Below are 40987 nucleotides of genomic sequence, written 5' to 3'. Positions count from 1 at the left end.
CACCCGTCCGCCACTCAGTCACATTATCTTCCTTCCGAAGAATTCAAACAATGCGCTTCGTTCGACTTGCATGTGTTAAGCACGCCGCCAGCGTTCATCCTGAGCCAGGATCAAACTCTCATTTTAAAATTTGATTCTCAGAACTTAGCTTGGCTAATTTCCTTGTTACTGTTTTAAAGGTGCATCTTTTTTGATGCTGTTGTTGTAATCTTTTGATTACTTGAATAATTCTCTTTAGAATCTTTCAAGGTTTTTCACTATTTAGTTATCAAAGTTTTTGTTTCGCTTATCAGCGACAACTTCTATATCTTATCATCTTTCTTTGTGTTTGTCAACACTTTTTTGTTTTTATTTTTCTAATTCGTAGCCACCAATCAAGGTGCTAATAATCGAATATTAAAACCAAAAACAAATGATTATCAATCGCTTATCAATGTTTATATAAACAATTGATGAAAGATGACCATCGAAGTTTTTCTCACAAACCAAAGCATATGCTTCCGTATATATCTACTTCCATATATATCTACTTCCGTATATCTACTTTAGCTTTTATGCTTAAGTTTCCTTTGCTTGTGAGCTCTTCGCTGTCAGCTCAATTATAATATCATCTTTTTTGCCGCTCGTCAACACTTAAAGTGGTTTTTTTTATTAAAAGTTTATTTTTTCTTTTTTCTATATTATTTTGAATCTTCTGAATTTTTCCATTGTTATTTTATCATGTTATTTTTTTAATAATATATGTAATATAAAAAGGCTGTCCTTCCAATAACTAAATTTTAATCTAGCTATTGGCAGACAGCACAATTTTTCAGATATAAGCAATTTACAATCTAAAACTGTAATGGATATTTATCTGTTAATTCTTTTACAATTGCTTTTGCATCATCAATTGCTTCTTCACCTTTATTTATTAATAATGCAATTGCCTCTGCTACTTTATCAAAATCTTCTTCTTTTAATCCTCTACTTGTAGCTGCAGGTGTTCCCAATCTTATACCACTAGTTACAAATGGTGATTGTGGATCATTTGGTATTGTATTTTTATTTGCTGTAATATTAGCCTTATCTAATAATTTTTCTATTTCTTTTCCTGTTAATCCTTTTTTAGTAAGATCTATTAACATTAGATGATTATCTGTTCCACCAGAAACAATGTCTATTCCTCGTTTCTGAAGTCCTTCGCATAAACTTTTTGCATTTTTTATTATTTGTTTCTGATACTCTTTAAATTCTGGCTGTAATGCTTCTTTAAAGCATACTGCTTTTGCAGCAATAACATGCATTAATGGACCGCCTTGAATACCAGGAAAAACAGCTTTATTGAAATTATATTTGTCTGCAATTTCTTTTTTTGCCATAATCATACCGCCACGTGGACCTCTTAATGTCTTATGAGTTGTTGTTGTAACAATATCAGCGTATGGAATTGGACTTGGATGTAGACCTGCTGCAACAAGACCTGCAATATGAGCCATATCCACAAATAATACTGCATTAACTTTATCTGCTATTTCTCTAAATCTCTTAAAATCAATAGTTCTAGCATACGCTGATGCTCCTGCAATAATCATTTTTGGTTTACATTCAAGAGCTATTCTTTCCACTTCATCATAGTCAATTACACCTTGATCATTTACTCCATAAGGTACAACATTAAAGTATTTACCCGAAAAATTTACTGGTGAACCATGTGTTAAATGTCCGCCGTGATCAAGATTCATTCCCATAATTGTATCATTTATATTTAAAACAGCAAATTGAACTGCCATATTTGCCTGTGCACCTGAATGTGGTTGAACATTGACATATTCGCAGCCGAATAATTCCTTTGCCCTTTCTCTTGCTAATTCTTCGATTATATCAACTTTTTCACATCCGCCATAATATCTTCTACCTGGATATCCTTCTGCATATTTATTTGTCAAAATAGACCCCATAGCAGACATTACTGCGGGACTTACCCAGTTTTCTGAAGCAATTAATTCAATATGTGAATTTTGTCTTTCAAATTCAGCTGTTATTGTATCAGCAACTTCACTATCGATTTTTTTTATATCATCTAATGTATACATAACTCGTCTCCTTTTTCTTGTTATTTTCATGTTGTTTTTATGTTGTTTTTAAGAATTCTCCCTTATTTTCATTCAACATTTACTCAATTATATATTAGTTTTTTTTATTTTTCAACTCATTATATGATTCCAACTTATGATTTTTTATAATCTTATTTTTTAGCTATACTTCTAAAAAAAGAGAATCTAGCTATTGTTTTTGAATTCCTTTCAAACTGTATTTAAACTCTTTATATACGTGTAACTTTTACTTCTTTTTTATGTAAATTTTACTCCTATTAAGTTCAATACAATACAATAACTTGATTCTCTGATTTATATTTTGATCTTTTATGCCTAACGTGCTATAGCGTATATGCTTTATGCATTTTGGCTTATATGTTTTATTATAGACATTCGCCTTACGTTAATTATTTAACGCTGCTTTTTTTGTCTTATTCTTATTCTTTCCTTTTTTTGAACTAGATAAGTTTTTCTTTTTTGTTTCTTCATCTTTATCTAGTTTTCTTGATTTTAATTCATACCAAATCTCTGTTGCTATAAAGATTGAAGAATATGAACCTGCAATCAAACCAATCATTAATGGTAATGAGAAGTCACGAATTGACTGAACTCCAAAAACGTATAATGAACATACCATAATGAATGTTGTAATTGATGTATTAATTGATCTTGCTAATGTTTGTGATAATGAAATATTAGCAACTTCTCTTAATTTCTCTTTTGAAACTACATTTGTAGAATGTAGATTTTCACGAATTCTATCAAAAATTACTATAGTATCATTGATTGAGTAACCTACAATTGTCAACATTACGGCAATAAATGTTGTTCCTGCTGTAATTCTAGATAATGCATACAATGTTAGTACCACTAATACGTCATGAATCAAGGCTATAATAGCACTTGCTCCCATTCTTGCATCTTTAAATCTTATACAAATGTATATCAACATAAAAATACATGATACAACTACCGCCTTTATGGCATTAGCTCTCATCTCACCACTAATTGTTGAACTAATACTTTGTGTTTGTATGCTATTCTCTTTAATACCAAACTCTTTATCATATGCAGCTGCTAATGCTTTTCTTTCATTTAGCGATAAATTACGTGTTTTAACAACTACGTTATTGTTTCCTTCAACAGCTGTTGCCTGAATATCAGTTTTTGAAATTGTCTTTCTTACTACTGGAACAATATCTTTTTCAATCTGTTCAATTGTGTATTTTTTACCAAAATCAGCAGTTGTAGATGTACCACCCATAAACTCTAAGCTATAGTTTAACGCTTTTCCTGAATTTAATGAGAAATAAATCATTCCACCAATACCTGCTAGAATAATACATGATGATAAAACATAGTATTTAACTCTATTTTCGATAAATTTAAATACTTTCTTTTCTTTTGCTCTGCCATAAAATTTCTCATCTCTTACACCGAGTGCATGTATTGCTCTAAGGATATGTTTTGAAACAAATACTGCTGTAAATACTGATGCTCCAATTGAAATTGCTAATGTATATGCAAAACCTTTTACAGTACCACTACCTAATGCCATCAAGATTAGAGCTGCTATCATTGTAGTAACATTTCCATCAATAATTGCAGATAAAGCTTTTTTATATCCTTCTGTAATCGCATTGCCAGAAGATTTTCCTGATGCTATCTCTTCTTTTATACGCGCAAAAGTAATTACATTCGCATCTACTGCCATACCTATACCTAAAACAATACCCGCAATACCTGGTAATGTTAACGTTATATCATATAACTGTACAATTGAAATTACTAAACCTGTATAAATCAGCAATGCTAAGCTGGCTACAAAACCTGGAACTTTATATCCAACAATCATAAATATAATAACTAATGCTAAACCAACCGCACCTGCAATTAAACTGTTTTCGAGAGCTTTTCCACCAAGTGATGCTCCTACAACATTTGACTCTATCTCTTTTAATTTAAGGTTAATTGCACCTGCACGAATAAATGTTGCAAGTTTTTTAGCATCTTGGAAGTTCTCATCTTTTGAACGACCTGCTTTTGTGAAACCATTAATTTCACATTTACCGTCTTTAATTACAGCCGAAACTGTTGGAACGCTCAAAAATTTTCCATCATAATAAATAGCAATTGACTGACCTGATGCTTTAGCCTTTTCAGTTTCCTCTGCGAAAACTTTAGTTGCTTTTGATTTTAATTCAAGATTAACAACAGGGGATTTTCCTTCTACTGAATCGCTTCCTGAATATCCTGCCTGTACTTGTGCAACATCAGAACCTGTCATAATGATTGAACCATCTTTTTTCAATTGGTCTATGCTAACATTTAATTTATAATCTTTTTCACTATCACCAGTCTGGTTTACCCTTGAATAGTTTTGTTGTCCATCTTTTCCAGTTTGTCTAATGAAATAAAGTGTTCCTGGATTACCTAATTCTTCAAGTACCTTATTTGCGTCTTTAATTCCTGGAATTTCTACTGCAATTCTGTCTGAACCGCTTTTATACACTGAATACTCAGTACTATAGTTCTCGATTCTTCGTTCTAATTTAGCAATTGTATCATTTATATCTTCTTTCGAAGGATTCTTATCTTGGATTTCGTAAGTAATTGATACACCACCTGCTAAATCAAGACCCAACTTGATTGGATATTTACTACCCTTTTTATTCTTTGCTCCCGTATCCTTAATTACAATCCCTGAAAACGCACCCAACGTTAGAATTGCAACAAGGACAAAAGCAAGAATGATAACAGCTTTCTTTTTTTTCATCTTCTTTACCTTCCTATCTCCTTTTAGTATGTTTTACTCAAGTGTAAAACCGTATGCTTATTTAGTTTAACCCTAAACTAATAAGATTCATAAAAAAACCAATACACTATATTTTTGAAATTAATAATTTCAATTACTCTTCTTCAGTTCCTGATTCCATGTCTGCTTCTGCTGCCTTAATCATGATTGAACATTCAACACGTTTTCTTTGAAGTTCGCATCCTAAATCATATGTATCATTGATTGTTCCTTTTTCATTGTATGAATTAGCTGCGCATCCTCCACTACAATAAAATCTTGCGAAACAATTTTTACATTTTTCTCTTGAATATACGTTACATTTTTTAAACTTATTAACAATATCTGTTTTTTGTACGCCTTTCCAAATGTCACCTAATAAGAAATCTTCATTTCCAACAAACTGATGACATGGGTATAAATCACCCCAAGGAGTTACAGCAAGATATTCAGTACCTGAACCACAGCCTGATAAGCGCTTAGCGACACATGGTCCTCCCTCTAAGTCTATCATAAAATGGAAGAAGTTGAAATCTTTTCCTTCTTTTTTACGTTTAACCATTTCTGCTGCAAGTTTATCATACTGTTCAAATAATTTTGGTAAGTCTTCTTCTGTTAAACAATACTCTTCTTTTGGATCTGTTACAACTGGCTCTACTGAAACCTGTTTAAATCCAAGGTCTGCCAAATGTAAAACATCTTCAGAAAAATCTGTATTGAAATGAGTATATGTACCTCTTACATAATAGTTATTCTGATCTCTACTGTCTGCTAATTTCTGGAATTTTGGAACTATTAAATCATAACTTCCTGCACCTTTTCTAAAAGGTCTCATTCTATCATGAACTTCTTTTCTTCCATCAATACTTAATACAACGTTGCTCATTTCTTTATTAGCAAATTCCATAACGTCATCATTTAACAATACACCATTTGTTGTAAGTGTAAATCTGAATTTTTTATTATGAATTTTTTCTTGTGAACGACCATATTCAACTAATTGTTTTACAACATCAAAGTTCATAAGTGGCTCTCCACCAAAGAAATCCACCTCGAGATTTACTCTATTACCTGAATTTGCAATAAGGAAATCAAGTGCCTGTTTTCCTGTTTCATAAGACATTAATGCACGTCTTCCATGATATTCACCTTCTTCAGCAAAGCAATATTTACAAGCTAAATTACAATCATGTGCAATATGTAAGCATAAAGCTTTAACAACTGTAGGTCTCTTATCTATTAAATCTGTAATGTATCCTTCATAATTATCTGGAGTAAATAATTCCCCATTATCTTTAAGCTCTTGAACTTCTTCAATTGCCTCTTTTAATTCTTCTTTAGAATATTTATCTCCTAATTCCTCGATAATCTGTTCAGATGTTTTATCTTCAAATAACGCAATTACATCATAAGTCATATCATCGACAACATGGATTGCTCCACTATTAACATCTAAAACAATATCATAGCCATTGTTCTTAAATTGATGAACCACTATAATATTCCTCTCTTTCTTTGTAACTTAATTATTAAATCAGCCCGTATAAATATGATTCTTATGGGCTTTTATTTTTTTATTCATAGTGTAGATTTTTTATTCATAGAAAAAACCGCACGTCTCTTAATTCGTGCGGTTTTTTCTGTTATCTAAACAGTCACAAAATTATTTGCACTGTTCGCAAGTCTGGTTACCTACTGTACATGATGTTTTGCAAGCAGACTGGCATGATGTCTGGCACTCACCACAGCCACCTTTTTTAATTGTATTTTGTAATCTTCTTGTTTTAAGAGTTTTTACGTGTTTCATATTAATTATCTCCTTTTCTTTGTATTGACAAACAAAAGACAATTCGCCTATCTTCTTTAATTATAACATAGGGAATAAAATATGGAAAGAACTTTTTATAGTTCACAATTATTAACTGTACGTGGGAATGGAATTACGTCACGAATATTTCCCATACCTGTTAAATACATTACGCAACGCTCAAATCCAAGGCCAAATCCTGCATGTCTAGCTGTACCATATTTACGTAAATCAAGATAGAATTTATATGTTTCTTCATTTAAACCTAATTCTTTCATTCTTGTAATTAATTTATCGTAATCATCTTCTCTTTGACTACCACCAATTATTTCTCCAATTCCTGGAACTAAACAGTCAACTGCAGCAACTGTTTTATTATCATCATTTAGTTTCATATAGAATGCTTTGATATCCTTAGGATAATCTGTTACAAATACAGGACGTTTGTAAATCTGTTCTGTTAAGAATCTTTCATGTTCTGTTTGTAAATCACATCCCCATTCAACTTTATATTCGAATTTATCGTTATGTTTTTTAAGGATTTCTACTGCTTCTGTATATGTTACTCTTGCAAAATCGTTACTTACAACGTTGTTTAATCTCTCTAACAATCCTTTATCTATGAATTTATTAAAGAACTGCATTTCTTCAGGAGCATTCTCTAAAACATAATTGATTACGTATTTTAACATACTTTCTGCTAAAATCATATCATCTTCAAGATCTGCAAAAGCAATTTCTGGTTCAATCATCCAAAACTCTGCTGCATGTCTTGTTGTATTAGAGTCTTCAGCTCTAAATGTTGGTCCAAATGTATAAATGTTTTTAAATGCCATAGCATATGTTTCTCCATTTAATTGACCTGATACTGTTAAATTAGCTGGTTTGCTGAAGAAATCTTTTGAATAATCAACTTTTCCATCTTCTGTTTTTGGAACATCATTAAGATCAAGTGTTGTTACCTGAAACATTTCACCTGCACCTTCGGCATCACTTCCTGTAATTAATGGAGTATGTACATAAACAAATCCTCTTTCTTGGAAGAATTTATGTATTGCATAGGCACATAAAGAACGAACCCTAAATACTGCTTCAAAAGTATTTGTTCTTGGTCTTAAATGCGAAATAGTTCTTAAATATTCCATTGTATGTCTTTTTTTCTGTAATGGATAATCTGGTGTTGATGCACCTTCAATTTCAATTGTTTCTGCCTGTAATTCAAACGGCTGTTTTGCTTCTGGTGTTGGAACTAAAACACCTGTTACAACAAGTGCAGCACCTACATTCACTTTTTCAACTTCTTCATAATTTTCGATACCATTTCCGTATACAACTTGAATAGGCTCGAAAAATGTACCATCATTTAATACAATAAAACCAAAATTCTTTAAATTACGGTTACTTCTAACCCATCCACCAATTGTTATTTTCTGGTCATAATATTCTTCTTTATTTCTAAAAATATCTCTAATATTTGTTAAGTTCATAATATCTCCCTTCTAAAAATATCTCTTTCAACTTTAGATATTTAATATGTGAACTTTTTTATTTTTCAGTAACTTCTGCATCTGAAGCCACTTTATCTGCTGCTTTTTGTGCTCTTAAAAGCATATTAATATATTTTTTGCCTTCTTTTACGTTATCAGCCCCAAAATATTTGTATACATCGTTATCTTTTTTGAATATACCTTGTGAGTTTTGAATTAAATTTTTAATATATCTCTCACTTTCATCAGCTGTAACTGTAATCTTTTCTTGGTCAGCAATCTTTGTGAATGCAAGTTCAAAAGAAATCTGCTCTTTTTCAAATTGTTTCCATTGTTTTTTTGCATCTTTTAAAGACATATTGTTATCTTTCAAGTATTTTGTAATACTCTTACCTTTGCAATTTTCTTTTACAAATGCATCTTTGTATTCTTTAATTCTTGTTTTTAAATAGTCATCTGGAATCTTAATATCACTATTTTTAATTACATAATCTTTGATTGCATTCATTTTTTCTTGGTATTTTTGTTGTTTTACTTGTTCTTCATATTGATCAGAAATAGCCTTCTTTAATTCAGCAACCGAATTAATATTATATGTTGAACCGAATTTTTCTTTTACCATCTCATCTGTAACATGATCTTTATCAACTGTCTTGTAAATACCTTTTATTTTAAATTCAAATGTTGTCTCTTTTCCTGCTAATTTTTTTTGTGAATAATCCTTAGGAAATACGACGTTGCTTTTTATAGTAGTACCTACCTTGGCACCTTTTAAACCGTTTGTGAAGCCCTCAATATATGTAGTTCCAGTAGTAGGATCCGAATTCTTTGAAACATCTAATAAAACATCTGTCGCTTCTCCGCCCTGAAATTTTTTATTGTTTAAGTATCCTGTGTAATCAACCATTACCAAATCACCGTCTTTTACAGTGTCACGATCTTTTATTTCTTGTCTATTTAAACCTTGGTTTTGGATAATTGATTCATATTGTTGATCTAAATAACCATCTGGTAATGTATACTGCGAACTATTAATTGTTACAGGTATCTTTTTATAATTTGCAAGCTTTTTAACTAGCTTATTTGCATTAATATTATACTCTCCACTCCTTTTTTCAGTCTGTTCAGAGCCCTTAAAAAAATTAATTGAGCAAGCTGTTGTCTGGCTTGCCAACATTGATGCTAATAATACTACAATTATCTTTTTCTTCATCACTTTATCCCTTTCTTAATTCCTATTAGGAATTTCATTAACTTATTAAACATACCACATTTACAGCAAAAAAAAAAGTTTTTACTCAAAAAAGTCATAAATTGTTTACATATACCACATGTATTTCATTGATTTTTATTAAAATCAATGATAGAATTAGTTTATTGAAATAAAGGAGGATTCCCAACAGTGAGCATTATTACAATTATATTATGGGTTTTCTTAGCTGTTCTTCTTGCTGCTTTCATCGCATTATTTTTTCTCAACAAAAAATATTCAAAAGCAAAAGAACAACAAGATTTACTCATTTCAAAGAATTCCGAATGGATTACATTATTAGTCATCGAGAAAAAACGATGTAAGGCTAGTGACTCAGGTTTGCCTAACAGTATTAAGCAAACACTTCCAAAAGCTTTTCGTCGTTTCAAAAAATTAGCAATTGTTAAAGGTAAAGTTGGTCCAAAAATTATATCTTTTATTGCTGATGAATCTATTTTTGATGATATTCCTATTAGAACGGAAATTCGAGCAAGTGTTTGTGGTCTTTATATTACAGATATTCGAGGACTTAGAACACCTATTGAAAAGAATCAAAAGAAAAAAGGATTCAGAGCTAAAATGACTGAAAAATATAATGAAGCTTCAAAAGAACTTAATAATAACAAAAAGAAAAAATAAAATATATATAAAAAACTGTGCAAAAATTATTTGCACAGTTTTTTCATAATACAACTGATAAATTAATTATTTATATTGTACTCCAACATTTATTTTACAGTCATATTTGTAGTCTCTAGTAAATTCTAAAACATAATCTAAATCTATTTGTAATCCAGCATCTGTCTCTTTTATTAGAATATTATTCGTAATAAATCTAATTTCTATAGTTCCAAAAGTGGTTACATAATTTGTCAAATTTTTTTGGCCTTTTTTGAACACCATTTTTGAATTTATTGATCCTTTTTTTATGACCTCTATTTTGTCTTTTTCAACTTTAATAAGGTTATTTGTGACACTTTTATCTTCTTCTATTGTGCTATAACTTATGAAAAAATTTTCATCTTTTGAATGAAATTTACCATTAGTTACAATTTCAGATGTATTAGTATCTTCTGGTTCTTTTTGATTGATTTGTTTTCCTCGAACCGTCACTAATATATCTCTTGCCATCTATTCACCTCTAATCTTCCTGATTTCGAATTACTTCTTTAACTGCCAATGCCTGATTCTTAATATGCTTTTGCATAGCTACCGTCAATAATGACTCATCTCTCTCCTCTAAACCTTTTACTATAGCGTTATGCTCTTTTATAAGTTTAGGATAATTCTCTGGTTTTTTGATATATTCTACTCTATATCTATACATCTGTTCTCTTAAGTTACTTAATAAAATAACTAACTTAGGATTTTCTGTTGCTTCATAAATTGTATCATGAAACTCGACATCTTTTTCTGCAATTGTAGTAATGTCACTTGTTTCAAGACTTATCTCAAACTCTTTTCCTATAGTTTTTAAATGTGTTAATTGAGATTCTGTCATTTTTTTGCATGCAATTTTAGCTGCTAATTCATCGAGTGCCTCTCGAATCTCTAAAACATCTTCCATATCCTTCTCAGTCATTTTAGCAACCTCTGCACCTTTTCTAGGTATTGTTACTGCTAAACCTTCTTGTTCAAGCATTCTAATTGCTTCTCGGATTGGAGTTCTGCTTACTCCCAATTTAGTTGCTAGTTGAGCTTCCATCAATCTTTCCCCCGGACGTAGCTCTCCTCTTAGAATCGCCTCTCTTAATGTGTTAAAAACGATATCTCTAAGTGGTAAATATGCACTTGTATTTAATTTTAAGTCTAATTCCTCTGTCATAATTTTCACTTTCTCCTATTCTAAACCTTCCTAAAACAAAGGACCCCACAATATCTAAGCCCCTTCCTGCTTAGCTTACAAGTTCCTTTTGTAACATTATTGTACCTTTATTTTTTGACGTCGTATGTATGAGTTGTAACCACATATGGCGCTAAGTTTGTTTCTTTTAATTTTTTATAAGCTTCTTCTAGCTTATCTTCATCATCAAATATGCCAAATACTGTTGGTCCGCTTCCACTCATTAAAGAATTAACAGCACCTAATTCAAGCATTTTATCTTTGATTTCTTGAATTATCGGATGCATTGAAATCGAAACACTCTCTAAAACATTTCCCATTTTAGATGCCATACCATATAAATCGTTATTTGACATATCTTCCATCAATCCGTCTATATCCGGATGAATAGTATTCTCATCTAATTTTAGATTTTGATATATAACCTTTGTTGGAACAAATAATTTAGGTTTGGCGACTAACAAATTACAGCGCTTAATTGGTGGTAATTCTGTTAATACTTCACCTATTCCTTCCGCTAAGGCTGTTCCTCTTTGAATGCAAAATGGTACATCTGCACCTAAGCGCACTCCTAATTCTTTTAGTTTTTCTTTGGTCACATCAATATCAAATAATTTTTTCATACCTATCATTACGGCAGCAGCGTCAGAACTTCCCCCTGCCAACCCTGCTGATACAGGTATTCTTTTATCAATTTTAATTGATACACCCTGTGTGATGCCAAATTCGTCTTTCATCAACTTTGCAGCTCTATAAGCCAAATTATTATCATCTACTGGTAAAAATGATAGCGAAGTCTCTAGTTTTATTTCATCTTCAGCCAACTTTTTCATGCAGACTTTATCATATATATTAATATTTTGCATTATCATTCTTACTTCGTGATAACCATTAGCTTTTTTACCAACAACATCTAGCCCAAGATTAATCTTGGCTAATGCCTTTAATACTACTTTGTCCATGATTTTTCTCCTTATTGTATACAAAAAAATCTTAACATCATTTCAAAAAAAGGTCAACTCTTGCGCGTTTTTATTTCTTGAAAAATTTGTTAATTCTTTATGAATTTTTGCCGATAAATACTGCAGAACTTTATGTTACACATGCCATTCTGTCGTATTTCATAGGATATGACTTTTGACAGATTTTACACGGCATTTTTTACCAAGGAGGGTATCTTTATGAGTATAGGAGCGATCACCAACAACCAGGCTACAACAATGGCCGCTTCTACCGTTTCAAAAAAAAGCAATGAAACTGTAGAGGAAAAGAAAACTAATAAAAGTGGATTTTCTGAGGAAGCTGCTGTATATGAAAAAAGTGATTCTAGTCAAAATAGCTCAGTTAAAAAAACTGATAATTCGGCTATTATAGAACAGCTTAAGCTTGACGCAGAAACACGCAAACAACAACTTATTAGTATTGTACAGCAAACAATCAGTGGACAAGGCAAAGCCTTAGCTGCAACTGATGATATATGGAAATTCTTAGCTTCAGGCGACTTTACCGTTACTCCTGAAGTTAAAGCACAAGCACAAAAAGATATAGCTGAAGATGGATATTGGGGTGTTGAACAAACTTCTGACCGAATTCTTTCTTTTGCAAAAGCTTTAGCTAACAACGATCCTTCTGCTGCCTCAGAACTTCTTGATGCTTTTAAACGAGGATTCGAACAGGCAACAGGCACATGGGGTAAAGATTTGCCAGAACTTTGCCAAAAAACTTATGATGCAGTCTTAGAAAAATTTGACAAATGGGTAAATGAAGGTAAAACTTCTACCGATACAAAAACTGAAACTTGAGAGATATAATTTTGGAAATTACCAATGAGAAGGCATAATTATCCCATGTCCTCTTATGTCTTCTCATATTTGTAAAGCCGAAGGCATTCCCTCCTCTTCTAATGCCCTCGGCTTTTTTATATTATAAATACATATTTTATTTATTCTTTTTTCCAAAAATATATGTCAGAAAATAGATTACTGACGCTATAATCACTATCATTGGCCCAGTTGCAACATTAGTATAATAAGATGACCACAATCCTAACACTCCAGAAAATAAAGCAATTATAATGGAAAACAAGTGATATTCTCTTAGATTTTCCGCCATGTTTCTGCTGGCTGCTGCTGGTAAAATAATTAAAGCATTTATTATTAATATCCCAACCCATTTTATTGATACAGTTACTATTAATGCAACAAATACCGCAAATAAGTTTTCCAATAATTCTACTTTTATATTTTTACTTTTTGCCAATGTCTTGTGGATTGCTATTGCATTTAATTCATTTGACGCAAATATCCAAAAAATTATTGTTGATAAAAATATAACAGCAAGGTAAACTATTTCTTTTGAAGTTATACTTAATACATCTCCTACAAGCATACTTGAGTACTGACTAAAATTTCCACCTTTACTCAATATTGCAAGCCCTATTGCAACCGAGCACGATGAAAATACTGAGATTATTGTATCTTTTGAAGCACTACTGTTTTTACTTATCTTGTTGAGTAATAGAGCGAATATCACTGCAAAAATAATCATTGAAATATTCAAATTTTTCATACCACATATTACTCCAACTGCAATCCCTGTCAATGCTGAATGCCCAAGTGCATCAGAAAAAAATGCCATTTTCTTATTGATTATCATTGTTCCAATAATTCCGAATAAAGGAGTGATTATTAGTATAGCTAGTATTGCATTTCTCATAAACTGAAAATTTAACCAGTTCGTAAAATTCATTATTTTAATCCTCCTTTGTGCCAAATTGTTCAGCGACGTAATCAAGGCTTCTCTCTTTTACATCCTGCTCCACATCAAACCAAGAATTAACATCACCCTTAAATATTCTTTCAAATTCTTGACTATTAAATACTTTTTCTGGATTTCCCTGACAAACTATGGTTTTATCAATCAGTGCTACATGATCTGCATATTTTTTTACATAATCTAAATCATGTGATATTAGAATTATTGCTAAATCATAATGTGTTTTTAAAAATTCCATAGTTTCAAAAAAAAGCTTCATTCCGTTTTGATCTATTCCCGAAACCGGTTCGTCTAACAATAACAGATTAGGATTATCCATTATTGCCATTGAAAGCAAAACTCTTTGAAGTTGACCGCCTGATAGATTACAAACCTTTTTATCTATCAATTCTTCTGCCTCAAATACTTTCAAAACTTTTTTTATTTTATTATAAATTTTTTTCTTTTTATAAAGAAAAATCGGAAATCTTGATTGATAACTTGCTATCAAATCAAATACAGAAACAGGTGTATTTTTTTCAATATTAATTGCCTGAGGAACGTAACCAATTTTTAATTTTTTTATATGTCCATCTTTGGTATCTCTAAATTCAATACTTCCAGAATGTGGAATATCGTTTAGAATTGCACGTATAAGGGTTGATTTACCTGCACCATTTTGACCAATTATTGCATTTAAAGATCCACAATGAACATGTAAATTAATATCTTTTAACACCTCTTGTTCTCCGAATTTAACTCCGAGATGTTTAATTTTTATGCAATGGAAACCACATGGGTTGATTATTTTTTGCATAATTTCTTCCTTCCATAATGCTTTTGTTAATTGTTAATCATTATTTTTTCTATTTTATCCAGATTTTGAGTAATACCTTTTATATAGGCATCCTTTTCATATTTGCCTCTGTTTAAAGGATTAAGATAAATAACTTTTACATTACTTTCTCTTTCAACAGCATCGCCAACACTTTTAGCATATTTTTTTTCTGCAAAAATATATTTCACGTTATTTTCTTTAATATGCGTCAAAACATCTGCAATCTCACCTGCGCTAACTTGTCTCTCTTCATCTAAATCTAATGCATATTTAACATCTAAATTTAATCCCTTAGCTGTATATTCAAATGCTTCATGAAATACAATAATATTTTTTGCTGAATTTTTAGCCAAAAGCTCTTTTTCTCTTTTTTGTATCTTCTTTAATTTTTCATCATACTTTTTAGCATTTTTTAAATATACGTTGGCGTTATCAGGATCTGTCTTAGCCAGCTGTTTTGCTATATTTTTTACTTGCTGTCTATAGGTATACGTCCCCATCCAAGTATGTGCATTCTTTTCGCCATCTTCTTTAATCAACTCAATCCCTTTACTAGAATCAATTATTTTGACATTTTTATATTCTTTGACAACGGTTCCCAAAAAAGATTCCATTCCCGCACCATTTGCAACAAAAATATCTGAAGAAGATATAAGTTTCATATCTTGTGTAGTTAATTGAAAATCATGCAAACAACCTGTTTTGGGTTCACTTAAGTTTTTTAAATTAACATCTGCACCATCAACTATATTCATCGTTGCTATATATACCGGATAAAAAGAAGTAACTATTGTTTTATTTTTAGTGACTTTTTGAGGCGTTTCCCACATAACGTAGGCTACTGTACAAGACACAAAAAAACAAAATGTTGCTAAAAGAATGGCACCTAATGTTACGTATCTGTTTTTCATTTTTAAACTATTCCTTTCTACGAAAAAGTTTATCTGTTTTTTATTTTATTCTTATGCTTTCTTGCCACTGCTTTTTTTTGTTCTTTTTTATCAGCTTTTTTCTGACGCTGTGCTTTAGTCTCTTTTCCAATTTTTTTCCAGCGCTCTTTTTTAGTTTTTTCTTTTTTTTCACCTTGTTTAGAAAGAATATATTCTTTTTCTTCTCTAGCCGTTAATACTTTTCTTTCGATTAATTGCTCTTTTGTCATAGGAGTCTGATCTGGATTTCTTAATAAATAATTATCTATAAGATCCATCAATTCATTCTTTCCCAATTTAGTTTCTGAAGAAAAAGGAATTAATACATCTTCCTTACCCATTCCAAGTATTTGTCTTATTCTTGAAACGTGGGAATTAATCTGACTAGGCTTCAATTTATCAGCTTTTGTTGCTACTATAATTGGTTTGAATCCTTGTGAATTAATCCAATCATACATTAGGCAGTCATTTTCTGATGGCTCATGTCTAATATCAATCAGTAGGAATACTGCTTGTAATTTAGCTGATTGATGTAAATAGTTTTCTATCATAACGCCCCACTGAGCTTTAATCTCTTCATTTGCTCTAGCGTATCCATAACCAGGTAAATCAACTAAATATCCTATGTTATTAATATTATAAAAGTTAATAGTTTGAGTTTTACCTGGCTGAGATGAAATTCTAGCCATACCTTTTCTATTCAAAATAGTATTAATCATCGAAGACTTTCCTACATTTGATTTTCCTGCAAAAGCAACCTCAAACAATGTATTTTCCGGGAGAACACTTGTTACTCCACAGACTGTTTCTAATTCAACACTTTTAATTACCATATTTTTTCCTCTATTTATCGGCATAAATATATTTATGCATATTTTTATTTTACAAATGCAACATCAAGTACTTCTTTTATATGTTTTGTAAAAACAATCTCTATTCCATCTGTTATCTCATTTGACAATTCGAAAATATCTGCTTTATTCTTTTCTGGAACACATACTGTTTTAATCCTAGCATTCTTTGCTGCTAAGATTTTTTCTTTTAAACCACCTATAGGCAATACTCTACCTCTGATAGTTATTTCTCCTGTCATAGCAACATCCGCTCTAACAGGTATTTTTTTTATTGCTGATAACATTGCTGTTGTCATAGTTACGCCTGCTGAAGGACCATCTTTAGGAACAGCACCTTCAGGAATATGAATATGAATATCATTTTTTTCAAAATAATCATCTGAAATACCATATTCTTTACTCATTGATCTTATATAGCTTATACCCGCCTGCGCAGATTCTTTCATAACATCGCCTAACTGTCCCGTCAACTTGAATGTACCTTTACCAGGCATTGTATTAACTTCAATTTCAAGAGTATCTCCACCAACCGCTGTCCAAGCTAAACCTCGAACAATTCCAACTTCATCTTCTTCATTTTTTGAATCAAATGTATAAATTTCTTTTCCAAGATAATCTTTTATTTCATCAGTTCCAACTTTAATGGATAATTCTTGATTATTATAAACTTTTCTTGCAACTTTTCGACAAACTTTTCCAATTTGTCTTTCAAGATTTCTAACGCCAGCTTCCCTTGTATAACTTCTTATCAACAAAAGTAAAGCATCATCATCTATATTCATGTTTTCGGCTTTTAGACCATTTACTTTCATTTGTTTACCTAATAAATGTTCTCTAGCAATATGCAATTTTTCATTTTCTGTGTATGAAGAAACTTCAATTACTTCCATTCTATCTAATAATGGACGTGATATATCTTGTAATGAATTGGCTGTAGCAATAAACAAAATATCAGATAAATCAACCGGTACCTCTATATAATGATCTACGAATTTAGAATTTTGCTCTGGATCTAAAACCTCTAAAAGTGCAGCTGATGTATCACCCTTAAAGTCTTTGCTTACTTTATCAATTTCATCCAACAAAATCAAAGAGTTTCTTGATTGTGTGGTATTAATTGCTGTAATAATTCGACCAGGCATTGAGCCTAAATAAGTTCTTCTATGTCCTCGAATTTCTGCTTCGTCTCTTACTCCACCTAAACTTATTCTTGCGTATTTCTTACCAAGTGCTTCTGCAACTGATTTTGCAATGCTTGTTTTACCTGTTCCTGGAGGTCCTACCAAACAAATAATTGGCGCCTCACCCTTTTGAGTAAGATTTCTGACAGCTAAATAATCTATAATTCTTTCTTTTACTTTTTCCATTCCATAGTGTCTTTTATCTAAAACTTCTTTGGCATGATTGATATCTTTATTATCTCTTGTTTTCTTTTTCCATGGAAAATCTAATACTGTTTCAATATATGTACGTTGTAAAGCTGAATCCGGTGCACCTGGGCCCATCATTTTTAGTCTTGATATTTCTTTGTTAATTTTATCTGTTATCTCTTTATTAAGCTTTAATTTTTTTAATTTTTTTCTGTAATTCTCTATAACATCCTCTGTTAAATCTTCGCCTAATTCTGAACGAATAACAGCAAGTTGTTCTCTTAAAATATATTCTTTTTGATGTTTGTCTACTTTTTCGTTAACCTTTTCTTTATATTCATTAAGAATTTCCAGTTTATTTATTTCATTTACAAACAACGCTATAATTTCTTCATAGCGTTCATCTATATCTATTGCTTCTAAAATAGCTTGTTTCTTCTCAGGTCTAACTGGCAAAGAATACGCTATATTGTCTATTAAAACTCCAATACTATCAAATACACTTATTATTTTTTTTATTTCATCAACTTTTTTATTTATTGTTGATGCATACTTGTAAAATATACTTACTACGCCCTCAATTAATGCTTCATTCTTAACAGAATCTTCTAAACTTGATTCCTGAATTTCTTCAACTGTCGCTTCTAAATAACCTTCTGCTTCTTTCAATTCAGTCATCTTTGCTCTATATGACCCTGAAATAATAATACGTTCTGTATCATCATCTATTTTTACTTTTTGTTCTATTTTTGCAACTACACCTATCTGATATAAGTCTTCCTGTTTTGGATCTTCTTCTGATGCATTTTTTTGTGTAACTAAAAACACTTGACTATTGGTTTCTAATGCCTTTTTAGTTGCATTTTTAGAAGTTTCTCTAATTAATTCAAATGATTCCACTGTACTTGGAAATGCTACAATTCCTCTTAGAGTAATTGTCGGTAAAGTTGCCTTACTAACAATTAACTCTGCTTCATTAAAATCTATTTTCTCCATTTTATCTCCTTGATTTTTCCAAAAACTTTCTCTTATATAATACTCATATATAACTCTCTTTTATTATAAACTTTTCTATCATTACATAAAACAAAAAGGGGGTCTTTATTTGAACCCCCTTTACCATTTATAACTTATTATACTACGATGTCTTTTTTAAAACAAACTTTGGTTCATCCTGGCTTGCTTCTTTTAAACGTTCTTTGACAATTTCTTTTGTAATGTTATACTTCTTAATGCTATCATCTGATGGAATTTTATACATAATATCTAACATTATATTCTCCATAATAGCTCTCAAGCCACGTGCACCTGTTGCTCTTTTTAATGATGCTTCTGCGATTTCATCAATTGCATCTTCATCAAATGTCAATTGAACATCATCAAGTTCAAATAATTTCTGGTACTGTTTTGTTAATGAATTCTTTGGTTCTGTTATTATTCTTACCAATGCTTCTTTATCAAGCTCATCTAAAGCTACTGTAATTGGCACACGACCAATAAATTCAGGAATCAAACCAAATTTAACGAAATCCTGTGGCAATGCACTCTTGAATGATCTTGATAGATTTGTATTTGATTTTAAAAATCCATTAAATCCAATTGTAGATTCATCTTTTCTTGTTTCAATAATTTTTTCTAATCCATCAAACGCTCCACCACAAATAAATAAAATATTTGTAGTATCAATTTGAATTAATTCCTGCTGTGGATGTTTTCTTCCACCCTGTGGAGGAACTGAAGCTACTGTACCTTCCAAAATCTTTAAAAGCGCCTGTTGAACACCTTCACCAGAAACATCCCTTGTTATTGAACGGTTCTCAGATTTTTTAGTAATCTTATCTATTTCATCGATATAAATTATACCGTATTGTGCTCTTTCAATATCGTAATCTGCTGCTTGAATTAGTTTTAACAAAATGTTCTCTACATCTTCACCTACATAACCTGCTTCTGTTAATGAAGTAGCATCTGCTATTGCAAATGGAACATTTATAATTCTTGCTAATGTCTGTGCTAATAATGTTTTACCTGAACCAGTTGGTCCTAACATTAAAACATTACTCTTTTGTAATTCGACATCTAATTTCTTACCATTCATAATTCTCTTATAATGGTTATATACAGCTACTGATAAAACCTTCTTTGCTCTTTCCTGACCGATTACGTAGTCATCTAAAAAGCTCTTGATTTCTTCTGGCTTTAATAAATTAATATCTTCCGAAACTTCACTAATTCCTAGGTCATTTGAGCCATAACCTTCTTCATCTAATATTTCTGCACAAATATCTATACATTCGTCACAAATAAATGCGCCATTTGGTCCCGATATTAATCTATGAACCTGATCTTGTGTCTTTCCGCAAAAAGAACATCTTATTTTATCATCCATCTTTCCTGCCATATTACCTCTCCATAATATATCTTCTTATAAATAAATTACTCATCATATAATAAACGTTTTGAGGGCATCCTAAAATTCAAAATTAGGGTACCCTCTCAAAATACAATATTGCTTATTATTTTCTAGTTGTAATTACCTCATCAACTAATCCATACTCTAATGCTTCCTGAGCAGTCATATAATGATCACGTTCTGTATCTGCTGCTACTTGTTCATATGGTTTTCCTGTGTTTTCAGCAAGAATCTCATTTAACTTTTTCTTAGTTTTGAGGATATTTTCTGCCGCAATCTCGATTTCTGTTGCTTGTCCCTTTGCTCCACCAGAAGGTTGGTGAATCATAATTTCTGCATTAGGAAGTGCAAATCTCTTTCCTTTAGCTCCACCTGCTAATAAAAATGCACCCATACTTGCAGCTAAACCAATACATATTGTTGATACATCACATTTAATATATTGCATTGTATCATAAATTGCCATTCCACTAGTTACCATACCACCAGGAGAGTTGATATACAAGTGAATATCTTTTCCTGGATCCTCTGATTCTAAGAATAATAATTGAGCCACTACCAAACTTGCTGTAGTTTCATTAACTTCTTCACCCAAGAAAATTATTCTATCTTTTAATAAACGAGAATAAATGTCGTAGTTTCTTTCGCCTCTACTTGTTTGTTCAATGACATAAGGTACTAAACTCATAAAATACCCCTCCTTTTTTATAGTCCAATAGACCGGTCCCTAAGAACCAGTCTATTGCTTAAGCTTTTATATGAAAGATTATTTAGATTCTTTTTCTGCTGCTGCAGCTGCTTCAGCTTCTTTTTCTTTTTTTGTTTTAGCTTTAGCTCTCTCTTTAATATTATCCATTACTAATTCAACAGCTTTCTGGATTTTAATCTGATTGCTCATAGATTTCTTGTCATCATCTGACATATACTCTTTGAGTTTATCGGCTTCCATATTGTACATTTTAGCTGTTTTTTCAATTTCTGCATTAATATCATCATCTGATACTTCAATGTTTTCTTCTTTAGCAATCTGCTCTAATACTAAGCTTCCCTGGATTCTAGATACAGCTTCTGGACGAACCTGTTCTTTTAATTTATCTAATGTCATACCTGAGAACTGTAAGTACTGATCCATTGATAATCCACTCTGCTGAATTCTCTGAGCAAATTCTTCAACCATTGTTTCACACTGTGTATCAACCATTGCTTCTGGTAATTCCATTTTTGATTTATCAATAATCTTTTTGATAGCTTCGTCTTCTTTTGTTTTTCTAGCTTCGCTATCTTTTTTCTCTTGTAAATTTTTCTTAATATCTTCTTTGTACTCATCAAGTGTATCAAATTCAGATACATCCTGAGCAAACTCATCATTTAATTCAGGAAGTTCTTTGGCTTTGATTCCTTTGATTGAAACTTTGAATAATGCTGGTTTACCAGCTAATTCTTCAGCTTGGTATTTTTCTGGGAATGTTACGTTAACTTCAACGTCATCTCCTACGTTTTTACCTACTAACTGATCTTCGAATGTATCGATGAACGAATGAGATCCGATTACTAATTCATAATCTGTTCCTTTTCCGCCTTCAAAAGCTTCGCCATCAACAAATCCTTCGAAATCGATAACTGCTGTATCATTTTCAGCGATTGCACGATCTGTAACATCTACAGTTCTTGCATTTTTATTTCTTTGGTTTTCAAGTTCTTCAGCAACTTCGTCGTCTGATACTGATGTATCAATCTTTGTTACTGTAACTCCCATATATTTTCCTAATGTAACTTCTGGTCTAACAGCCACTTCTGCTGTGAAGATAAATGGTTTACCCTGTTCCATTTGTTCTACATCAACAACTGGTCTAGATACGATATCTAATCCACTTTCTTTAACAGCTTCTGGATAATGATTCTGCATTAAGATATTTGAAGCATCTGCGAAGAATACTTCTTTACCATACATTCTCTCGATAACTTTTCTTGAAGCTTTACCTTTACGGAATCCTGGAATATTGATGCTATTCTTTTGTTTTTTATATACTGTATCTAATGCTTTCTCTAATTCTTCAGCTGAAACTTCAATAGTAAGTTTAGCCATGCTTTTTTCTAAATTTTCGACCTGTACACTCATTATTACTATTGTCCTCCTTAAATATATCATAGATCGATGCGGCATGCCGCTTCAACGCTCATTTCCTTCTGTTTAATACAGAAGTGTCTCTAAAGTGGTCACTTCAGTAAAATGGGCATACTGCGACCACTACAGTCATTTATGCATTATATCATAGGTATCTATAATTTGCAATTATGATTTTTTAATTATGCTGTTTGAAAAACAATACTTTCTGCTAGATTAATTGTTGTCTGTTCATCTGTGAAATATTTTGTAATTTCAAGTGCAAATTCAATTGCAGTTCCAACACCTCTACTTGTTATTATATTGCCATCAACAACAACATGATTTTCTAAGTAAACTGATTCTTGCATCTTTACATCAAAACCTGGATAAGATGTTGCTTTTTTGCCTTTTAATAAACCAAGTCCTGCTAAAACACTTGGCGCTGCACAAATTGCTGCAATCAATTTATTTTCATTATTAAATTTCTTTAATGTTTCTTGAACAAATTCATTTTTTTCTAAATTCTTTGTTCCTGGCATTCCTCCTGGTAAAACGACTCCATCAAATGAATTCATGTCGACTTCTGTTTTTAATTTATCAGCTTCAAACTTTATTCCATGAGAACCTTTTACCATTTTGCTATCACCTATAGATATCATTTCTACTTCTATAGATGCTCTTCTCAATAAATCTACAACTGTTAAACCCTCTATTTCTTCACATCCATCAGCCATAAAAATTCCAATTTTGCTCATAATTCTACCTTCTTTCTTTTAAAAATATGTTTTTTTTGCTAAAATTAGTATATAAAAACTAAAGGAGCATATCATGGAAATAGAAAAAAAATATTTATTAACTAAAATTCCTTTTGACTTATCTTCCTTCGAAAAAAAGGAAATATCTCAAGGATATTTATGTACCTCTCCTGTCGTTAGAATTCGCAAATCTAATGATAAATACACCTTAACATACAAAGGCGAAGGTTTGATGGCCAGAGAAGAATATAATCTTCCTCTAACAAAAGAATCGTATAATCAGCTTTCTTCGAAAATTGATGGTATTTTAATTGAAAAAACACGATACCTCATTCCCTTAGAAAATAATCTTACTGCTGAGCTTGATGTTTTCCACGGAAAACTTGATTCTTTAATGCTTGTCGAAGTTGAATTTGACTCAATTGAAGCTGCAAACGCCTTCGTACCACCTTCATGGTTTGGCGAAGATGTAACTTTTTCTAACAAATACCACAACAGTAATCTTAGCAAAAAACTTATTTAACTTATTATCTGCGAATACTACAAGCTTATACTTTTAAAATAAGCTGTAGTATTTGCTTTTTTTATATTTTTTAGCTACCCTATTAACTTTTTATCTTCTTATTACTCACTCTGCTTTTGCACAATATGCATTTTATCTTCTTAGTCTATTTGCAAATTCATACTTCTGACGTAATCTTAAAGCACTCTTTAAATCGTCATAACGTTGCCATAATGGTCCTTCTGGTATTACAACATCGATTGAAACTGCAATATCATCTACTAATTTATCTGTTATCTCATCTCTTAATGAAACAAGTATATTGTATCTTTCTTCATATGAATCTGAGTCTAAAAATTCAATAAGTTTAGGATTTACGCCTTCAGGAACAACGTAATCATCTTCAACAACTTCTTCTCTTCTCTTGCTGTAATCAAACATCGGAGATTTTCTTCTAGCCGTTTTTTCAATATTGTTTTTAAACTCATGTTCTTTGTTATCTGTTTCTCCAACGTTTGTAGAAACTTCAATCACTGATTTTTTGAATGATTGTGCTTTTTCATCATCAAAATCATCTACTACACTAGTTGTATTAATTGCAAACTTGGGTTCTTCGTTTTTATTAACCTCTTCAACTAGTTCTTTAATTGGAGTTTCTTTATTATTGTTTATATCCGCACCAACTGTAGCTGAAGCAACAATTACGTTTGGAATAGTTGTATTTTTGTTTTTCGAAAAATCTTCCTCAATAAATGATTTATTTCCAAACTCATCTACTTTTACTCTTGTAAATCTATATCTTTGTTTAACATCTGGATATTTTACAGAATCAACTTCACTCATAAACATTTCTAGCGGTCTTGCATATATTTTAAAATCTCCATATAAAGCTTGATAAATTACTAATTCTTCTCTTGTTTCTGAGTGTATTGCCACTCCTACTATCTGATACATTTTTCCTTTAAAATGATAGTATAACTCCCCATTTATAGGTTTTTGTCTATTCATATTGCCCTCCCTTTATTGTGTAACTAATTGAATAAATTGAAGTGCTTTATTTTCTGCATCTTCTTCTTTTTGGGTCTCATACATCTTAACAATTTCGCCCTTAATTGGACCTACAAACTCAACTCTATAAACTCTAGACACCAACTCCTGCTTCTCTCTTACAGAAAGTCCCTCTAAATCCGCTGTATCCTTATTATTGAGAAAATATGAAACTTCAAAATCTGATAAATCTTCTTTCAATAAGTTTTCATCTGTCAAATTAAGCAGATTCTCAACCTCGCTCTTTAACATAACACTATCATCTTTTCGTCTTCTATTATGCAAAAAATCATTATATTTAAAAGCTAACTCAATCATACTATGATATCTCGTATTATAATTTGCATCATTTTCATCTATCAATAGTTCATGATAATACTTATCTTCTAATGCTTTAAGCATTGTTATCAAATTAACATATTGATTATCTTTAACTGGACTCCATTCTTTTCTATTAGATAAAACCTGATCTAGCTGTCTTAAACCTTCAGCAATTTTTCTAAGGTTTATTTTGGCTTGGCTATAAGAAATAATTATTTTGTCCTTATTTTTTAGTGTCTTTTCGTAAGATTTAAGCCACGATTTAACAACTGCTTTGTCACATTTGCAACTATACATGGCCTTTTTCATTTTTTTAATTTCTTTATCGTATTGTGTTCTCATTGCCCTCACCTTTTTCGTCATACTATTGTCATTTTATCACATAATAGATATATGTGTCACGTTTTTTGAAAAAATATGATATAATACTTTAATAAATTGGTGTATTGGAGGTGTTTATTATGCTTTCTTATGATGATGCGCTTAATCTTAATTATTATAAAAAAACAACCTTCACTGGTTGGATGCAAAATATGCGCTTTAAAATTGCAAAAGAAACCAACGAAAACGATGAAGATGTCTTTCATGCATGGATTTGGCAAGGTCCTTACATATTTGCACTTGCCCCAAAAGACTCTTTTTTAGAGCATTTTGAGCCTTTTAACGAAGATGGAAGACGTGCTACTGTAGATTGGATTAATACTGAATTTGAAAAGAATCCACTTTTTTACGATAAAAAAATATGTAGATAACAATAAATAACCCCATATGTAGATTATATTTTCTACTATGGGGAATTTAGAAAAATTATTCGTTTTCTTGTTTAATATCACATTTCACGCGTTCTAAATGCATTGCAAGATAACCTATTTCAACCTCATCTAATTTTTTTCCAAGACTGTTTCCTAATTTTTCACAAATAACAGTTGCTATGGAAAATGAATCCGGATAGGTGTTTGCAATATAATCGTTCATATTAAGTTTAACCGGCTCCTCGTTTAATGCCCTAGCTACCATATACCTTATATGATTCATCATTCTATTATAAGATAATGATTCGACCTTTATAGTTGTATGTGTCTCTTTCTCAATTAATGAAACACATTGTCTTACAGCACTTGCAATCTGCATCGACTGTGATACATCTTCGCCTTGAATTGCCGAATGCACATGAAGTGCAATATAACCCACCTCGTCATCATCTATTTGTACATCTAGCTTTTCTTTTATTAGCGTCCTTGCTACTTCTGCTACTTTGTACTCTAGATAAAACAACACTCTTATATCATCGGTTAATGGATTGCTAATTTGCTCATTATTTTTCATTCGTCTAACAGCATATTCTATATGATCTGCCATAGGAAAAACAATATTGTTATCAACGTTTTGAAACTTTTTTTCGGCTTCTTTCAACACTTCTCCCGCTATTTCAAAATATATTGGGGATATTGCTTTAATCATTTCTTTTGCTCTACCCCTTTTTGATGTTTTTTCTAAGGAATAGACTCTGTCTGTTGAACTTAATTCAAATTGTTGCGCTACTTTTTTTCCAAAGCCAATTCCTTTACCTAGCACTAAATATTCATTTATTTTTCCATCTTCCTTGGTAACTGCAATCACAGCATTATGGTTTAATACTTTTTCTATCCTAAACATAATGATACTCCATTTTCCTATTATCTGTAAAAATATATATCAAATAAAGGTTCTAAAGCTTTAACTTTTCCAGATGCAAGTAGCTTAATATCCATATTATCTGATGCATCTGTACAAATTATAGGTGACGAAATCGTTTCCGTATGATTTTTTAAATAATCTAAATCTAAGTGCATTATTGCGTCACCTTTTTTTACTTTTTGGCCAACATCGACAAGTATTTCTATACCTTTTCCATCCAATTTCATTGTATCTATTCCCACATGAATTAATAAACTGATTCCTTGATCAGTTAGAAATCCAATCGCATGATTTGTATCAAAAATAAATCCAACTAATCCATCATCAGGGGCGTATACATATTCATCTTTTGGAGTTACTAATGCCCCTTCTCCCATCATTCCTTGCGCAAAGGCCTCATCATGACACTTTGACAATTCTAAAGCCTCACCTTCCATTGGGCTAAGAATTGTCACTACCTTTGATGGTTTTTTATTACATCTTTTCTTACTTTTTTCATGTATTTCTTCATCAATCCCAGTGGTATTTATTTCAACATTTGGACATCTTTCCAAATATTCTTCAATATCTGATTTTATAACTGTAACTCTTGGTCCATAAATAATTTGTACACTTTTTCCCTTAAGGACCACACCGGTTGCACCAGTTCCTTTTAATAGATTTTTATTTAATAATTCTTTCTTTACAAGATTTACACGTAGCCTTGTTGCACAGCAATCTAAATCTGTTATATTCTTTTTTCCACCTAATGCCGCTACAATTTCTTTCGTTTGCGTTACTTCAAATATTCTTACATCATCTGATTTATCTATAATCTCTGACGAATCAACTTTCATTTTTTTGTCTTCGCGACCCATAGTTTTTATGTCAAATTTTAATATAACAAATTTAAAAATTCTATTGTACAAAATAAAATATATTATTCCTACCGGTATAACAAGAATCCAATTTGTCCTTGAATTACCTGGCAGAATGCCAAACAATATAAAATCTATCGCTCCCGCAGAAAATGTAAAACATATCGTTATGTGCAACAACTGTGCAACTACATATGCACTTCCTGCAAGAAGAACATGAATTCCAAATAAGACTGGAGCAACAAACAAAAAGGCAAATTCTATTGGCTCAGTTATCCCTGTCAAAATTGACGCAAGAGCCGCTGATACCATAATTCCAGCTACCTTTTCTTTGTTTTCTTTTTTAGCGCATTGATAAATCGCCAAAGCCGCTCCTGGCAATCCAAACATCATAAAAATGTATTCTCCACTAAAAAATCTAGTCGCATCCATACTAAATTTGCTTACATGATTTAAATCTGACAATTGTGCAAAAAAGATATTTTGTGCTCCTGAAATCATCTTATTTCCAACTTTAACCGTTCCCCCAAGCGGAGTCTGCCAAAACGGAATGTAGAAAACATGATGCAACCCTAACGGAATTAACAATCTTTTGATTATACCAAACAATAATGTCCCTAAGTAACTGCTCTTTGTTATTATGTAACCCAAACTGAGTATACACGATTGGACAATTGGCCATACATAAAACATAATAACGCCCACAAAAAAATACGTTATTATTGATATTATAGGTACAAAACGTGCTCCACCAAAAAAAGAAATTGCATTAGGTAATTTAATTCTATAGAACTTATTATGCAAAGCCGCCACACCTAGTCCTACAATTATTCCACCTAACACTCCTGTTTGCAATGTCACAATACCGCAAACATTATCCACAGCTCCACTTGATAGTGCTGACGTTGGCGTGTTATTCTTGTCAACATAATTAAATAATCTAAGCAAAGAACTTATAGTACTATTCATAACAAAATACGATATCATAGCAGATAGTGCCGCTACTTCTTTTTGTTTTTTTGCCATTCCACCAGCTACACCCACTGCAAAAATAATTGGTATATTACTAAAAATTATTTTTGAAACATTTTTAAATGTAAAAAAAACTCCATATAAAAAATGTCCTTTTCCAAGTATTCCCTGTAAATTATACAGATCAATTGTTGATTGATTAGTAAACGAACTACCTATTCCTAGCAAAAATCCAACAATAGGTAAAATTGCAATCGGAACCATAAAACTCCGACCAATTCTTTGAAATATTTCATATATCTTGTCTTTCATTTTCCTTTTATTCCAACTCTTAATTATAGTACAAAAATAGCATCCGCTGATATTAGCCCCCTCTAATCTAACAACAAATGCCTAATCACGTCCTTATTATATAAACTTTTTTTATTATAGCATCATTTTTTTACACGGTCAATCACGTTATTGCTTGTTTTTTATGCTTTTTTTGCCACTTTCCTTTCAAAAAATTGCGACACTTTACACAATAATATAAAAACCATTTCTGCTACGTCTCATCAACATACGCAAAAATGGTTTTTTTTTATCTACTTGAATGTCTCATATCTCTTATTGGAATATTAGCATATAATGCTGGAACTCTTCCGTTTCTATTTTCTGATTCTGTCTCTGTTATTTGAATATCCAACCCTTCTGGATCGATTTCCATATATTTTGATATCACCTTAATAATGTCGTCGCGAAGAAGTTTCATAGTATCCGGTGAACAATTGGCACGATCCGAAACCAATACAAATTTCAAACGATCTTTTGCTACATTTCCTGAGCTCTTTTTCTTAAAAAGATCTGCTAAAGCCATAATAGCCACCTCCTAATTATTTATGAAATAAACCTTTTAACTTACCAAACACTCCTTTTGATTCTGACAAATCAAGGAATGGTACTTCTTCCCCTAGAATTCTTCTACAAATATTCGAATAAGCCTGTCCCGCTAAGCAATCCGAGCCAACAAGAGGTTCACCTTGATTAGTTGAAATAACGATATTCTCATCATCCGGAACAGCTCCAATTAATGGTATTGCTAAAATCTCACAAACATCATCAACAGACATCATATCGCCTCTAGAAACCATATCCATTCTTACTCTATTTACAACCAATTGTGATTGTTTAATTTCATTGGCTTCTAATAAACCTATAATTCTATCAGCATCCCTAATTGCTGACACCTCTGGTGTAGTAACTACCAATGCTCTATCTGCACCTGCAATTGCATTCATAAAGCCCTGTTCTATACCTGCTGGGCAATCTAACAATACATAATCAAATTCTTCTTTTAGCTCGTCTGTAAGCTTTTTCATCTGTTCTGGTGCTACAGATGTTTTATCTCTTGTCTGTGCAGAAGGTAATAAGAATAACTCTGGATGTTTCTTATCTTTAATTAAAGCTTGTTTTACTTTACAATTACCTTCTACTACATCAACTAAATTGTATACTATTCTATTTTCTAGTCCCATAACTACGTCTAAGTTACGTAATCCTATATCTGTATCTATTAAAACAACTTTTTTATTAAGTTGTGCTAAACCTGTACCTACGTTTGCTGTAGTTGTTGTCTTACCTACTCCACCTTTTCCTGAAGTAATAACGATAACCTCGCCCATGCGAATTCCCTCCTAAATCGTGTTGTTATTTAAACATATAACTTCTAAGTATTAATACTCTTTAAACATTAATCACTTAATAATGATTTGATAACATCCCTTGAAATTGATTCAATGTAGATGTTGCCATTTTTTGCAAAAGCAATCTGTGGATCATATGGTATTTCTTTTTGTTTTTTTCTAGGTCGTCCTCTTCTACGTGGTTTCTGTTCATCTGGACTCTTAGCTAAAATGTTGCTTATCTGTACTTGTAATGGCTGCATGTTCAATGCTACAATAACACACTCATCATCTCCACCAGCACCAGCAAATGCTACACCCTTTAGAGCACCTAATATAACAATATTTCCATATGAAATAACTTTTGCCCCTGGATTTACATCACCAATTATAACAACTCCGCTTTGACTCTCGAGAACCTGTCCTGAGCGTAATGTTCCTCTGTAAAAGCCTTCTGCCCTTTCTATTTGATTCAATTCACCTTCTGATTCACTTTGTGAAACTTTTGAAATAACCCCTTTATCAGCCTGTAATCTAGTTGCTAAACGCTTCGATTGTTTTCCATTTAATTGCGTACTAGCTTGTCCAATTGCCTCTTCTACGTGCTGTCTATACAGAGCTTCTTTAGATTCATCACGATCTACAACGCATACCACGTTAATCGCAGATGTTTTTTTAATGACTTCTAAAATCTGATTTTCTTCCTTCTGCGTAAGTTTTCTTCCTTCAAATTCAAGTGCCATGCTGGCATTTTGGAAAAACTTAGCAGCTTCCTCAAATTTTACCTGTACATCTTTTAAAAGCTCCTCAAAAGCCACATGTTCATCTAATACAAGGTTGATACCATATCTGTTACTCTTAATTTTTACTGTCTGCAATCTAGTATCCTCCATGCTATTTTTTTGTCTACGTAATAACATACATATTCTAAAACATGCTTTGAGACATTTAAAACATATATATTTATATTATCATATATTGGAAAAAAATCAAAATTTTTTATAAAAAATATAATTTTTTTATAAATTATACCGATAGGAGCTTCCATTGAAAAACATCCTCTTTTTAAATACATTTTTAGATCCTGAATAGATTTATGTAAATAAAAAAAGCGCAAACCTGAGATATACTCAACTTCACACTTCTTAATAATGCGGGTGACAGGACTTGAACCTGCACGGTCTCCCACCAGAACCTAAATCTGGCGCGTCTGCCAATTCCGCCACACCCGCAGACATTTAATTGTCATCGCCAAGCGACTATTAGAGTATACTATAGTTTTTTATAAAATGCAAGTGTTTTTTTATTTTTTATATATTCTTATCTTTCCGTATATACTTTTATATATTCATTCTTACTTTATAAAATAAAAAAAGGCCATGTACGCTTGCGCTTCAATGCATACATGGTCTCTTCTAAATATATATATTAAACTTCGAACTTTTTGATTTTTAAAACACTACCATATTATTTCTTTGTAGCATACATGAAATATTTCATACCAAATACTGTAGAATAAACACCTGATACGTTTGTTTTCTGCATGTAAATATCATTGTAGTAGTAAATTGGAATTACTGCATTAGTATCCATTAACATTTTTTCTGCTTTATGTAATAATTTAGCACGTTTACCAAAATCTTTTTCATTATGCGCTTTATCGATAAGCTCATCATATTCTTTCCAATCTGGAGCTGCTTTAGAATCTGTCTTTCCTAACTGAGCATCATTGTTACCAGATTTAGATGTGAAGATTTCTAACATGTTGATTGGATCATTATAATCTGCAACCCATCCTTCTCTTGCAAATGTAAACTTACCATCTTTACGATCTTGTACAAATACGTTCCAATCTTCTGATTTGATATTTAATTCAATACCAAGTCTTGCTAAATCCTGTTGCATACATTCAGCAATTTGTTTATGTCCGCCACCTTCATTTACAAGATACTGTAATGAAATTGCTGGTGTAACTGAATATTTATCTTCACCTTGTTTTTTGAATTTATATCCACACTGTTCTAATAATTTCTTAGCTTCTTTAACTCCATACTGACCTGTTTTGTCTAAGTCATAGAACGAATCTTTACTTGTTTTAAATTTCTTTCCATTACCATCTGTCATACCATATGGTACAAATGAATCTGCTTCTTTTTGACCTGTCTGACCAACTGAATCAACAATGTACTGTCTATCAATTAAAAGTGAGATAGCTTTTCTAAATTTAGCAGCTTTTTCAGGTGACATATCTTTAAAGAGATCAGCACCTACATTAAAGCAAGCATAATATGTTCCTAATTGATCTGCAACATGGAATTCACAACTATCTTTTACAGTTTTGATTTCTGCTGTTGGAACGTCGTCGATAAAGTCAACGTTTCCACTGTTATAAGCTGTATATGTAGCAGTTGTATCTGCACTTAACATAAAGCTTAATTTTTTAATTTTTACATTTTTTGCATCATAATAATTTGGGTTTTTAACGTATTCCATGCTTTCATTGTGTTTCCACTCTTTAAGAGTATATGCACCATTACTTACAAATCCTGGTTCTTGAGCCCACTTACCTGGTTCTGTTCCACCTGCTGCTTCTACACCTTTTTGATAAACTGGTAAGAATGTAGGGAATGCTAATAAATCGTTAAAATATGGACATGGATTAACTAATTTAATTGTAAGTTCATAATCATTATCTGCTGTAACATCTAATGTTCCATCATCTTTTTTAGCGACTACATCAAATAAGTATGCATAATCAGCTGCTGTGTCTTTGTTTACAACTCTATTCCAGCTATATACAAAGTCATTTGCTGTTAAATCTTCACCATTGCTCCATTTAGTTTTATTTAATTTAACCTTATATGTCAAACCATCCTTAGATACTTCTGGCATACCTTTAGCAATTGCAGGAACTAATTTTTGGTTTTTATCGTATGTATAAAGACCTACAAATGAGTTTACTGCTAAACATGCTCCATCAACTGTACTATTTAATGCTGGATCAAGGTGAGCTGGTTCTGAAGCAAGGTTAACAAACAATGTATCTTTCTCTTTATTTGTTTTAGTTGTTTTGCCTGTATCTTTTCCTGTTACGTTTGAGTTTGAGCTAGTACTTGAATCTGATCCACTTTTACTTCTAGCTCTAGAGCCACATCCGCAAAGACTAAATGCCATTGCAGCAACGAGTAGTAATGATACTATTCTTTTTTTCATAATAAAATCCTCCTATTTTTTTTATATTTTAACCCCTATTATGGGTGGGTTAACAAAATCATATAACTCTTCCTGTTGCTACCCTTTTAAATAGGTAGCAACATAATATTCTAAAAAAATTATTTATTCCAACATGCTACCATGTGACCATTTCCTCTATCTGTTAAAATTGGTCTTTCGATAGCGCATTTTTCTGTTGCATATCTACATCTTGTTCTAAATGGACAACCTGTAGGCATTCTTAATGGGCTTGGTACATCACCCTCTAAAACAATTCTCTTGCTCTTTCTTGCAGTTTCTGGATCTGGAATTGGAACCGCTGATAATAAGCTTAAAGTATATGGATGAATTGGATTTTCATTTAATTCATCAGCATCTGCAATTTCCATTATTTTTCCTAAGTACATAACTGCAATTCTATCTGAAATATGACGAACTACTAATAAATCATGTGCAATAAATAAATATGCTACACCTAATTTTTCTTGTAATTCTTCAAACATATTAATTACCTGAGCTTGAATAGATACATCAAGTGCCGATACGGCCTCATCACAAACAATAAACTTTGGATTAACTGCAAGTGCACGTGCAATACCAATTCTTTGTCTTTGTCCACCTGAGAACTCATGCGCATAACGCATAGCGTGCTCAGCATTAAGACCTACGATTTCCATAAGTTCGAGAATTCTGTCTCTTCTCTCTTGCTTTGTTGCATACATTTTATGAACGTCTAGTGGTTCACCAATAATATCTTCGACAGTCATTCTAGGATTTAATGAAGAATATGGATCTTGGAAAACCATCTGCATTTCTTTTCTATAAGGCAACATCTTATGATTGATTTTTTCACCTAAAATAGGTTTACCATTTGCATCAACGATTATTTTTCCGTTTTCGTCATACTGTTCACCAGTATCAAAAATAACTTCACCATTAAATGTAATCTTACCTGCTGTTGGCTCATATAATCTTAACAATGTACGTCCAACTGTTGTTTTACCACAACCAGACTCACCTACTAATCCTAATGTTTCACCTGGCTTAATTGCAAAAGAAACATCATCCACAGCCTTAAGCATTGTTTTCTTAAAACCTTTTTTCACAGGAAAATATTGTTTTAAATGTTCGACCTTTAAAATATATTCGTCATTATTGCTCATTTGTTACGTCCTCCTGTGCTTCGTACATTTTCTTAATATTCATCCAACAACTTGCATAATGTCCTTCGCCGATTTTCAATTCATCTGGTTTTTCTTTAAGACATATCTTCATTGCCTCATCACATCTTGGACAAAATGCGCAACCTTCTGGCATATTCAATAAGTTAATTGGTGTACCTCCAATTGGTACTAACTTTTCATTCATATTTTCTACTCTTGGAATTGATCTTAATAAACCTTTTGTATATTCATGGCTTGGATTATAGAAGATATCATCAGCTGTTCCTCTTTCACACACTCTTCCACCATACATAACCATGATTTCATCACACATAGAAGCAATAACACCTAAATCATGAGTTACCATTATAATAGCCATTCCCATTTCATCTTGAAGTTTCTTCATTAATTCAAGAATCTGCGCCTGAATGGTAACATCAAGTGCTGTCGTAGGTTCATCCGCAATAAGGATGTCTGGTTCACAACAAAGAGCCATAGCTATCATTACACGTTGTCTCATACCACCAGATAACTCATGTGGATATTGTTTCATTCTTGACACTGGCTCATTTACACCAACCAAAGTAAGCATTTCAATTGCTCTTTTTGTAGCCTCATCTTTTGTTTTATCTGTATGTAATAAAATTGCTTCCTCTAACTGATATCCAATTGTAAAAACAGGATTTAAACTTGTCATAGGATCTTGGAAAATTATAGAGATTTTTTCACCTCTAAATTTTTGCATTTTATCCTCTGGCCATTTCGTTATATCTTCACCTTTATATAAAACTTCTCCACTAGTAATTTTTCCAGCTTCAGCTAAAATTCTTAAAATTGAATATGATGTAACTGATTTTCCTGAACCAGACTCACCTACAATACCAAGTGTTTTACCTGGCTGAAGGTTAAATGAAACACCATTTACAGCACATACTTCACCTGCGTCTGTAAAAAAACTAGTGTGAAGATCCTTTACTTCTAAAATATTTTTATTTTCCATACTCATTCTTCCTAATCTCCTTAATTCAATTTTGAATCAAATGCATCACGTAATCCATCACCGATTAAGTTAAGCGCTAATACAATTAAACAAATCACAACAGCAGGAACAACTAATCTTTCAGGATAAGACATAATTGATGAACGTGCATCATTTGCTAGATTTCCAAGTGAAGGCAACGGAGCCGCAATACCTAAACCTAAGAAACTTAAATAACTTTCTGTGAAAATAGCACTTGGAACCTGTAATGCTGTTGTAATAATAATAACTGATAAGCAGTTAGGCAAAATGTGTTTTCTTAAAATTCTTGAGTTTTTAGTGCCAATACATCTCGCAGCTAAAACATATTCATTATTTTTAATTGCAAGAATCTGACCTCTTATTAATCTTGCCATACCAACCCAATATAATAGAGCAAAAACTAAAAACATTGAAATCATATTAGTTCCTAATTTAGCTAAAATAGTTCCTGCCAACATTGGCTCTAATCTCTGAGTAAGTACTACAGATAAAAGAATAATGATAAGCATATCTGGTAGAGAATAAATAATATCTACAATTCTCATCATAACCAAATCAATTGTTCCACCAAAATATCCCGCAATTGCTCCATATATAAGACCAATTATCAATACCATGAATGCCGAAACAAAACCAACTGCAAGCGAAACTCTTGTACCATAAATAACTCTGATAAAATAGTCACGTCCCAAATTATCTGTACCACAAATATGTGGGAATAAATCTTTACCAGTTTTATCCATATATTGCATTTCTCTTTCTGAGTATTCAAATGGTGCAAGATTTGTAGCTGTACCATCTCTACGACCATTTACAGTTGTAAAATCTGAGTATTTATATGGGCAAATCATTGGCGCAACAAAAATAGTAACAATCAATAAAAGTAATACAATAATACTTCCCATAGCAAGTGGATTCTTTCTAAGTCTCTTCATTCCATCTTTAAAGAATGTAGTAGACTCACCCATTACATCTTGCTGTTTCTTTTCCTCATCAGTTGCCTTTTTAAAGCTGTCTGCATTAAATTTACTTAAATCTATTTGTGAAGATAAGAACTGTCTTTTCTTAAACTGTTCCATAATAATCTGTACCTATCCTTTCTAAATTCGGTAATTTACACCAAAGTTTAATTAAACTCAATTCTTGGATCAACCATTTTATAAACAATATCTGTGATTAAGTTAGCTACAACCATCAATATTGCCAAGAATATTGTAATAGCCATAATCATAGTGTAATCCTGGTTGACAATTGCTGTAACAAACGCTGTTCCTAAACCACCGATTGTAAAAATATTTTCTACAACCATTGATCCTGTTAAAATATATGCAACCATAGGTCCAACATATGTAATAACTGGGATTAATGCATTCTTTAAGGCATGTACATAAATTATTTTGTTTTTTCTAACACCCTTTGCTTTTGCTGTTCTGATGAAGTCTTGTCCTAAAACATCTAACATACTTGTTTTTGTTAAACGTGTAATGTATGCCATTGGATAAACACATAAAGCAATTATTGGTAATACATAATTAGGTGAATCTTTTGACCATGCAGGTATAAGATTTAATTCCTGACAGAAGAACCATAACAACAATGTTGCTAAGACGAACGATGGCATTGCCGTACCCAACGTCGTAAAGAACACTATCAGCCTGTCTGGTAATTTATTTCTATTTAATGCTGCTATACTTCCCAAAACAATTCCAGCTATAATCGCAATTATCGCTGCGCATGCACCTAGTACAGCAGATATTTTAAATTTCTGCATAAGATCTGGAGCAATCTCTCTTCCTGTTTTTAATGAAACTCCTAAATCACCCTTGCAAAACTTAGCCATATACTTTCCATACTGAACAAGTATCGGTTTATCAAGATCGTATCTTTCTTCTAACTTTTTTAAAGTTGCAGGATCTGTTGCCTTTTCCTTGTTGAATGGACCGCCTGGAACCATCTCCATTGCAAAAAAAGTAATTGCACTAACAATAGCAATGGAAACTATCGCAAGTAATACTCTTTTCAAAGTATAAATCATTAATATATTCACTCCTATTCCTAATATATATTGAAATGTTTATCGATGCTTTAAGAAAATAAATTATTGATTACAAATATATAAAAAATGCACAGGTCCACAATGTGTACCCGTGTACGTCTTTGTACCAATTTTATTAATTTAAAACTATCATTCTCTGAAGTTATTATACTATGATTATTCATTTTGTCAACATTTTAAAGCACTAAAAATTAGTCAGAAAAAGGCGAAAAAAGCTTGAAAAATTGCGCTTTTTTCATTTTGTTTCCCTTATTGTATTTCAAGATTATTGTATACAAGTGTAAATAACGTTTATTTTAAGGCTTTTTTAAGATTTCCATAATTATTCTTTTATTTTCACTGAACATAATATAATTTAAAGTTTCCTAAAATTAAATTTAGATTTTTTTGTTTTTTCTCACGTACAATCGTCTTTCACCGGCGAACAATTTTTGTTATTATAATTTTTAATTAATATAATGCCTCTTTATATTAGTTATAATTATAATTCACACTACGATGGAAACTGTTTTTTACAAATAAACATTTAGTATCTTTATTATCAAAATATGATATTATTATTATGAAAGTTATCTTGCAACAAATAAACAATATGTATTTTTTTAGAATGCAGCTATAATTTTTCTATAAGATATACAATTTACTTTTTTCAATTTGATTTTAACAAACAACTTTATAACATTTATTTAATAAAGAGGAGGAAATAAAAATGCAGTCAAAAAAACATCTTTGTATTTGTACCATTCTATGTATTACATTAGTATCAATCTTAGGTTGTTCTTCAAATAATGGAACAACTGAAAAAAATAACACATCAAAACATTATTCCACGCAAAAATCAAATAAGAATAACACTTCTACGCAAAATTCATTCAAAAAGGACTCTTCAAAAAATGATGATTCAAGTCCTGCAACATTAACAGAAAAATCAACAGAAGGCAACAAAGCAACTAACAAAAACTCAAATTCCATTTCTTCAAAGTTTACAATAGATCTAAAAAAATTCAAAAAATACGACATAAATAATCCAAATATTGATGAAAATGAAAATCTTTTTAAAGAACAAAGTATTCTCAGAAATGCTTTTGCAACAGAAGATTCCTATAACAAAGTCATGACCGATTTTTGTGAGAAAGAACTCTTAATAACTGATATTGGACCTATAATCACACCTATTTTTGACACTGATGAAAGATTATATAAAGCTGAAGATTTTAAAGGCGCTTCAAAAACTGTTTTAAAGATATTAAGAAATGAAATCTTTGCCAGACATGGATATATTTTTGATGATCAAAAACTATTCAACTATTTTATTACAAGACTTTGGTACGTTCCAACAACGCCAAGTAAAGACTTTAAAGAATCATCGTTAAATACTTACGAAAAACAAAATATAAAACTAATTACAGAACTTGAAAAAAAAGCCACTAATTAATCTTTTTAACCTATTTAAGGTTACTATATTTAATTAAAAAATGCCCATGAAGCCAACTTAATAATAAATACAGGCTTCACGGGCATTAAATAATTATATATTACTTAATATTGAACATTTCAACATAATCGATTACTTATACCTATTTGATACTGTTATCTTCCTATAAATCTTCTAATAACGCACATTATTAACCCTACAACTGATATCTTTGTTATATTATCAGAATTCACTCCATAGCACTTTATAAATAGGACGACACCATCTTTTATACTTTTAACGTTCATATTTGCAGATTGGTCTAGTAGAACGCTCTTATCAACAATAAATGAAGATGTAAAAGCCATTAAAATAAATACTATAAATACAAAAACACCACGTCCTACATCTAATCTAACAACTCTTCCATTGTTTGCAAATCTTGGTCTTGATAAAATCCAATTAAATTCAATAAGACAAAATACTAAAAACAAACCACAAGCTGATAGGAATGCAACTGAACTCTTATTATTTGGATCTAATGGATCACCAAAATATGTAATCTTACCAACCGCTACATAACTAAACAATATACATACTCCAACAAGTGCAGCCGCAGATAATAATTGAAGCACTCTACAAACAAGCTTTAATCCAACATTTGCCGTTTTACCAGCATTCTCTTCTAATGATTTCAAGCCAAATCCTCTATTATTGTCTGAATTATCATCATTTGATCCATTTCCAAATTTTCTTTTATGTCTTGTAACATACTTAGTTTTCTTTTTGTTTTTTGTGGTATTCTTATTAGTTATCTTAGCATTATTAGAAGCACCATTATTCAATGCCTGTGCTGCTAATACATCCTGCATTTCAGGATGTGCTTCAAACCATCTCTTTGCATAATTGTTATCTAATAAAACTTCAATTCTCTGAGATCTAAAATGTCTTACCGCTTTTCTCATTAATGTATCAATATAGTCTTTTCCATTCTTTTCTTTTGCACTATAAACTTTATTGATCTTACAAACATTACTCTTTACTCTTGGAAATTCAATTCCCGCTATTATTTGTCCATCTTCATCTTGTAAAACAATCTTACTGTTATAAATTGTACAATCCATCATTATTCACCTTACTTTTGCCTTTCATCATGAGTCATCTGTTTTCAAGTAAAAAAAAAGTCACACCCTACAGCGTGACTCGACAAATGAGACATCGGGGATTCGAACCCCGGACAACTTGATTAAAAGTCAAGTGCTCTACCAACTGAGCTAATATCCCATATAACAGGGCTAGCTGGATTCGAACCAGCGAATGCAGGAATCAAAATCCTGTGCCTTACCGCTTGGCGATAGCCCTTTATTTAATGTTACATTCCTGTAACTAAGGTGGGAAGTGGGGTTCGAACCCACGACCTTCGGAACCACAATCCGACGCGCTAACCAGCTGTGCTATACCCACCATGATAACTATGTATCAAATGTGCTCGAAGGGATTCGAACCCCCGACCCACGGCTTAGAAGGCCGTTGCTCTATCCAGCTGAGCTACGAACACATAACTATTTCTATAGTTAAGCGGGTGATGGGAATCGAACCCACGTATCCAGCTTGGAAGGCTGGTGTTCTACCATTGAACTACACCCGCAGAATCGGGGTGACAGGATTCGAACCTGCGACCTCCTGGTCCCAAACCAGGCGCTCTAGCCAAGCTGAGCCACACCCCGTAAGTGTTATCTTTAAGTTTTCGTTTTGTGCCCATCGCCGTGGCACATGTAGTATAATATCACTTACCACACTTA

General features: G+C 31.7%; 34 protein-coding genes, 7 tRNA genes, 1 rRNA gene and 2 pseudogenes. 5 read left to right on the top strand and 39 right to left on the bottom strand.

Going from position 1 to position 40987, the window contains the following annotated elements; translation table 11 throughout:
* From BLV79_RS10780 to BLV79_RS10750, 7 genes are all read right to left on the bottom strand, one after another.
* Positions 1-126 (bottom strand): 16S ribosomal RNA (locus BLV79_RS10780); the annotation flags it as partial.
* 707 nt (positions 127-833) lie between these two features.
* Positions 834-2075 (bottom strand): serine hydroxymethyltransferase, encoded by a 1242-nt coding sequence (gene glyA, locus BLV79_RS10775; protein ID WP_074718869.1) that lies wholly within the window; start codon positions 2073-2075, stop codon positions 834-836.
* Between the two features lie 406 nt (positions 2076-2481).
* Positions 2482-4854 carry a protein translocase subunit SecDF gene (locus tag BLV79_RS10770; protein WP_074718867.1) on the bottom strand — a complete coding sequence of 791 codons (2373 nt, stop codon included), beginning with the start codon at positions 4852-4854 and terminating at the stop codon, positions 2482-2484.
* Between the two features lie 133 nt (positions 4855-4987).
* A complete protein-coding gene (gene scfB, locus BLV79_RS10765; RefSeq protein ID WP_074718865.1) occupies positions 4988-6367 on the bottom strand; it encodes a thioether cross-link-forming SCIFF peptide maturase in 1380 nt (459 codons plus the stop codon).
* A gap of 168 nt (positions 6368-6535) precedes the next feature.
* Positions 6536-6679: a six-cysteine ranthipeptide SCIFF gene (scfA, locus tag BLV79_RS10760; protein ID WP_074718862.1), complete on the bottom strand. Its 144-nt coding sequence runs from the start codon at positions 6677-6679 to the stop codon at positions 6536-6538.
* 95 nt (positions 6680-6774) lie between these two features.
* A complete protein-coding gene (asnS, locus tag BLV79_RS10755; RefSeq protein WP_074718860.1) occupies positions 6775-8166 on the bottom strand; it encodes an asparagine--tRNA ligase in 1392 nt (463 codons plus the stop codon).
* A 58-nt stretch (positions 8167-8224) separates the two neighbouring features.
* Positions 8225-9379, bottom strand: a complete 1155-nt coding sequence (locus tag BLV79_RS10750; RefSeq protein ID WP_074718858.1) for an FKBP-type peptidyl-prolyl cis-trans isomerase — start codon at positions 9377-9379, stop codon at positions 8225-8227.
* Between the two features lie 189 nt (positions 9380-9568).
* Here BLV79_RS10750 and BLV79_RS10745 point away from each other — a divergent pair, with 189 nt between their 5' ends.
* Entirely contained in the window at positions 9569-10057 is a 489-nt protein-coding gene (locus BLV79_RS10745; RefSeq protein ID WP_074718856.1) for a hypothetical protein, read from the top strand.
* Positions 10058-10123: 66 nt separating this feature from the next.
* Here BLV79_RS10745 and BLV79_RS10740 read toward each other — a convergent pair whose 3' ends face one another.
* The 3 genes from BLV79_RS10740 to ispE form a co-directional block, all read right to left on the bottom strand.
* The gene (locus tag BLV79_RS10740; protein ID WP_074718854.1) at positions 10124-10549 is read right to left on the bottom strand and encodes a YwiB family protein; all 426 of its coding nucleotides are present in this window, start codon (positions 10547-10549) and stop codon (positions 10124-10126) included.
* A 10-nt stretch (positions 10550-10559) separates the two neighbouring features.
* Complete coding sequence (locus BLV79_RS10735) at positions 10560-11243, bottom strand: GntR family transcriptional regulator (protein WP_074718852.1); 684 nt, start codon at positions 11241-11243, stop codon at positions 10560-10562.
* A gap of 107 nt (positions 11244-11350) precedes the next feature.
* The gene (gene ispE / locus BLV79_RS10730; protein WP_074718850.1) at positions 11351-12223 is read right to left on the bottom strand and encodes a 4-(cytidine 5'-diphospho)-2-C-methyl-D-erythritol kinase; all 873 of its coding nucleotides are present in this window, start codon (positions 12221-12223) and stop codon (positions 11351-11353) included.
* Positions 12224-12442: 219 nt separating this feature from the next.
* Here ispE and BLV79_RS10725 point away from each other — a divergent pair, with 219 nt between their 5' ends.
* The gene (locus BLV79_RS10725) at positions 12443-13063 is read left to right on the top strand and encodes a hypothetical protein (protein ID WP_074718848.1); all 621 of its coding nucleotides are present in this window, start codon (positions 12443-12445) and stop codon (positions 13061-13063) included.
* Positions 13064-13199: 136 nt separating this feature from the next.
* Here the strand turns inward: BLV79_RS10725 and BLV79_RS10720 are convergent, their stop codons facing one another.
* The 9 genes and pseudogenes from BLV79_RS10720 to BLV79_RS10680 all read right to left on the bottom strand — a co-directional run bounded on the left by BLV79_RS10720 (position 13200) and on the right by BLV79_RS10680 (position 23281).
* On the bottom strand, positions 13200-14009 hold the full coding sequence (locus BLV79_RS10720; RefSeq protein WP_074718846.1) for a metal ABC transporter permease: 810 nt from the start codon (positions 14007-14009) through the stop codon (positions 13200-13202).
* A gap of 4 nt (positions 14010-14013) precedes the next feature.
* Positions 14014-14832 carry a metal ABC transporter ATP-binding protein gene (locus BLV79_RS10715; RefSeq protein ID WP_083354557.1) on the bottom strand — a complete coding sequence of 273 codons (819 nt, stop codon included), beginning with the start codon at positions 14830-14832 and terminating at the stop codon, positions 14014-14016.
* A 26-nt stretch (positions 14833-14858) separates the two neighbouring features.
* The gene (locus tag BLV79_RS10710; RefSeq protein WP_074718845.1) at positions 14859-15764 is read right to left on the bottom strand and encodes a metal ABC transporter substrate-binding protein; all 906 of its coding nucleotides are present in this window, start codon (positions 15762-15764) and stop codon (positions 14859-14861) included.
* Between the two features lie 269 nt (positions 15765-16033).
* A pseudogene (yihA, locus tag BLV79_RS10705) lies at positions 16034-16615 on the bottom strand (ribosome biogenesis GTP-binding protein YihA/YsxC); the annotation flags it as partial.
* Positions 16616-16659: 44 nt separating this feature from the next.
* Positions 16660-19002 carry an endopeptidase La gene (gene lon, locus BLV79_RS10700; RefSeq protein WP_074718841.1) on the bottom strand — a complete coding sequence of 781 codons (2343 nt, stop codon included), beginning with the start codon at positions 19000-19002 and terminating at the stop codon, positions 16660-16662.
* Positions 19003-19144: 142 nt separating this feature from the next.
* On the bottom strand, positions 19145-20407 hold the full coding sequence (clpX, locus tag BLV79_RS10695) for an ATP-dependent Clp protease ATP-binding subunit ClpX (protein ID WP_074718839.1): 1263 nt from the start codon (positions 20405-20407) through the stop codon (positions 19145-19147).
* 115 nt (positions 20408-20522) lie between these two features.
* Entirely contained in the window at positions 20523-21107 is a 585-nt protein-coding gene (gene clpP / locus BLV79_RS10690) for an ATP-dependent Clp endopeptidase proteolytic subunit ClpP (protein ID WP_022749510.1), read from the bottom strand.
* Positions 21108-21185: 78 nt separating this feature from the next.
* Positions 21186-22538 carry a trigger factor gene (gene tig / locus BLV79_RS10685; protein WP_074718837.1) on the bottom strand — a complete coding sequence of 451 codons (1353 nt, stop codon included), beginning with the start codon at positions 22536-22538 and terminating at the stop codon, positions 21186-21188.
* A gap of 188 nt (positions 22539-22726) precedes the next feature.
* Complete coding sequence (locus BLV79_RS10680; protein WP_074718835.1) at positions 22727-23281, bottom strand: DJ-1 family glyoxalase III; 555 nt, start codon at positions 23279-23281, stop codon at positions 22727-22729.
* A 73-nt stretch (positions 23282-23354) separates the two neighbouring features.
* On the opposite strand from BLV79_RS10680, the gene BLV79_RS10675 reads away from it, so the two are divergent.
* Positions 23355-23804, top strand: a complete 450-nt coding sequence (locus tag BLV79_RS10675; RefSeq protein ID WP_074718833.1) for a CYTH domain-containing protein — start codon at positions 23355-23357, stop codon at positions 23802-23804.
* 756 nt (positions 23805-24560) lie between these two features.
* Here the strand turns inward: BLV79_RS10675 and BLV79_RS13305 are convergent.
* A pseudogene (locus BLV79_RS13305) lies at positions 24561-24791 on the bottom strand (DUF1653 domain-containing protein); the annotation flags it as partial.
* Positions 24792-24803: 12 nt separating this feature from the next.
* The gene (locus tag BLV79_RS10665; protein ID WP_074718829.1) at positions 24804-25493 is read right to left on the bottom strand and encodes a hypothetical protein; all 690 of its coding nucleotides are present in this window, start codon (positions 25491-25493) and stop codon (positions 24804-24806) included.
* Positions 25494-25612: 119 nt separating this feature from the next.
* Between BLV79_RS10665 and BLV79_RS10660 the strand changes: the two genes are divergently transcribed.
* Positions 25613-25903: a hypothetical protein gene (locus BLV79_RS10660; RefSeq protein ID WP_074718827.1), complete on the top strand. Its 291-nt coding sequence runs from the start codon at positions 25613-25615 to the stop codon at positions 25901-25903.
* Between the two features lie 55 nt (positions 25904-25958).
* On the opposite strand, the gene BLV79_RS10655 is transcribed toward BLV79_RS10660, so the two are convergent.
* The 11 genes from BLV79_RS10655 to BLV79_RS10600 all read right to left on the bottom strand — a co-directional run bounded on the left by BLV79_RS10655 (position 25959) and on the right by BLV79_RS10600 (position 37750).
* On the bottom strand, positions 25959-26807 hold the full coding sequence (locus tag BLV79_RS10655; RefSeq protein ID WP_074718825.1) for a PRD domain-containing protein: 849 nt from the start codon (positions 26805-26807) through the stop codon (positions 25959-25961).
* 20 nt (positions 26808-26827) lie between these two features.
* Complete coding sequence (locus tag BLV79_RS10650) at positions 26828-28969, bottom strand: PTS sugar transporter subunit IIABC (RefSeq protein WP_074718823.1); 2142 nt, start codon at positions 28967-28969, stop codon at positions 26828-26830.
* Positions 28970-29237: 268 nt separating this feature from the next.
* Positions 29238-29513 (bottom strand): cell division topological specificity factor MinE, encoded by a 276-nt coding sequence (gene minE / locus BLV79_RS10645; protein WP_074718821.1) that lies wholly within the window; start codon positions 29511-29513, stop codon positions 29238-29240.
* A gap of 16 nt (positions 29514-29529) precedes the next feature.
* On the bottom strand, positions 29530-30318 hold the full coding sequence (gene minD, locus BLV79_RS10640) for a septum site-determining protein MinD (protein ID WP_074718819.1): 789 nt from the start codon (positions 30316-30318) through the stop codon (positions 29530-29532).
* Positions 30319-30386: 68 nt separating this feature from the next.
* Positions 30387-31196, bottom strand: a complete 810-nt coding sequence (gene minC / locus BLV79_RS10635) for a septum site-determining protein MinC (RefSeq protein ID WP_242871462.1) — start codon at positions 31194-31196, stop codon at positions 30387-30389.
* A 274-nt stretch (positions 31197-31470) separates the two neighbouring features.
* Positions 31471-31550: transfer RNA gene (locus BLV79_RS10625), tRNA-Leu, on the bottom strand.
* A gap of 235 nt (positions 31551-31785) precedes the next feature.
* Positions 31786-33531, bottom strand: coding sequence for a peptide ABC transporter substrate-binding protein (locus BLV79_RS10620; protein WP_074718813.1), 1746 nt, complete (start codon positions 33529-33531; stop codon positions 31786-31788).
* Positions 33532-33650: 119 nt separating this feature from the next.
* Entirely contained in the window at positions 33651-34694 is a 1044-nt protein-coding gene (locus BLV79_RS10615; protein ID WP_074718811.1) for an ABC transporter ATP-binding protein, read from the bottom strand.
* On the bottom strand, positions 34684-35700 hold the full coding sequence (locus BLV79_RS10610) for an ABC transporter ATP-binding protein (RefSeq protein ID WP_074718809.1): 1017 nt from the start codon (positions 35698-35700) through the stop codon (positions 34684-34686). The genes BLV79_RS10615 and BLV79_RS10610 overlap by 11 nt, the downstream gene beginning before the upstream one ends.
* A gap of 14 nt (positions 35701-35714) precedes the next feature.
* Entirely contained in the window at positions 35715-36794 is a 1080-nt protein-coding gene (locus tag BLV79_RS10605; protein ID WP_074718807.1) for an ABC transporter permease, read from the bottom strand.
* Positions 36795-36841: 47 nt separating this feature from the next.
* Positions 36842-37750 carry an ABC transporter permease gene (locus tag BLV79_RS10600; RefSeq protein WP_074718805.1) on the bottom strand — a complete coding sequence of 303 codons (909 nt, stop codon included), beginning with the start codon at positions 37748-37750 and terminating at the stop codon, positions 36842-36844.
* 730 nt (positions 37751-38480) lie between these two features.
* Here BLV79_RS10600 and BLV79_RS10595 point away from each other — a divergent pair.
* Positions 38481-39206, top strand: coding sequence for a YARHG domain-containing protein (locus tag BLV79_RS10595; RefSeq protein ID WP_074718803.1), 726 nt, complete (start codon positions 38481-38483; stop codon positions 39204-39206).
* Between the two features lie 155 nt (positions 39207-39361).
* On the opposite strand, the gene BLV79_RS10590 is transcribed toward BLV79_RS10595, so the two are convergent.
* From BLV79_RS10590 to BLV79_RS10560, 7 genes are all read right to left on the bottom strand, one after another.
* Positions 39362-40309: an N-acetyltransferase gene (locus BLV79_RS10590; protein ID WP_074718801.1), complete on the bottom strand. Its 948-nt coding sequence runs from the start codon at positions 40307-40309 to the stop codon at positions 39362-39364.
* Between the two features lie 87 nt (positions 40310-40396).
* Positions 40397-40469: transfer RNA gene (locus tag BLV79_RS10585), tRNA-Lys, on the bottom strand.
* A gap of 6 nt (positions 40470-40475) precedes the next feature.
* Positions 40476-40547 (bottom strand) — tRNA-Gln (locus tag BLV79_RS10580).
* Positions 40548-40574: 27 nt separating this feature from the next.
* Positions 40575-40650 (bottom strand) — tRNA-His (locus BLV79_RS10575).
* 19 nt (positions 40651-40669) lie between these two features.
* Positions 40670-40743 (bottom strand) — tRNA-Arg (locus BLV79_RS10570).
* A 19-nt stretch (positions 40744-40762) separates the two neighbouring features.
* Positions 40763-40833, bottom strand: a tRNA-Gly gene (locus BLV79_RS10565).
* Between the two features lie 4 nt (positions 40834-40837).
* Positions 40838-40912, bottom strand: a tRNA-Pro gene (locus BLV79_RS10560).
* Between the last annotated feature and the right edge of the window lie 75 nt (positions 40913-40987).

Origin of the sequence: Lachnobacterium bovis DSM 14045 (assembly GCF_900107245.1) — a bacterium.
In the GTDB taxonomy this organism is placed as follows: Bacteria; Bacillota; Clostridia; order Lachnospirales; family Lachnospiraceae; genus Roseburia; species Roseburia bovis.
Note: the sequence above shows the minus strand (reverse complement) of the source record. Positions and strands in the feature narration are given on the sequence as shown.

Excerpts from the sequence above, each read along its gene's own strand:
- glyA (WP_074718869.1), bottom strand. The coding sequence starts at position 2,075 with ATGTATACATTAGATGATATAAAAAAAATCGATAGTGAAGTTGCTGAT.
- BLV79_RS10770 (WP_074718867.1), bottom strand. The coding sequence starts at position 4,854 with ATGAAAAAAAAGAAAGCTGTTATCATTCTTGCTTTTGTCCTTGTTGCA.
- scfA (WP_074718862.1), bottom strand. The coding sequence starts at position 6,679 with ATGAAACACGTAAAAACTCTTAAAACAAGAAGATTACAAAATACAATT.
- asnS (WP_074718860.1), bottom strand. The coding sequence starts at position 8,166 with ATGAACTTAACAAATATTAGAGATATTTTTAGAAATAAAGAAGAATAT.
- BLV79_RS10750 (WP_074718858.1), bottom strand. The coding sequence starts at position 9,379 with ATGAAGAAAAAGATAATTGTAGTATTATTAGCATCAATGTTGGCAAGC.
- BLV79_RS10740 (WP_074718854.1), bottom strand. The coding sequence starts at position 10,549 with ATGGCAAGAGATATATTAGTGACGGTTCGAGGAAAACAAATCAATCAA.
- BLV79_RS10735 (WP_074718852.1), bottom strand. The coding sequence starts at position 11,243 with ATGACAGAGGAATTAGACTTAAAATTAAATACAAGTGCATATTTACCA.
- ispE (WP_074718850.1), bottom strand. The coding sequence starts at position 12,223 with ATGGACAAAGTAGTATTAAAGGCATTAGCCAAGATTAATCTTGGGCTA.
- BLV79_RS10725 (WP_074718848.1), top strand. The coding sequence starts at position 12,443 with ATGAGTATAGGAGCGATCACCAACAACCAGGCTACAACAATGGCCGCT.
- BLV79_RS10720 (WP_074718846.1), bottom strand. The coding sequence starts at position 14,009 with ATGAATTTTACGAACTGGTTAAATTTTCAGTTTATGAGAAATGCAATA.
- BLV79_RS10715 (WP_083354557.1), bottom strand. The coding sequence starts at position 14,832 with ATGCAAAAAATAATCAACCCATGTGGTTTCCATTGCATAAAAATTAAA.
- BLV79_RS10710 (WP_074718845.1), bottom strand. The coding sequence starts at position 15,764 with ATGAAAAACAGATACGTAACATTAGGTGCCATTCTTTTAGCAACATTT.
- lon (WP_074718841.1), bottom strand. The coding sequence starts at position 19,002 with ATGGAGAAAATAGATTTTAATGAAGCAGAGTTAATTGTTAGTAAGGCA.
- clpX (WP_074718839.1), bottom strand. The coding sequence starts at position 20,407 with ATGGCAGGAAAGATGGATGATAAAATAAGATGTTCTTTTTGCGGAAAG.
- clpP (WP_022749510.1), bottom strand. The coding sequence starts at position 21,107 with ATGAGTTTAGTACCTTATGTCATTGAACAAACAAGTAGAGGCGAAAGA.
- tig (WP_074718837.1), bottom strand. The coding sequence starts at position 22,538 with ATGAGTGTACAGGTCGAAAATTTAGAAAAAAGCATGGCTAAACTTACT.
- BLV79_RS10680 (WP_074718835.1), bottom strand. The coding sequence starts at position 23,281 with ATGAGCAAAATTGGAATTTTTATGGCTGATGGATGTGAAGAAATAGAG.
- BLV79_RS10675 (WP_074718833.1), top strand. The coding sequence starts at position 23,355 with ATGGAAATAGAAAAAAAATATTTATTAACTAAAATTCCTTTTGACTTA.
- BLV79_RS10665 (WP_074718829.1), bottom strand. The coding sequence starts at position 25,493 with ATGAGAACACAATACGATAAAGAAATTAAAAAAATGAAAAAGGCCATG.
- BLV79_RS10660 (WP_074718827.1), top strand. The coding sequence starts at position 25,613 with ATGCTTTCTTATGATGATGCGCTTAATCTTAATTATTATAAAAAAACA.
- BLV79_RS10655 (WP_074718825.1), bottom strand. The coding sequence starts at position 26,807 with ATGTTTAGGATAGAAAAAGTATTAAACCATAATGCTGTGATTGCAGTT.
- BLV79_RS10650 (WP_074718823.1), bottom strand. The coding sequence starts at position 28,969 with ATGAAAGACAAGATATATGAAATATTTCAAAGAATTGGTCGGAGTTTT.
- minE (WP_074718821.1), bottom strand. The coding sequence starts at position 29,513 with ATGGCTTTAGCAGATCTTTTTAAGAAAAAGAGCTCAGGAAATGTAGCA.
- minD (WP_074718819.1), bottom strand. The coding sequence starts at position 30,318 with ATGGGCGAGGTTATCGTTATTACTTCAGGAAAAGGTGGAGTAGGTAAG.
- BLV79_RS10620 (WP_074718813.1), bottom strand. The coding sequence starts at position 33,531 with ATGAAAAAAAGAATAGTATCATTACTACTCGTTGCTGCAATGGCATTT.
- BLV79_RS10615 (WP_074718811.1), bottom strand. The coding sequence starts at position 34,694 with ATGAGCAATAATGACGAATATATTTTAAAGGTCGAACATTTAAAACAA.
- BLV79_RS10610 (WP_074718809.1), bottom strand. The coding sequence starts at position 35,700 with ATGAGTATGGAAAATAAAAATATTTTAGAAGTAAAGGATCTTCACACT.
- BLV79_RS10605 (WP_074718807.1), bottom strand. The coding sequence starts at position 36,794 with ATGGAACAGTTTAAGAAAAGACAGTTCTTATCTTCACAAATAGATTTA.
- BLV79_RS10600 (WP_074718805.1), bottom strand. The coding sequence starts at position 37,750 with ATGATTTATACTTTGAAAAGAGTATTACTTGCGATAGTTTCCATTGCT.
- BLV79_RS10595 (WP_074718803.1), top strand. The coding sequence starts at position 38,481 with ATGCAGTCAAAAAAACATCTTTGTATTTGTACCATTCTATGTATTACA.
- BLV79_RS10590 (WP_074718801.1), bottom strand. The coding sequence starts at position 40,309 with ATGGATTGTACAATTTATAACAGTAAGATTGTTTTACAAGATGAAGAT.